The sequence below is a fragment of the Burkholderia ambifaria AMMD genome, from assembly GCF_000203915.1.
GTDB lineage: Bacteria > Pseudomonadota > Gammaproteobacteria > Burkholderiales > Burkholderiaceae > Burkholderia > Burkholderia ambifaria.
This window is the reverse complement of the sequence record NC_008390.1, coordinates 573,300-630,035: the sequence shown is the minus strand read 5'-3', so window position 1 is coordinate 630,035 and position 56,736 is coordinate 573,300. Positions and strand designations below refer to the sequence as shown.

Below are 56,736 nucleotides of genomic sequence, written 5' to 3'. Positions count from 1 at the left end.
CGCCACCGCGTCACCGTCGAGGTGCACTGGCTGATCGCGCTGTCGCGCGCCGGCTTCGCGGAAGTCCCCCGCTTCTCCGACGCCTCCGAACAATTCCTGCTGCAGCTCGCCGAGCGCTTCACCGCGCACGACGCCGCGCGCATCAAGGAAATCGAGCGCGTGACGAACCACGACGTGAAGGCCGTCGAATACTGGCTGAAGGAATCGGTCAAGGGCCAGGCCGAGCTCGAAAAGGCCAGCGAATTCATCCACTTCGCGTGCACGTCCGAAGACATCAACAACACGTCGCACGGGATGATGCTCGCCGGCGCGCGCGAGCACGTGATCCTGCCGGCGCTGCACACGGTCCATCAGCGCCTCGTCGCGCTGTCGCATGCGCACGCCGAGCAGCCGATGCTGTCGCGCACGCACGGCCAGCCGGCCAGCCCGACGACGCTCGGCAAGGAACTCGCGAACGTCGCCGCGCGCCTCGCCCGCGCGATCGCGCGCATCGAGAAGGTCGAGATCCTCGGCAAGATGAACGGCGCGGTCGGCAACTTCAACGCGCATCTGTCCGCGTATCCGGAATTCGACTGGGAAGCGTTCTCGCGCGACGTGATCGAGAACCGCCTGAAGCTGACGTTCAACCCGTACACGATCCAGATCGAGCCGCACGACTACATGGCCGAGCTGTTCGACGCGGTCGCTCGCGCGAACACGATCCTGCTCGACCTCGACCGCGACGTGTGGGGCTACATCTCGGTCGGCTACTTCAAGCAGAAGACGAAGGCCGGCGAGATCGGCTCGTCGACGATGCCGCACAAGGTCAACCCGATCGATTTCGAGAACTCGGAAGGCAACCTCGGCCTCGCAAACGCGACGCTGCGCCACCTCGCCGACAAGCTGCCGGTGTCGCGCTGGCAGCGTGACCTGACCGACTCGACGGTGCTGCGCAACATGGGCGTCGCGCTCGGCTACTCGCTGCTCGCGTACGACTCGCTGATCCGCGGCCTCGACAAGCTCGAAGTGAACCCGCAGCGCCTGAACGAAGACCTCGACAACTGCTGGGAAGTGCTCGCGGAGCCGGTGCAGACGGTGATGCGCCGCTACGGCATCGAGAACCCGTACGAGCAGCTGAAGGAACTGACGCGCGGCAAGGGCATCACGCGCGAAGCGCTGCAGGAATTCGTCGGCACGCTGGCGATCCCGCAGGACGCGAAGGATCGCCTGCTCGCGATGACGCCTGCGTCGTACATCGGCAAGGCCGTCGAACTGGCAAAGCGGATCGCGTAAGCGCCGCCGTTACCGGACGGAAAACGGACGGAAAAAAAGCCCGATGCGAGCAAGTTCGCATCGGGCTTTTTCGTTGGCGGCCGGCGCGCGGCCAGCGCGTCGGAAAACCGGCACCTCAGAACGAGATCATCCGCCCCGGATTCAGCGCGCTCATCACACTCATCGCCGCTTTCGCCGCCGGAATCGCGATCGGCGACAACTGCCGGCCGAGCGGAATCTCGCGATGGTCGATGCCGGTCAGCATCGAGAAGTCGTCGTTGCGTCCGACGAAATCGTCGCAGATCGCCTTGCCGATCCGCACCGTCTGCGCGACGCCGTGCCCGCTCCAGCCCTGCACCATGTACATCGGCACGCGGCCGTCGGTCTTGCGGCTGTCGGTCGCGCCGTTCAGCGTGAAGTCGCTGACGCCGCTCCAGCAGTAGTCGAGCGCGAAGCGGCCGTCGTGCTGCGGGAACACGGTATTCAGCCGCGTCAGCAGATACGCGTTGACGTCCTGCTGCGGCCAGCACGAGCCGGTGCCCTGCCCGCCGAACAGCAGCCGGTTGCCGCGCACCGGCCGGTAGTAGTCGATCTGGAACTGCGTGTCGTACACCGGCATGCCGGCCGGCATCAGCGTCGCGACATCGACGTCGAGCGGCGCCGTCACGCTCACATACGTGAAGAACGGCACGGTGGTCGCGCCGCCGTCGTCCAGCAGCCGGAACGTCGTGTTGTGCAGCGCGAGCACGACGCCGCGACGCGCGGTGATCGTGCCGCCCGGCGTCGTCGCGACGACGCCCGCGGGCGTTTCGTCGAGCTCGAGCACCTCGGTGCCCTCGTACAGCGCGCCGCCGTTCAACTGGAAGCCGTGCACGAGGCCGCGCACCAGCGCGAGTGGATGAAGCTGGCCGCCGAGCGCGTCGATCGCCGCGCCGTGATACAGGCCCGAGCGCACATATTCGTCGTGCAGCTGATGGCGGCCGACGAGCGTCACGCCTGCGTCGCCGAGATGGCGGCGGGCGTCCGCGCCGTCGAGCAGCGCGCTCATGTGGCCCGGGTGGACCGCCGCCGTCACGTGGCCGCGCTTGCGATCGAGGTCGAGCGCGTAACGCGCGCCGATTTCATCGATCAGGTCCATCGATTCGGTCGATGCGAAGCGCCACAGCCGCTTCGCATCGTCGTGCGACAGGTAGTCGATCATGTCGGCGGCTTCCCAGCGCGCGAGGCCCGGCGTGAGCTGGCCGCCGTTGCGGCCCGACGCCGCGGAGCCGACGTGATGCTTGTCGACGAGGATCGTGTCGACGCCCGCTTCCGCGAGATGCAGCGCGGCCGATGCGCCGAGCAGCCCGGAGCCGATCACCAGCACGTCGCACACGGCGTCGTGCGCGAGCGGCGCACTGTTTTCGTGGCGCGACAGCGACGCCTCGTACCAGTTGGCCGGACGCTCGCCGTCGTAGCGGGACGGCTCGCTCCAGTTCCAGTTGTCCTTTTCGATGTTCAGTTGCGTCTGGTCGAAACGCGATTCGCCCTGGATCAGGGGTTTGTTGTAGGTGGTCATGATTGCACTTGCATGGTCTTGGGCCGCCAGTCGAAGGGCCGTGAGGCTTCGCGGGTGGGGCAGCCGGTTCCACTTGGGTGTCAACGAGATAAAGGGCGCGATTGCCCGTGTTGACGGCAGGCACGTGTGCCTGCCTGGATCCCGGGACTGTGCGAAAGCACGTATTGAAAGGTGCCGGGACACCCAATTTCTACACCGCAGAAATAATTCTACAGCGTAGAATATGCTTTCGTCAAGCTGACAGTCGCCCGCCACCACCGCCCCATGAAAGACAAACCCGCCCAAGGCCCGCGCGGCCTCGACAAGGACGCAATCGTCGCGGCCGCGCTCGCGCTGCTCGAAGAGGTCGGCGAAGCCGCATTCAGCGTGCGCAAGCTCGCGCAGTCGGTCGGTTGCGACCCGATGAGCGTGCTGTATCACTTCAAGTCGAAGGACGGCCTGACCCGTGCGATCGCGAATGCGCTGTCGCGCTCGCTGGTACCGGTCGACGACACGCTGCCATGGCGCGACCGGCTGCGCGATCTCGCGCGCCAGTACCGCGCGCTCGCGCTGCGCTACCCGGCCGCGTTCGCGCTGCTGCAGCGGCACATGAGCACGGGGCCGGCCGATCTCGCGCACATCGAGGCCGTGCATCGCGCGCTGGCCGACGCCGGCATCGCGCGCACCGCGCTGCCGGCCGTATGCGTCGGCTGGTATGCGAGCGTGATCGGGCTCGCCGCCGCCGAGGCCGGCGGCCTCACGCGGCCCGCGAACGACGTCGAGCTCGCGGAAATGGATGCGCTGTCCGATACCGCGCATCCGCTCGTCAAATCGGCCGCGCCGCTCTATGCGCGGCTCGATCCGGCCGTGGTGCATGACACGATGCTCGACGTGCTGCTCGACGGCATCGCGCGGCACGCGCACGCGGCCTGACCGGCGCGCGCCGCCAACAAAAAAAGGCGCCCGAAGGCGCCTTTTTCATGAAGATGGCGGCAAACCGCGCTCAGTGCTGCTGCGCGAAGCCGATCTTCACCATCACTTCATCGACGATCTGTTCGGGCGTCAACTCGATGCTGACCTCGATCGCTTCGTCCGGGCCCGGCTCCTCGAGCGTGTCGAGCTGGCTCTTCAGCAGCGACGGATCGAAGAAATGGCCGGTGCGGCTCTTCAGGCGCTCCTGCAATACCTCGAACGAACCCTTCAGATACACGAACCGCACGTCGGTGTCGGTGCCGCGCAGCACGTCGCGGTACGACCGCTTCAGCGACGAGCACGTGAACACGGCCGTCTCGCCGGCGCGCTGCTTTTCCTCGATGGCCGCGCGGATCGTGCGCAGCCACGGCCAGCGGTCGTCGTCGGTCAGCGGAATGCCGTGATGCATCTTTTCCTTGTTCGCCGCGCTGTGAAACGCGTCGCCATCGGTATAGCTGCACGACAGGCGTTCCGCCAGCATTTCGCCGATTCGCGACTTGCCCGCGCCCGACACGCCCATTGCGATCAGAATCATTGACTACCCCTTTGTTACAAAACCAGGCTCAGCAGCAGCGTGAAGCTAAGACCGAGCACCGAGATGATGGTTTCAAGCAGCGACCAGGTCTTGAACGTCTGACCGACCGTCATCCCGAAGTATTCCTTGATCAGCCAGAAGCCGCCGTCGTTCACGTGCGAGAAGATCAGCGAGCCCGAGCCCGTCGCGAGCACCAGCAGCTCCGGACTGACCGCCGCGCCGGACGCCGCCGCGATCGGCGCGACGATGCCGCAGGCCGTCGTCATCGCGACCGTCGCCGAACCCGTCGCGAGACGCATCAGCGCCGCGACGAACCAGCCGAGCAGCAGCGGCGACAGATGCGCGTGCTTCGCGGTCTCGACGATCTGCTGCGAGATCCCGCTGTCGCGCAGGACGCCGCCGAAGCCGCCGCCCGCACCGACGATCAGCGTGATGCCGGCGATCGGCGCCAGACACTCGCCGCAGAACTTCTGGATCTGGTCGCGGTTGAAGCCTTGCAGCTTGCCGAACGTGAAGAAGCTCACCAGCACGGCGATCAGCAGCGCGACGTCGGAGTTGCCGGCAAAGCGCAGCAGGTTGTTCGGCAGCGACTTCGGCGCGAACACCAGGTCGGCCCAGCTGCCGACCAGCATCAGCACGACGGGCAGCAGGATCGTGAACAGCGTGATGCCGAAGCTCGGCAGTTCGCGCTTGCGGCCTTCCGTGTGCGTATCGACGAACTGCGCGGCGAGCGGATTGTTTTCCGGCAGCTTCACGAACTTCGAGATCGCCAGCGCGAACAGCGGACCGGCGATGATCGCGGTCGGCACGCCGACGATCAGGCCGAAGGCGATCGTCTTGCCGATATCGGCGCCGTATTGCTGAACGGCCAGCAGCGCGGCCGGGTGCGGCGGGATCAGCCCGTGCACGACGGACAGGCCGGCCACCATCGGCAGGCCGACGACGAGCAGCGACTTGCCGGTGCGCTTCGCGACGTTGAACGCGATCGGGATCAGCAGCACGAAACCGACTTCGAAGAACACCGGCAGGCCGACGATGATCGCGACGAACATCATCGCCCAGTGGATGTTCTTTTCACCGAACCAGTCGATCAGCGTGGTCGCGATCCGTTCGGCGCCGCCCGATTCGGCCATCATCTTGCCGAGCATCGTGCCGAGGCCGACGACGATCGCGATGTGGCCGAGCGTGCCGCCGGTGCCCGTTTCGAACGACTTGACGATCTTGTCCATCGGCATGCCGACGACGAGACCGAGGCCCAGCGAAACGATGATCAGCACCAGGAACGGGTAGATCTTGTAGCGCGCGATCATCAGGATCAGCGCGGCGATCGCGATCAGCGTGAATACGAGCAGCATGCTGCCTTGGACAGCCCCCATGTGGCACTCCTCCTAGAATTTGTTCGAACCGGGCGAGGTGTTGCGAGTATGCCCGGCTATGCAGGTCTCCGGAACACGGGGGTACCCCCCGTGAAGGACGCTGAATTTTACTTATCTTTGCGACCCACGGATAGAACCGGTTCCATCAGCAAAAACCCTCGGTAAAACAAGCACTAAGCGCTTGCTTACCGAGGGCCAAACGATCATTTCGTACAAGTCTTAGCGGGGGAGCTGGCTCGCGGTTTGCGCGAGGCGCGTGACCTCGGCCCAGTCCTGCGCGGCGAGCGCGGCTTTCGGCGTGAGCCACGAGCCGCCGACGCACACGACGTTCGGCAGCTTCAGGAAACTCGGCGCGCTTTCGGCGGTGATGCCGCCCGTCGGGCAGAACTTCAGCGCCGGGAACGGGCCGTGGAACGCCTGCAGCATCGGCACGCCGCCAGCCTGCTGCGCGGGGAAGAACTTGACGATCTCGTAGCCGAATTCGAGCGCCTGGATGATGTCGCTCGGCGTCATCACGCCCGGCAGCAGCGGCAGATCGGCGTCGAGCGACGCGAGGTGCAGGTCCTTCGTCAGGCCCGGCGACACGCCGAACTTCGCGCCCGCGCGCTTCGCCTGCGCGCAGTGCTCGGGCTTCGTGATCGTGCCGACGCCGACGACGATGTCCTGCGCGAGCTGGCTCGCGCGCTGGATCGCCTCCAGGCCCGCCGGCGTGCGCAGCGTGATCTCGAGCACCTTGACGCCGCCCGCGTGCAGCGCGCGCGACACATGTTCACCCTGCTCGACCGAGTCGAATGCGAGCACCGGAATCACCGGGCCCAGCTTCACGATTTCGCCAATCCTCTTCATTGAAGACACTCCTTGAAATTCATGCAGCGACGCCGACGGCCGTTTCGCCGACCAGCGTTCCGAAAACCGATGCGCCCTGCTCGGCCGGCGCGGCCGCCGCGCGGAACACGCCGAACAGTTCGCGCCCGAAACCCGTCTCGTTGTCGGCCTGGTGCAGCGGCTGCGCGACCGCGCGCGCTTGCCACTCGGCTTCGTCGACCTCGATGTCGAGAATGCCGGCTTCCGCGTCGATCACGAGCGTGTCGCCCGTCTGCACCTTGCCCAGCGGGCCGGCCAGCAGCGCTTCCGGCGACACGTGGATCACCGCCGGCACCTTGCCCGATGCGCCGGACATGCGGCCGTCGGTGACGAGCGCGACGTGGAAGCCCTGATCCTGCAGCACGCCGAGCAGCGGCGTCAAACGGTGCAGCTCGGGCATCCCGTTCGCGCGCGCGCCCTGGAAGCGCACGACCGCGACGAAATCGCGCTTCAGCTCGCCGCGATCGAATGCCGCCTGCACGGCTTCCTGCGAATCGAACACGATCGCGGGCGCCGTCACCTTGCGGTGCTCGGGCGCGACCGCCGAAATCTTGATCACGCCGCGGCCGAGCCGGCCCTGCATCAGGCGCAGGCCGCCGTCCGGCTGGAACGGCTCGCGAATGCCGCGCAGCACCTTCGTATCGTGGCTCTCGGCCGTGCCGTCGACCCACGTCAGCTTGCCGTCGATCAGCTTCGGCTCCTTCGTGTAGTGCGACAGGCCACGGCCGGCGACCGTCGTCACGTCTTCGTGCAGCAGCCCGCCTTCGAGCAGGTTGCGCACCAGGAACGCAACGCCACCCGCCGCGTGGAAATGGTTCACGTCCGCCTTGCCGTTCGGGTAGATCTTCGCGAGCAGCGGCACGACGGCCGACAGCTCGTCGAAATCGTTCCAGTCGATCAGCACGCCGGCCGCACGCGCGATCGCGACGAGGTGCAGCGTGTGGTTGGTCGAGCCGCCTGTCGCGAGCAGCGCGACGATCCCGTTGACGATCGCCTTCTCGTCGATCACATGGCCGATCGGCGTGTACTGGCCGCGCTCGACCGTCAGGTCGAGCACGCGGCGCGCGGCTTCGGCGGTCAGCGCGTCGCGCAGCGGCGTGTGCGGATGGACGAACGCCGAGCCCGGCAGGTGCAGGCCCATCAGCTCCATCAGCATCTGGTTGCTGTTCGCGGTGCCGTAGAACGTGCAGGTGCCGTGGCCGTGATACGCGGCCGATTCGGCTTCGAGCAGCGCGTCGCGGCCCACTTGGCCCGTCGCGAACTGCTGGCGGATCTTCGCCTTGTCGTCGTTCGACAGGCCGCTCGTCATCGGGCCGGCCGGCACGAAGATGGTCGGCAGGTGGCCGAACTGCAGCGCGCCGATCAGCAGGCCCGGCACGATCTTGTCGCAGATGCCGAGGCAGAGCGCCGTGTCGAACATGTTGTGCGTGAGCGCGATCGCCGTGCCCATCGCGATCGCCTCGCGTGAGAACAGCGACAGCTCCATCCCGGGGTTGCCCTGCGTGACGCCGTCGCACATCGCCGGCACGCCGCCCGCGAATTGCGCGACGCCGCCGTTCTCGCGCGCGGCGGCCTTGATGATGTCGGGGAAATCCTTGTACGGCGCGTGCGCGGACAGCATCTCGTTGTACGAGGACACGATGCCGATGTTCGGCTCGCGGATTGCCTTGATCTGGAACTTGTCGCTGCCTTCGAGACCCGCGAAGCCGTGCGCGAGGTTCGCGCACGACAGCGCGCCGCGCGCCGGGAACTTGCCTTGCGCGCCGTCGATGCGCTGCAGATAGGCGGAACGGGTCGATTGGCTGCGGGCGATCACGCGTTCGGTGACTTTCGCCAGAGTGGGGTGCAGCGACGTCATGCTGGGCGCTCCTGTATGCCGGACGACACCGGCGGTTGGAATCGTGGGGACGGTCGAGTACGTCGAACGAACGAAGCAAGTCTAGTAGAAAAACTACATAGACGCAATGCAGATCAACCGACGTGCAACCCACATTCCCGCCACCAGTAAGGCTTTACCTAGTGAAAACCCTAATTCATCACCCCGACTGAAGCACAAATTACCGGCGTTGGAGCTAGCATTTTCATGTAGATTTTCTACAATTCGATTGCGATACACTCCCTACCCGAACCCCATTTCCATCCGCCGCCCCATGCTGCCTCGCATTGAAGCGATCCGCGCCGAACTGCGCCCGTCCGAGCGCAAGCTCGCCGACTACATCCTCGCCGCGCCGCGCGAGGTGCTCGACCTCGCGATGACCGAGCTGTCGACCCGCGCCGGCGTCAGCCAGCCGACCATCGCGCGCTTCTGCCAGGCGCTCGGCTGCAGCGGCTTTCGCGAATTCAAGATCCGGCTCGCGCAGAGCGTGGCGCCCGGCGTGTCGTCGGTGTATCGCGACGTCGAGCCCGACGAGCCCGCGCCCGGCATCATCGGCAAGGTGTTCGACCGCACGATCGGGGCGCTGATCGAGGTGCGCAACAGCCTGTCGGCCGGCAGCGTCGCCGATGCGATCTCGCTGCTGTCGAACGCGTCGCGCATCGAGTTCTACGGCGCCGGCGGCTCGGGCATCGCCGCGCAGGACATCCAGCACAAGTTCTTCCGGCTCGGCGTGCCGAGCGTCGCGTATTCGGACCCGCACACGTTCTCGATGTCGTCGGCGCTGCTCGGGCCGCACGACGTCGTCGTCGCGATCTCGAACACCGGCCGCACGCGCGACATCGTCGATGCCGCGCGCTCCGCGCTCGCGTGCGGCGCGAAGGTCGTCGCGATCACGCAGAGCCATTCGCCGCTCGCGAAACTCGCGACGGTGAGCCTCGCGTCGAACGTGGCCGAGGAAACCGACGTGTTCTCGCCGATGACGTCGCGGATGTCGCACCTCGCGATCGGCGACATCCTCGCGGTCGGCGTCGCGCTGTCGCGCGGGCCGGCGCTGATGGAGCGCGTCGGCCGCGCGAAGGAGGCGATCACGCGCCGCCGGATCGACGACCCGACGAAAGATTGACGCGCACGACGCGCATATGAAAACGGCGCCCTGAAGGGCGCCGTGTTTTCATGTGTGCGTCGATCAATCGCCGGCATGCTCGTCAGAAGAGCCGCTGGCAGGGTTCAGAACGGCTTGATCACGGCCAGCGCGACCGCGGCGAGCATGCCGAGCACCGGCAGCTCGTTGAACACGCGATACCACTTGTCGGTGCGGCGGTTCTCGCCGCGCTCGAACACGCGCAGCAGGTGGCCGCAATACGCGTGGTAGACGATGAGCAGCAGCACCACCGTCACCTTCGCGTGGATCCAGCCCTGCCCCTGGCCGATGCCGATCACGAGCCAGAGCCACAGCCCGCACGCGAGCGCCGGCACCGCGATCATCGTCATGAAGCGGAACAGCTTGCGCGCCATCAGCAGCAGGCGCCGCACCGCGGCCGGATCGGTCTCCATGGCCAGGTTCACGTAGATGCGCGGCAGGTAGAACAGCCCCGCGAACCACGCGGCGATCAGAACGATATGGAACGTCTTGACCCAGAGCATTGCCATCAATTGTGCGCCTCGCTTTACTGACGGCCTTCGCCGTGCCCGAGCACGACGTACTTCAGCGACGTGAGCCCTTCCAGGCCGACGGGGCCGCGTGCGTGCAGCTTGTCGTTCGAGATGCCGATTTCGGCGCCGAGGCCGAATTCGAAGCCGTCCGCGAAGCGCGTCGACGCGTTGACCATCACGCTGGCCGAATCGACTTCGCGCAGGAAGCGCATCGCGCGGTCGTGATCCTCGGTGACGATCGCATCGGTGTGATGCGAGCCGTAGTGATTGATGTGCTCGATCGCGGCGTCGAGGCCGTCGACGACCTTGATCGCGAGCACCGGCGCGAGATATTCGGTGTGCCAGTCTTCGTCGGTCGCATCGACGAGCGGGCCGACGCCCGCCTCGGCGAGCACCGCGCGCGCGGCCGCATCGACGCGCAGCTCGACCTGCTTGTCGCGATACAGCTTGCCGAGCGGCGGCAGCAGCGTCGCCGCGATGCCGCTCGCCACGAGCAGCGTTTCCATCGTGTTGCAGGTGCCGTAGCGGTGCGTCTTCGCGTTGTCGCACACGGTCAGTGCCTTCGCGAGATCGGCGCGATCGTCGACATACACGTGGCAGATGCCGTCGAGGTGCTTGATCATCGGCACGCGCGCCTCGTTGATCAGGCGCTCGATCAGGCTCTTGCCGCCGCGCGGCACGATCACGTCGACGTAGTCGGTCATCGTGATCAGCTTGCCGACCGCGGCGCGATCGGCGGTCGCGACGACCTGCACCGCATCCTGCGGCAGCCCGGCCGCCTCGAGCCCTTCGCCGATCAGCTTCGCGAGCGCCGCGTTCGATTCGAGCGCCTCGGAGCCGCCGCGCAGGATCGTCGCGTTGCCCGACTTCAGGCACAGCGCGGCCGCGTCGATCGTCACGTTCGGGCGCGACTCGTAGATGATGCCGATCACGCCGAGCGGCACGCGCATCTGGCCGACCTGGATCCCGCTCGGGCGGTACTTGAGGTTGCCGATCTCGCCGATCGGATCGGCCAGCGACGCGACCTGGCGCAGACCTTCGACCATCGTCTTCAGCGCGTTGTCGGACAGCGTCAGGCGATCGATGAACGCCGCGTCGAGCCCCTTTTCGCGGGCACGGGCGACGTCGCGTGCATTCGCATCCTTCAGCGCCTGCGCATCGCGCTCGATCGCGCGGGCCACGGCGTCGAGCGCCGCGTTCTTCGCGGCCGTGCTGGCGCGCGCCATCGCGCGGGAAGCGTGCCGGGCACGGCGGCCCAGGTCCGTCATGTACTGGTCGATATCCATCGTGTGACTCGAGAAGCGAGCCGCTTGGCGCGGCGTGAATTCGTGGGGAAGCGTGAGGCGCGGCGGCAGGCCGGCCGCGCCGGCTTACCGAAACATTGTAAGCGGGTTGCGATGCGTGCGCTGAAGGCCCGGCTTAACGCCGCACGCGACCCGCGGGCGGCGGTCGCTCGCCGCGGGCGCCCGCCACCGTCATCGCGAGCTGGAACAGGCCGTCCCACGGGTCGGGCGGCGGATCGTCCTGCGAGCGGCGGCCCGGCGTGATCGCCGACAGCCCCTTCACCTGCCGGTCGAGTTTCGCGGCGAACGCGAGCGCCTTTTCGAGCACGGGTTCCGACACGCGGTTCAGCGCGGGGCCGATCAGCCGCTCGCGCGGGCCCCACACGCGGTTCTCGCGCAGCAGCGTGGCGAGCGGCTTGCCGGCCGTCGTGCCACGCTTGATCCGCAGCAGCGTGCGCAATTCCTCGACGACGGCCCACATCACGAGCACGATCGCCTCGCCCTCGCCCTTCAGCCCGTCGATCATCCGCGCGAGCCGCGCGGCGTCACCCGCGAGCATCGCCTCGTTCAGCTTGAACACGTCGTAGCGCGCGACATTCAGCACCGCGTCGTGCACCTGCTCGAACGACAGCACGCCCTGCGGATAGAGCAGCCCGAGTTTCTGGATTTCCTGATGCGCGGCGAGCAGGTTGCCCTCGACGCGCTCCGCGATGAACTGCAGCGCGCGCCGCCCGTCGTCGCCGGGCGCGACGCGCTGGCCCTGCATCGACAGACGCTGGCCGATCCAGTTCGGCAGCTGCGCGCGCTCGACCGGATCGATCTTCAGCGCGACGCCGCCGTTCTGCAGCGCGGTAAACCATGCGGATTTCTGCGTTGCCGCGTCGAGGCGCGGCAACGTGACGAGCATCAGCGCGTCGGGGTTGGGAGTCGCCGCGAGCGTCTTCAGCGCATCGGCGCCTTCCTTGCCGGGCTTGCCCGACGGAATGCGCAGCTCGATCAGCTGGCGCTCGCCGAACAGCGACATCGCCTGCGTCGCGCCGAGCAGCACGCTCCAGTCGAAGCCGCGCTCGACCGTATGCACCGAACGCTCGGTGAAGCCGGCCGCGCGCGCGGCCGCACGAATGCGGTCGCACGCTTCCTGCGCGAGCAGCGGCTCGTCGCCGTAGACGGTGTAGAGCCCGGCCATCCCCTTCGCGAGGTGCGGCTCCAGCGCATCAAGTCGCAATTGCATCGGTGCGTGCGCCGGCGATTACAGCGGCGGCGGCGGCAGCGGCGCGCGCGGCGCGACGCCCGGCACCACGTCCTCCGGCGCCGGCGTCAGCGAGTGGACGATCGCGAGACGCCGCATCAGCTGGTCGACCGCGTCGTTCTGCATGTCGGCGTACAGAATCTCGGCTTCCTGCGCCTTCGCGTTGGTGTACTGATCGCTGTACGTCATCGCGCGGTTCAGCGCGATCGCGCTCGGCGGGATCAGCAGCGTGCCGTCCTGGCTCGTCAGCGTGAAATTCAACGTGTAGTAGAGCGCATATTCCTGCGCGGAGCCGTACTTGTTGAGCGTCAGCGTGTTCTGCCCGCGCGACTCCGACATGCGCAGCACGGCATCGGCTTCGTCCATCGACTTGACGATCTTCGTGTCGCTGCCAGCCTCGACGAGGCGCACGAGCCGCGCCTCGACGGGCGCCGGCGCGCCGGCCACCAGCAGGCGCTTGAACGCGTAGTCCTGCCTGCCGCGCAACTGGAAACCGCATGCCGACAGCGCGACCGCGCTGCCGACGAGCCCCAAAAACGATCTGCGGATCACCTTCGCTCCTTCTGTGTGCGCCCGACGGCCAATGGCCGTCAGACGACGATGTTCACGAGGCGGCCGGGCACGACGACGATCTTCTTCGCCGGCTTGCCGTCGCTGAACTTCGCGAACGCTTCGTCGGCCACTGCCGCGGCTTCGATCGCCTCGCGGCTCGCGTCCTTCGCGACCTTCAGCGCGCCTCGCACCTTGCCGTTCACCTGCAGCACGAGTTCGATCTCGGCCTGCTCGAGCGCGGCCTCGTCGACCTTCGGCCACGGTGCGTCGAGCAGCGGGCCGAATTCGTCCGCGTAGCCGAGCGCCTTCCACAGCTCGAACGTGACGTGCGGCACGACAGGGTACAGCACGCGCAGCAGCACGCCGTACGTCTCGCGCAGCACGGCGGGCGTCGCGCCCTTCGCGCCGTCGATCGCGTTCAGCATCTTCATCGCGGCCGACACGACCGTGTTGTACTGCAGGCGTTGGTAGTCGAAATCGGCCTGCTTCAGCACGCTGTAGATTTCGCGGCGCAGCGCCTTGTCGGCGTCGCCGAGCGCGGCCGCGTCGAAGCCCGCGCGCGTAGCGAGCGCCTCGCGATTCGTCGCGCCGAAGCTCCATACACGGCGCAGGAAGCGGCTCGCGCCTTCGACACCCGCGCCCGACCACTCGAGCTGCTGCTCGGGCGGCGCCGCGAACATCGTGAACAGGCGCGCGGTATCGGCGCCGTACTGGTCGATCAGCACCTGCGGATCGACGCCGTTGTTCTTCGACTTCGACATCTTCTCGATGCCGCCGAGCACGACCGGCTGGCCGTCCGTGTTCAGCGTCGCGCCGACCGGGCGGCCCTTGTCGTCGTGCGTGACCGTCACGTCGGCCGGGTTGTACCAGGTCTTCTTGCCGGATGCGTCTTCGCGGTAGAACGTCTCGTTCAGCACCATCCCCTGCGTGAGCAGGTTCTTCGCCGGCTCGCCGAACTTCACGAGGCCGAGGTCACGCATCACCTTGGTCCAGAAGCGCGAATACAGCAAGTGCAGGATCGCGTGCTCGATGCCGCCGATGTACTGATCCATCGGCATCCAGTAATCGGTGCGCGCGTCGACCATCGTGTCGGCGTCCGGCGCCGTGTAGCGCGAGAAATACCACGACGAATCGACGAAGGTATCCATCGTGTCGGTCTCGCGCTTCGCGGCCGCGCCGCACTTCGGGCACGAGCAGTTCAGGAACGCTTCCGACTTCGCGAGCGGGTTACCCGAGCCGTCCGGCACGAGGTCTTCCGGCAGCACGACCGGCAGGTCCTGCTCCGGCACCGGCACGTCGCCGCACGACGGGCAGTGGATGATCGGGATCGGCGTGCCCCAGTAGCGCTGGCGCGACACGCCCCAGTCGCGCAGGCGCCACGTGACCTGCTTGTCGCCGTAGCCGCCGGCCTTCAGGTCGGCCGCGACCGCGTCGACCGCATCCGCGTAGCGCAGGCCGTCGTACTTGCCGCTGTTCACGCAGACCGCGGTTTCCTTGTCGCCGTACCACTCCTGCCACGCATCCAGCGAGTACGTCTGCCCTTCGCTCGCAATCACCTGCTTGATCGGCAGGCCGTACTTCTTCGCGAATGCGAAATCGCGCTCGTCGTGGCCCGGCACGCCCATCACCGCGCCTTCGCCATAGCTCATCAGCACGTAGTTGCCGATCCAGACCTCGACCGGCTCGCCCGTGAGCGGGTGCGACACCGAGAAGCCCGTCGCGACGCCCTTCTTCTCCATCGTCGCGACATCGGCCTCGGCGACGCCGCCGCGCTTGCATTCGTCGATGAACGCCTGCAGTTCGGGCTTGCCCTGCGCGAGGCGCGTGGCAAGCGGGTGCTCGGCCGCGACCGCGCAGAACGTGACGCCCAGGATCGTGTCGGCACGCGTCGTGAACACGCGCAGGAGCGCCTTCTCGCCGTCGAGTTCGTACGGGAAGCCGAAGTTCACGCCGAAGCTCTTGCCGATCCAGTTCTGCTGCATGATCTTCACGCGCTCGGGCCAGCCGAGGCCGTCGAGATCGTTCAGCAGTTCATCGGCGTATTGCGTGATCCGCAGGTAGTACATCGGGATCTCGCGCTTCTCGACGAGCGCGCCCGAGCGCCAGCCGCGGCCGTCGATCACCTGCTCGTTCGCGAGCACGGTCTGGTCGACCGGGTCCCAGTTCACGGTGCCCGTCTTCTTGTACGCGATGCCCTTCTCGAGCATCTTCAGGAACAGCCACTGGTTCCACTTGTAGTAGTCGGGCTTGCACGTCGCGATTTCGCGCGACCAGTCGATCGCGAGGCCCATCGACTGCATCTGGCCCTTCATGTAGTCGATGTTGTCGTAGGTCCACTTCGCGGGCGGCACGCCGTTCGCCATCGCGGCGTTCTCGGCCGGCATCCCGAACGCGTCCCAGCCCATCGGCATCAGCGTGTTGTAGCCGTTCATCCGCAGATAGCGGTACATCACGTCGTTGATCGTGTAGTTGCGCACGTGACCCATGTGCAGCTTGCCGGACGGATACGGCAGCATCGACACGCAGTAGAACTTCGGCTTCTGCGAATCTTCCCTCGTCTTGTAGGCATCGGCTGCGCGCCAGTCGCCCTGGGCGGCGGCTTCGACGTCGGCGGGTACGTATCTCTCGTGCATGGTGTGGTTCGGACTAGGCTTTAAGCAGCGCGCCACGAGGCGGGCACGCGGAAGTGGACGAAATCGGGCAGCCCGGCGGCGGGAGCAGGCTCACGGTTCTCGGGCCTGCATCATGGTTCCGGATATTCGCCGGGTAACCCGGAAGGTCTCCAGGTTACCCGGCGAAACCCTGCCAACCGGGCGGAAACGACGATTATACCGTCCGTGGCGGGCGGTACGGCCGGGTCTCGCGGGCCGCGGCGCATTCTTGCCTGCGCCGGGCTCGCAGGCGGCCGGCAGGTCAGGGTTTCGCGCCCGCGGCGGCCGGCGCGGCGGCGCCCGCCGGCGGCACGTCGGTGACGAAGCCGATTCGCGTGAGGCCCGCGGCCTGCGCGGCGCCCATCACCTGCGCGATCACGTCGTAGCGGGTCGCGCGCGACGCGCGCAGCCGCAGCTCGGGCGGCGCGGCGCCCGCGGCGGCGGCCTGAAAGCGCGCCGGCAGCGCGTCGAGTGCGACGGGTGTGTCGTCCCAGTACAGCTTGCCGGCGTCGTCGATCGACAGCGTGACCGATTGCGGCGTATCGCGCGCGACGCCGGCCGCGACCTTCGGCAGGTCGAGCCGGATCGCGTGCGTCATCAGCGGCGCGGTAATGATGAAGATGACGAGCAGCACGAGCATCACGTCGATCAGCGGCGTCATGTTGATCTCCGCCATCGGCGCGGATGTCTTGTGGTGCTCCAGTCCGCCGAATGCCATGGTCGCTCCTCCCGGCTGCGCGTCAGGCGCCCTGCGCGCACACGAATACGTGCAGGTCGCGCGCGAAGCCGTCGAGTTCCTCGGCGAGTTGGCGCACGAGCCGCCCGAGGATGTTGTAGGCAAGCACCGCGGGAATCGCGACGACGAGCCCGAACGCGGTCATGATCAGCGCCTCGCCGACCGGCCCCGCGACGTTCTCGATCTGCGCCTGTCCGCTCGCGGCGATGCTGCCGAGCGCGTGATAGATGCCCCACACGGTGCCGAGCAGCCCGACGAACGGCGCGGTGCTGCCGATCGACGCGAGCAGCACCTGACCGAACTCGAGACGCCGCTGCGAGCGCAGCATTGCGTGACGCAGCGCGCGCAGCACGCGTTCGCTGCGCTCGACGCGCGCGGCCAGCGCGGCCGGATCGTGTTCGTCGGCCGCGTCGCGCGCGGCTTCGGCGAGCGGCACGAACACGCGCTCGCGATCGGCGCCGGCGAGCGCGTCGATGCCCGCGTCGAGCGACGCCGCGCGCCAGAACGCGGCGAGCGCGCGCGGCCCCTGCCGCTTCGCGCGGACCAGCAGCCAGGCCTTCATCAGGAGAAAGCACCAGCTGGCGACGGACATCGCCAGCAGCACATAGGCGACGGCGTGCGTGATCGCATCGCCGCTTTCGAGGTAGTGGACAACGCCGGTGGGAATGGCCATCGGAGTTTCCCCGTGAGGGTCAGCGCAGGCCGAGCACGTCCTGCATGTCGAACAGGCCGGCGCCGCGCGCCGACAGGAAGCGGACCGCACGCAGCGCACCCTGCGCGTACGACACGCGGCTCGACGACTTGTGCGTGATCTCGATCCGTTCGCCGATCCCGGCGAACAGCACGGTGTGATCGCCGACGATGTCGCCGCCGCGCACGGCCGCAAAGCCGATCGTCGACGGATCGCGTTCGCCCGTCACGCCCTGGCGGCCGTATACCGCGCAGTCCTCCAGCGAGCGCCCGAGCGCGCCGGCCACGGCCTCGCCCATCATCAGCGCGGTGCCCGACGGCGCGTCGACCTTGTGACGGTGGTGCGCCTCGATGATCTCGATGTCGTAGCCGTGCGAGAAATGCTTCGCCGCGAATTCGAGCAGCTTCAGCGTGACGTTCACGCCGACGCTCATGTTCGCCGCGAACACGATGCCGATCCGGGCCGCGGCGGCCTGCAGCTCGGCCTTCTGCTCGGCGGTGAAGCCGGTCGTGCCGATCACGAGCTTCACTTCGTGGCGCAGCGCGGCCGCGACGTGCGCAATCGTGCCTTCCGGCCGCGTGAAGTCGATCAGGTAGTCAGCCTGCGCGAACACGGCATCGAGGTCGTCGGTCAGCTTGACTCCGGTTTCCTTGCCGAGGAACGCGCCCGCGTCCTGGCCGAGGAACGGCGAATCGGCGCGGTCGAGCGCGCCGACGAGCTGCGCGTCGGAATCATTGAGAACGGCTTCGATCAGCATCCGGCCCATACGGCCCGATGCACCGGCAATCGCAATCTTCATGGCTTTCTACACGACAGGTCTAAAGGCGGGCGGCGCATGCCGCCCTGTTTCCGCATGCCGGACGTTTACTGCGCCGGCGCGGTGAGCGGCTGGTTCTGCAGGTTGTCGGAGCCTTGCGGGCCGACCGGCGGCGCCGCTTCGTTCGACACGTTCGGCTGCGGCGGGCGGTGGAACTGGAACTGCGGCTGGATCGCCGGCGCGGCGCCCGGCGGCTGGCCGCCCGGCACCGGCGCGCCGCCCGAAGCCTGCGCGGACGGCGTGAAGCGGCGGCTGGCCGAGCCCTGCCCCGATACCTGGTTGGTCGCGCGGTTCGCCGCGCGCGCCGCCTGGGCGTTCGCATCCTGGTCGACCACCGCGCCGGACGCCAGCCCGGTGGACGGGCTCGCGGCCTCGGCAGCCTGCGCGGCGCTCGCGGCAGCAGCGGCCTCGGCCGCCCGCTTCGCCTCGGCGGCGGCCTTCGCCTTCTTGCCGCCGCGGTCGCCGTCGATATCGGCCAGCAGGTCGAGCTCGGAAGGCAGGTTGTCGGCGCCGGTCCAGCTCGCGAGGCGATCGCTCGCGAACGTCAGCACGAGATCGCGCTGCTGGACGACGGACGTCGAGCCGCGCTTGAAGTAAAAGAGGTAATCCCAGCGGTCGGCATGGAACATGTCGGCCAGCAGCGGCGTGCCGAGCAGCGCGCGGACCTGCTCGCGCGTCATGCCGGCCTGCAGCTGCGCGGCCTTCTCCTGCGACACGAAGTTGCCCTGCACGACGGTGATCCGATAGGGCGTGATGCTCTGCGCGATACGCTGCGTCACGCTGTCGTACGACGAACAACCAGCCAGCGCGGCAACGGCGGCGGCAGCGATGATGGCACTCCGCATGCGACTCCTCTGAAAGTGCGAAAGAGATTCCGGGAACATTTCCGTCACCGTGCAGGCCCGCGTCGCGAGCCGCGCGTGTTTCTGGAACGGCGAAAAGCCGGTAACATGAAGCCCTGCATTGTACTCTAGGGATGCCTAGCCATGACCAATCCGACGGATCTCAAGAATATCGGGCTAAAGGCCACCCTACCGCGCCTCAAGATTCTCGAGATCTTCCAGCAAAGCCCCGTGCGTCACCTGACTGCCGAAGACGTCTACCGCAACCTGCTCAACGAGCAGCTCGACATCGGGCTCGCCACCGTTTACCGCGTGCTGACGCAGTTCGAGCAGGCCGGCCTGCTCACGCGCAGCAACTTCGAATCCGGCAAGGCCGTGTTCGAATTGAATGAAGGTTCGCACCACGATCACCTCGTCTGCCTCGATTGCGGCCGCGTCGAGGAGTTCTTCGATGCCGAGATCGAAAGCCGCCAGCAGGCGATCGCGAAGGAACGCGGCTTCCGGCTCCAGGAGCACTCGCTCGCGATGTACGGTTCGTGCACGACGGAGAACTGCCCGCACCGCAAGCACTGATCGAACCCTTCGCACAAGCGCCACGGCCCGGCCGGCATCCCGCCGCCCGGGCCGTGTCGTTTTCGGAGCCGGAATGAAAAACGGCCCGCGGGTGGCCTGCGGGCCGGGTCGGAACGATGTTTTCAATCGAGCGTGCGGCGGCGGGCCGTGCAGCCGCCGCGCGATCGTCGACGCCTGATGCGGCCCTTCGCCGTGCGTCAGGTCGCGCTCGCGCAGGCCGGCTCGAACTCGAGCGCCCAGGGTTCGTCGAGCGGAATCTCGTCGCAGTTCGGCTGCGGGCCGCCACGGTCGACGATCACGAAGTCGCTCACCGCGTCGAGCGCGAGCAGCGGATGGTGCCAGACGCCCTTCGCGTAATTCACGCCCTGCCAGCCTTCGGCCAGGAACGCGCGCATCGCGTCGGGCCGGAACTCGCCGGCCGGCGCGACGACGATCGCGTAGCGCGACACGGCCGCGAGCGGGATGAACGCCTGGCTGCCGTGCGGGTGGCGCTCCATCAGCGTGATCGCGACCGGCAGCGTGCGCGGCTGCGCGCGAAACACGCTGACGAGCGGCCGGCCGCCGTCCGCGCAGACGTCGATCGTCGCGAGATCGTGAAAGCGCTCGGTCGTGCCGCCGTTGATCGGGAAATGCCGCGCGCCTTCGAGCGCGATCACGTCGCCGAACGGCGCGAACGCTTCGCGGGTCAGGCGCTCGACGCGCAGGATATGGGGTCCGCTCATGCCGTTGCCCTCCTTCAAGCCGGCTCGCCCCACAGACGCAGGCGCGACACGCCGCCGTCCGGGAAGATGTTGAAGCGCACGTGCGTGACGGGGCCGAGTGCCGCGAGCTGGTCGAACGTATGCACGTGGTCCATCTGCAGCTTCTGCTCGCCGAGCAGTTCGGCCCAGAACATCGCCTGCGTGACGAGCGAGTCGTCGGTGCCGCCCGCGACCCGCGCGGCCTGCAGCGAACAGCGGTCGGGGAAGTTGCCCTTGAAGAATGCCGTATCGACCTCGACGCGCCGGATGATGCCCGGCCGCGCCAGCGCGACGATCGCCCAGTCGTTGCCGGGCTCGCGGCGCCGCCGCGTTTCCCAGCCGTCGCCCATGTTCGCGCCGCGCCCCGGCATCAGCATCTGCGAGGCCGCGCCGAAGTGCTGGTTGTTCGCGGCCACCAGGTAGCCGCCGTTCTCGATCGCCGCGAGATCGACGAGCTCGCCCGCCGGTACGTGGCGCCAGTCGCGCTGCGGCTGGCCGTACACGCGCAGGCGCGCGAGCCCGCCGTCCGGATACAGGTTCACGCGCAGGTGCGTGACCGGTTGCGCGTCGTCGACGCCGACATAGTGATGCGAATTGCCCTGCAGCGTCGTCGCGGGCACGAGCGTACGCCATTCGGCGTCCTCCGGCGGCGTATCGCCGTCCACCGCGCAGGCGTCGATCGACGCAGCCGGCGGGAAGTTGCCGGTGAAGTGGCTCGTATCGAGATCGACGCCGTAGATCACGCCCGGCCGCGCGAGCCGGACCACGCAGAAGTCGTGGCCGGTGGTGCGCTTGCGGCGCGTTTCCCAGCCGTCCATCCACTTGCCGTGATCGTCATACTTGCCGGGGATGAACACGGCCGGCTCGGGATTGAGCATGCGCTCCTTCGGCGCGAAGAATTCGTCGCTCGCGAAGAGCGCCTGCGCGCCCAGGCGCGGGTCGGCGAGGTTCATGTAGCGCCGCGTGAAAGCCGGCGCGTTCGGATCGAGGATGGGGGCTGCCATGTCGTCTCCACTATTTTTCGAGATGGGCCGGCGCGTCGTGGCGCCGGCCGCGGGAAATGCAATCGCGCGCAGCGGCCGGGAAAGCCGCTGCGCGCGCGTGATGCTCAGAGCGCGTGAGCCTGGTCGCCGGCGACCGGTGCGCTGCTGCCCTGCGCGTCGACCGCCACGTAGCGCAGCTCGCGGTTCAGCACGCGCGTCGCGCGGGCCCGGTCGATGTCGTTCTCCCACACCGCGACGACCACCGTCGCGACGCAGTTGCCGATCAGGTTGGTCAGCGCGCGGGCGATGCCGACGAACCAGTCGACCGGCAGGATCAGCACGAGGCCGAGCACCGGAATCGCGGGAATCGCCGACAGCGTCGCCGCGAGAATCACGATCGCCGAACCCGGAATCCCGTGCGCGCCCTTCGACGTGACGAGCGACACGAGCAGCACGACGATCAGGTCATGCGTGGACAGCGGCGTGTTGGTGGCCTGCGCGATGAACAGCACGGCGAGCGTCAGGTAGATCGAGAAGCCGTCGAGGTTGAACGAATAGCCGGTCGGGATCACGAGGCCGACCGTCGAATCCTTGATGCCCATGTATTCGAGCTTGCTCATCACCTGCGGCAGCACCGCGTCCGACGACGCCGTGCCGAGCACGATCGACAGTTCCTCGCGCAGGTAGCGGATCAGCTTGAACACCGAGAAGCCCGCGAGCCGCATCACCACGCCGAGCACGACCGTGACGAACACGATGCAGCTCAGGTAGAACACCGCGACGAGGTAGCCGAGCTGCTTGAGCGACGAGACGCCGTACTTGCCGGTCGTGAACGCGATCGCACCGAGCACACCGAGCGGCGCGAGCTTGATGATGAAGCCGATGATGCGGAAGAACACGTGCGACAGTTCCTCGATCAGGCTGTTCACGCGCTGCGCCTTGTCGCCGAGCAGCGACAGCGCGGAGCCGAACAGCACCGCGAACACGAGGATCTGCAGGATGTCGCCCTTCGCGAACGCGTCGATCGCGGTCTCGGGGATGATCTTCATCAGGTAGCCGGCCGTGTCCTTCAGGCTTTCGGCGTTCTTCGCGTACGACGAGAGCGACGCTGCATCGAGCGAGCGCAGGTCGATGTTCATCCCGACGCCCGGGCGCGTGAGCCACGCGAGGACGAGCCCGATGCCGAGCGCGAGCGTGGTCATCACCTCGAAGTAGATGACGGCCTTCAGGCCGACCCGGCCGACCTTCTTCAGGTCGCCCGCATTGGCCATCCCGCTCACCACGACGCAGAACACGATCGGGCCGATGACCATCTTGATGAGCTTCAGGAAGCCGTCGCCGAGCGGTCGCAGCGACTCGGCGAAATGCGGGAAAAACGCGCCGAGCGCGACCCCCAGTATCAATGCGACGACTACCCGGCCAAACAGCGAATTGAGGAATTTCGACACGGCGCTCTCCCGATCCAACGGTTGCAGTTTCGTCTGTTCATACTGGTAAGACCAGTGATGTTATGGTGGATAGTAGGAAGCCGATATAGTGGCGTCAAGGACGATCAAAATAGGGATTTCCCGCCCCCATCGCCCCGAATTTCCGGCGCACCAAACAGGGGCGGATCGTGGCTTACCCGTAGGGCGCCGATGCACCGCACGCGTGCGGATTACAATGCCGGTCAGACCGGCCAAACGCTCACATCATGAAAAACGTTCCGCACACCGTGACCGACGCCGCCATCGCGACGATCCGCGACCGGATCGAGGCAGGCGTCTATCCGGTCGGCAGCCTGCTGCCGGCCCAGCGCCAGCTCTCCGAGGAGCTGGAGATCAGCCGTGCGTCGCTGCGCGAGGCGCTCTCCACGCTCGAGGCGCTCGGGATGCTGCGCATCCGCGCCGGCAAGGGCGTCTATGTCGAAAGCGCGCAGGCGAGCGCCGCCCATCCGTGGCAGTTCGCCGAGCAGTCGTCGCCGCCCGACACGTACCAGATGCGCTATGCGCTCGAAGGATTCGCCGCGCGCATGGCCGCGCACGTCGTCAGCGACGACGACATCGCCTGGTTCGAGGACAACCTCGCCGACCTCCACGTCGCGCTCACCGACAGCGAGCTGGACGAAGCGTCGCGGCTCGACTTCGACTTCCACATGCGGATCATCCATCTCGCCGGCAACGCGGCGATCGAGTCGGTGTTGCGCAGCAGCGCGGACATCATGAAGGAAAGCCAGCGCATGCCGTTCTACCGGCGCGAGCTGCTGCTGTCGACGTGGCACGAGCACCGCGCGATCCTCGACGCGCTGATCGCCCGCGATGCGGCCGCGGCCGGCCTCGCGATCGAGACGCACATCGCGAACGCCGCGCAGCGCGCGGGCATCTTCTTCCCGACGCCGTCCGCCGGCACCGTCGCGGCTCTTCCCGTGAAATAAAAAAAGCCCGGCCGGAAAAACCGGGCCGGGCTCGTTCGCCGCGCAGGCCGCCATGCGGCGGCTGCGCAACGTGCGGGATTACTTCGCGTTCGCGAACGCGACTGCCGTATCCAGCATGCGGTTCGAGAAACCCCACTCGTTGTCGTACCAGCTCGACACCTTGACGAGGCGGCCCGACACCTTGGTCAGCGTCGCGTCGAACGTCGACGAAGCCGGGTTGTGGTTGAAGTCGATCGACACCAGCGGCGCGTCGTTGTAGCCGAGGATGCCCTTCAGCCCGCCTTCCGATGCTTCCTTCATGATCGCGTTGACTTCCTCGACCGTCGTGTCACGCTTCGCGATGAACGACAGGTCGACGATCGACACGTTGATCGTCGGGACGCGGATCGCGTAGCCGTCGAGCTTGCCGTTCAGTTCCGGCAGCACGAGGCCGACGGCCGACGCAGCGCCCGTCTTCGTCGGGATCTGGCTGTGGGTGGCCGAACGCGCGCGACGCAGGTCTTCGTGATAGACGTCCGTCAGCACCTGGTCGTTCGTGTAAGCGTGGATCGTCGTCATCAGGCCGGTTTCGAGGCCGATGCGGTCGTTCAGCGGCTTGACGAGCGGCGCGAGGCAGTTCGTCGTGCACGATGCGTTCGAGATGACGGTGTGCTCGGCCTTCAGCACGTCGTGGTTCACGCCGTAGACGATCGTTGCGTCGACGTCCTTGCCGCCCGGCGCCGAGATGATCACCTTCTTCGCGCCGCCCTTCAGGTGCGCGCTCGCCTTTTCCTTCGTCGTGAAGAAGCCCGTGCATTCCATCACGACGTCGACGCCGAGCTCGCCCCACGGCAGTTCTGCCGGATTGCGGTTGGCCAGCACGCGGATCTTGTCGCCGTTCACGACGAGGTAGTCGCCGTCGACCGACACGTCGCCCGGGAACTTGCCGTGCGCGGTGTCGTACTGGGTCAGGTGCGCGTTGGTCTTCGCGTCGCCCAGGTCGTTGATCGCGACGATCTCGAGATCGTGCTTCTTGCCGTTTTCATAAAACGCGCGCAGCGTGTTGCGGCCGATGCGGCCGTAGCCGTTGATTGCGACGCGGATCGTCATGGTCTATCTCCTGATGGCTGAAAAAAATTAGTTACGTGCAGCTTCACGGTGCGACGCGCGCGACGGGTGGCGCGCGTCGCGTATGCTTTTAGGCCAGCACGGCCTTCGCGGTCTCGACGACGTGCTCGACGGTGAAGCCGAAGTACTTGAACAGCACGCCGGCCGGTGCCGATTCGCCGAACGTGTCGATCCCGACGACGCCGCCTTCGAGGCCGACATACTTGTGCCAGAAGCTCGTCACGCCCGCTTCGATCGCGACGCGGCGCACGCCGTGCGGCAGCACGCGTTCGCGGTATTCGGCGTCCTGGCGATCGAACACGTTGGTCGACGGCATCGACACGACGCGGGCCGCGATGCCCTGCTGCGCGAGCGGCTCGACGGCCTTCATCGCGAGCTCGACTTCCGAGCCCGTCGCGATCAGGATGATCTTGCGCGCGACGATCTCTTCGTCCCAGTCCTTCAGCACGTAGCCGCCCTTCTCGATGTTCGCGATCTGCGCATCGGTACGCGGGTTGAACGCGAGGTTCTGACGGCTGAAGATCAGGCTCGACGGACGGTCGGCGGCAACCGCGTGAGTCCATGCGACGGCCGTCTCGACCGTGTCGGCCGGACGCCACACGTCGAGGTTCGGGATCAGGCGCAGGCTCGACACGTGCTCGATCGACTGGTGCGTCGGGCCGTCTTCGCCGAGGCCGATCGAATCGTGCGTGAACACGAAGATCGTCGGGACCTTCATCAGCGCCGCGACGCGCAGCGCGTTGCGGCTGTAGTCGGAGAACGTCAGGAACGTGCCGCCGAACGGCTTGTGGCCGCCGTGCAGCGCGAGGCCGTTGAGCGCGGCGCTCATGCCGAATTCGCGCACGCCGTAGTTGATGTGGTTGCCGAGCAGCACGCCCGCGCCTTCCGGATTCGCGCGCACCGCCTTCGATGCCTTCCAGTTGGTCAGGTTCGAGCCGGTCAGGTCGGCCGAGCCGCCGAGCAGTTCCGGCAGTGCGGCGGCGAGCCCTTCGATGGCCTGCTGCGAAGCCTTGCGGGTCGCGACCGTCTCGGCGCGCTCGTTCGCGCCGGCGATGATCGCCGCGGCCTTCTCGGCCCAGTCGGCCGGCAGCTGGTTGGCCATCCGGCGCTCGAATTCAGCGGCTTGCGCGGGGAATTTCTCGCGATATTGCGCTAACGTCGCATCCCATTCGGTCTCGGCACGCTTGCCGGCTTCCTTCGCGTCCCAGGCCGCATAGACTTCCTGCGGAATCACGAACGGCTCCCACTTCCAGCCGAGCGCTTCGCGCGTCTTCGCGATTTCTTCCGCGCCGAGCGCCGCGCCGTGCACGTCGTGGCCGCCGGCCTTGGTCGCCGCGCCCTTGCCGATCACCGTCTTGCAGCAGATCATCGTCGGCTTGTCCGACAGCTTCGCCTTCGCGATGGCCGCGTCGACCGCGTCGACGTCGTGGCCGTTCACGTTCGGGATCACGTTCCAGCCGTATGCCTCGAAGCGCTTCGGCGTGTCGTCGTGGAACCAGTTGACGACGTCGCCGTCGATCGAGATGCCGTTGTCGTCGTACAGCGCGATCAGCTTGTTCAGCTTCAGCGTGCCCGCGAGCGAGCAGGCTTCGTGCGAGATGCCTTCCATCAGGCAGCCGTCGCCGAGGAACACGTACGTGTGGTGATCGACGATCTTCGCGCCGTCACGGTTGAACTCGTCGGCCATCAACGCTTCGCCCAGCGCCATGCCGACCGCGTTCGCGAGACCCTGGCCGAGCGGGCCGGTGGTCGTCTCGACGCCCGGCGTGATGCCATATTCCGGGTGGCCCGGCGTCTTCGAGTGCAGTTGGCGGAAGTTCTTCAGCTCTTCGATCGGCAGGTCGTAGCCGGTCAGGTGCAGCAGCGAGTACAGCAGCATCGAGCCATGGCCGTTCGACAGCACGAAACGGTCGCGGTCTGCCCAGTGCGGGTTCGTCGGGTTGTGCTTCAGGTGGCGCGACCAGAGTGCAACGCCGATTTCGGCCATGCCCATCGGCATGCCGGGGTGGCCGGAGTTCGCTTGCTGGACGGCGTCCATCGCGAGCGCACGGATCGCGTTGGCCATCAGAGTGGTAGAGGCGGGAGACGAAGTCGTCATGTCGAGTCCGGAGAACGAGTCGAGGAAACGGGGGCACGGCGGCATCCGGAAGCTCGAGCGTCAATCGTTCCCGGCGCGCGGTGCGGCGCCTGACGGACGCGAAGCGGACGGAGCCTACGGACGGGGCTGCAAAGCTCGTCATTTTAACAGATGGGCCGACATTTCCCTTGTCGATACGCGGTGTTCCGGCACGCTTTTCCGTACAACCGCGCGCCTCCTATAATTCAGGCGTCGGAACTCCCCGCCCCCGGCGGCCCACCCGTGAGCACGACTCTCCTCTTCCATCCCACCCCCGACGCCGCCTACGGCTTCCCCAACGCACGCCGGCTCGCGCACGTCGCGTCGCCGCACCAGCGCATCGAAGTCTGGGAAACGCCGCAGCTCGGCCGCCTGTTTACGCTGGACGGCCGGCCGATGACGTCGGTCGGCGACGAATTCGTGTATCACGAGTGCATGACGCACCCGGCCGCACTCGCGCATCCGTGCCCGAAGAAGGCGCTCGTGCTCGGCGGCGGCGACGGCGGCGCCGCGCGCCAGTTGCTCAAGCACGCGTGCATCGAGCGGGTCGTCGTCGCGGAGCTCGACGACGAAGTGGTCGGCATGGCGCGCCGCTATCTCGACGACGTGCACCAGGGCGCACTCGACGACCCGCGCGTCGAGGTCGTGATCGGCGACGCCGCGCATTTCGTCACGTCGACCATCGAGCATTTCGATCTGGTCGTGTTCGACCTCACGCCGCCCGATTCGCCCGCGGCCGGCCTCTATACGCGCGAGTTCTACGCGCAGCTCAAGCGGATCCTCACGCCGCGCGGCGCGATCTCGATGCACCTCGGCTCGCCGGTGTTCCACGCGGCGCGCATCGCGGCGCTGCTCGACGACCTGCGCGCGAGCTTCGCGTTCGTCGATCCGCTGTCCGCGCATGTGCCGCTTTACGGCTCCCAATGGCTGATGGCGATCGCGAGCGATACGCTCGATGCGGCCGCGCTGTTCGCGCACGACGTCGACGAACGCCTCGCCGCACGCCGCGTGCAGGGATTGCGCTACTACGATGCGCGACTTCATGCGGCCCTCTTTGCCCTGCCGTGCGCGCTGCGCGATACACTGGGCGTTCGCCGCTGAGCTGACGGGCGAACGCATCGTTTCGCAGGTTGATCGCGCGTTTTACCGCGCTAGGCCTGCGACGCTCAGGGCCTGCGTCGGTATCCGCGACATGGCGCGGGACCGGGGGCCCGGGCGCCCATACCCATTGGACCGCAAAGCATGGGACCGGCGTAGCCGCTCAAGCGCCAACACCGTTCGACAGGAGATTTTCATGACCGATCCACGTCCGGCCAACGTGCCTTGGTTGACACCCTATCTGGCCGTGCGCAATGCGCAGGCGGCCATCGAATTCTTCAAAGCCGCATTCGGCTTCGAGCTACGCGACGTCCACGACGAGGACGGCGCGATCATGCACGTCGAGATGACCTACCGCGGGCAGATGATCGTGATGTTCGCGCCCGAAGGCGCATTCGGCTCGACCGCGCTCACGCCGAAGAGTGCGGACGCAACCGCCCCGCAATCGTTCTATCTGTATGTCGACGACGTCGACACGACCTGGCAGCGCGCGCTCGACGCGGGTGCGAAGTCGCTGACCGCACCGCAGGACCAGTTCTGGGGCGACCGCTTCGCGCAGGTCGAGGATCTCAACGGCTACCGGTGGGCGCTCGGTTGCCGCCTGAGCGCATGAACGGAGCCGCGCCAAACATGAGTGAAGCCACCACCACCGCGGCCTTGCCGCGTTTCTTCGTCGAAGCGGCGCTGCGCGCCGATGCGACGCTCACGCTGCCGGCCGAGGTCGCGCGTCACGCGCAGGTGCTGCGGCTGCAGCCCGGCGACACGCTCGCACTGTTCGACGGCAGCGGCGGCCAGTACCGCGCGCGGCTCGTCGAGATCGACAAGCGCAACGCGCTCGCGCAGATCGAGGCGTTCGACCCGGCCGAGGCGGAGCCGCCGTATCGCGTGACGCTCGCGCAGGGCATCGCCGGCGGCGACAAGATGGACTGGGTCATCGAGAAAGCCGTCGAGCTCGGCGTCGCGGCGGTCGTGCCGCTGACGACCGCGCGCGGCGTCGTGAAACTGTCGGGCGAACGCGCGGACAAGCGCGTCGCGCACTGGCGCGGTGTCGTGCGCGCATCGTGCGAACAGTGCGGACGCAACCGTGTGCCCGACGTCGCGCCGGTACGCGGCTTCGGCGCGTGGCTCGATACGCTGCCGGCCGCGCCGGCCGACGGCGAGCTGCGGCTGCTGCTGTCGCCGCGCGCGAGCATTCCGTTCGCGTCGCTGCCCGACGCGCCGCCCGCGGCAGCCGTCACGCTGCTGATCGGGCCGGAAGGCGGACTGTCGCCGGACGAAGAAAACGTGGCCCGCGCGCACGGGTTCACCGCGTTGTCGCTCGGGCCACGCGTGCTGCGCACCGAGACGGCCGGCGCGGCCGTGCTCGCGGCGCTCGCGGCACGCTGGGGCGGGTGGTAACGGGCGGGAGGTGCCGCCTCGCGCGGACGCAAAAAAGCCCGCTCGACGCGGGCTTTTCGGCAAATCGACCGCAGGTGCGCGGCCGATGGATACGTGCTTACGCGAACGAATAGAACACGCGGAACGCGACCTTGCGCTCGGCCCAGAACTCGGCGGCTTCGCGGAACACGTCGAGCAGCGTCTCGCGCCCTTCCTTGTCGAATTTCTGCGCGATCGGCAGCCCTTCGAGGACGATCACGAAACCGGGCTGCGCGCCGGCCTTCGCGACGAGGTCGGTCAGGCAGTCGTACAGCGCGTCGTAGTTCTTCCCGAAATGCTTCGGAAACAGGAACGACGTCGCGATCGTCTCCATCACCTCCTGCTTCGACTGCGCTGCGCCGCAATACGCGTACAGGAAATGCTGGCCGAGCCGGCTGGCTTCGTCGGCGAGATCCTGCACGCGGAACGCGCGGATCGACTGCACGAGGTTGGGTCGCACGGTCGTGAAAAGGCTCATAGGCTCCTCGTTCGATGAAAGCCCGGGCTCGGCTTCCTGTTGCTCCGACGCGCCGCCAGCCTGCGCCACCGCGTGTAGTTGCATCACGCGCTGGAACAGATTGCCGTCGCCGGCCGCGAACAGTTCCGCCCCCGCCGTGTCGTGCGCGTAGATGGAGTCGCTCATGCCATTCATCCCGAAGTCATTCAACAATACGTTTAAAACTGTTGTAGTGGTCGTCCGTGTAATAACAGTTGTCGATCCGGCGCAACGGCCCGCCACAGACGATGCGGCGCGCGCCGCGATTGCGTGCGCGCGGCGTCGGCACCGTGTACTCGTGGTAGTAGCCGCGCTTCGCCTTAGGCAGGATCCGCTCGCGGTTGCCGAAGACGACGCCGTCTTTCTCGTACGGATAGGGGCCACCGGTGCCGATCAGGCCAAGCGTGGTCACGGCCTCGCGCGGCAGACGGGCGGTCGGGATCGTATCGACCCCGCCGACGGCCAGGTCGGCCGAAACGGCCTGCCGTGCGTAAGCGGCGGAAACCAGACTGCCCGTCGGTGTACCGACGATACCCATCGCGAACATCGCGAAGACGGACGCCAGCGCGCCGTTGCGGAGCCACTTGCGTGCCATGAACCAGGGTTCCCGCTGTTAAATCAAGTAGTTGACGACCAACCAAAGGCGTTAGCGTAGCGCTATTGTCCTTGCGAATCAATGTTCGTTTGGGAATCGAAAGCCTGACGCCGCCCGAAATCGCGCATTTTTTACCGAAATAAGACTGCATTTATCTTACATAGGATAAAATACGCGCGGCATCTCTCGCATGGCAAGACCCTGCCTCCTTGCCGCGCTCGCTACCCGGAGTGGAGAGATGCTGCTGTTGCTTATAGGAAGCGCGTTTGCGCCCTACCTGACGGCGTGCCCCTTGCGGGCACGCCTCTTTTTGCTTTTGTTTACAATTTCGCCCGACGCACGGCACCGGTTGACCGGCGCCGCGCGTTCGTTCCGGCTCAGCGTGCGGCGTTCACGTCGGCGACCAGCAGCGCCGCCATGTTGACGATGCGGCGAACCGTCGCCGATTCGGTCAGCACGTGCACCGGCTGCGCCGCGCCGAGCAGGATCGGCCCGATCGCGATGTTGTTGCCGGCGGCCGTCTTCAGCAGGTTGTACGCGATGTTCGCGGCGTCGATGTTCGGCAGGATCAGCAGGTTCGCGTCGCCTTCGAGCGTCGATTCCGGCAGGATTTCCTTGCGCAGCGCCGCGTCGAGCGCCACGTCGCCGTGCATTTCGCCGTCGACCTTCAGCTCCGGCGCGCGTTCCTGCAGGATCGCGAGCGTATCGCGCATCTTCTTCGCCGAAGGGGCGTTGCTCGTGCCGAAATTCGAGTGCGACACCAGCGCGACCTTCGGCTCGATGCCGAACCGGCGCACTTCTTCCGCAGCCATGATCGTGATCTCGGCGAGTTCCTCCGGCGTCGGATCGACGTTCACGTGCGTATCGACCAGGAAAATCTGGCGACCCGGCAGCACGAGGCCGTTCATCGCCGCGTACACGCTGCAGCCCGGGCGCTTGCCGATCACCTGGTCGATGAAGTGCAGGTGGCGGTGCGTCGTGCTGATCGTGCCGCAGATCATCCCGTCCGCTTCGCCCTTCTTCACCAGCATCGAGCCGATCAGCGTCGTGCGGCGGCGCATTTCCACGCGGGCCAGCTGCTCGCTGATGCCCTTGCGCGACATCATCTTGTAGTACGTCTGCCAGAAGTCGCGGTAGCGTTCGTCGTGCTCGGTGTTGACGACCGTGAAGTCGGTGCCCGGCGTGAGGCGCAGGCCGTAGCGCTGGATACGGTGCTCGATCACCGACGGGCGGCCGATCAGGATCGGCGTCGCGAGCTTCTCGTCGACGATGATCTGAACGGCGCGCAACACGCGCTCTTCCTCGCCTTCCGCGAACACCACGCGCTTTTTCTCTGCCGGCGCGGCGCGCGCGATCTGGAAGATCGGCTTCATCGTCGTGCCGCTGTGATACACGAACTGCTGCAGGTGAACGCGGTACGCTTCCATGTCCTCGATCGGGCGCGTCGCGACGCCGCCGTCCATCGCGGCCTGCGCGACGGCCGGCGCGATCTTGACGATCAGGCGCGGATCGAACGGCTTCGGAATCAGGTAGTCGGGCCCGAACGACAGGTCCTGAATGCCGTACGCGGTCGCGACGATGTCGCTCTGCTCCTGCTGCGCGAGCTCGGCGATCGCGTTGACGGCCGCGATCTCCATTTCACGCGTGATCGTCGTCGCGCCGACGTCGAGCGCGCCGCGGAAGATGAACGGGAAGCACAGGACGTTGTTGACCTGGTTCGGATAGTCGGTGCGGCCGGTGGCCAGCACGGCGTCGGGGCGCACTTCGAGCGCCAGTTCCGGCAGGATTTCCGGCGTCGGGTTCGCGAGCGCGAGGATCAGCGGGCGCTCGGCCATGCCCTTCACCATCTCCTGCTTCAGCACGCCCGCGGCCGACAGGCCGAGGAAGATGTCCGCGCCTTCGATCACCTCGGCCAGCGTGCGGGCTTCGGTTTCGCGCGCGAAACGCTCCTTGTCCGGATCCATCAGCTCGGTGCGTCCCTTGTAGACCACGCCGGCCAGGTCGGTCACCAGGATGTTCTCGATCGGCAGCCCGATGTCGACGAGCAGGTCCAGACACGCGAGCGCGGCCGCGCCGGCGCCCGACGCGACGAGCTTCACCTTCTTGATGTCCTTGCCGACGACCTTCAGGCCGTTCGTGACGGCCGCGGCCACGACGATCGCGGTGCCGTGCTGGTCGTCGTGGAACACCGGGATCTTCATCCGCTTGCGCGCTTCGCGCTCGACGATGAAGCAGTCCGGCGCCTTGATGTCTTCCAGGTTGATCCCGCCGAAGGTCGGCTCCAGCGCGGCGATCACGTCGACCAGCTTGTGCGGGTCCGACTCGTTCAGTTCGATGTCGAACACGTCGATGCCGGCGAACTTCTTGAACAGGACGGCCTTGCCTTCCATCACCGGCTTCGACGCGAGCGGGCCGATGTTGCCGAGCCCGAGCACCGCGGTGCCGTTCGTGACCACGCCGACCAGGTTGCTGCGCGCGGTGAAGCGCGCGGCGTTCAGCGGGTTCTCGACGATCTCCTCGCACGCATACGCGACGCCCGGCGAATACGCGAGCGCGAGGTCGCGCTGGTTGATCATCTGCTTGGTCGGGGCGATCGCGATCTTCCCGGGAGTCGGGAATTCGTGATAATCGAGAGCGGCTTCGCGGAGCTTGGCTTTGGAGGAGGCTTGGGTCGACATGTGTCTCTTGGCGGGCGGATTAGAATAACTGTTCGACGGCATTGTAGCGCCAATCCAAGGCCGCCAGACCGGCGATTCGGGTGCGACAGCCGCGACAAAAATGGTCTGAACGGTGCAGGAACGGCGCCGTTCGCTGCGTACAATGCCGTTCCTTTCACCGCTTTCCGGGTCCGTCCGCCGTGCCAGCCGCCTTGTCCGAGTTTTCGCTGATCGATCGCTTCTTCGCGCGCCGCGCGGCCCGCGGCGCACGTGCGTCGACCCTCGGCATCGGTGACGATTGCGCGCTGATCGCACCGCGATCCGGAAAATTGCTGGCCATTTCGACGGACATGCTGGTCGAAGGCCGCCATTTCTTTGCCGATGTCGCGCCCGACGCGCTCGGCCACAAGACGCTCGCGGTCAACCTGTCGGATCTCGCGGCGATGGGCGCCGAGCCGCGCGCGTTCACGCTCGCGTGCGCGCTGCCGCGCGCCGACGCCGCGTGGCTCGAGGCGTTCAGCAACGGGCTGTTCGCGCTCGCCGAACGGTTCGGCTGCGAGCTGATCGGCGGCGACACGACGAGCGGGCCGCTGAACCTGTGCGTGACCGTGTTCGGTGAAGTCGCGCCGGATGCGGCGCTGCGGCGCGATGCCGCGCGGGACGGCGACGATGTGTGGGTGTCCGGCACGCTCGGCGACGCCCGCGCGGGGCTCGGCCTCGCGCGCGGCGAATGGAGCGCCGGCGCGGCCGAAGCCGCCGCGTTCCGGCAGGCGCTCGAGCGCCCCGAGCCGCGCATCGCGCTCGGGATGGCACTCGCGGGCGTCGCGCACGCGGCGCTCGACATCTCGGACGGCCTCGCCGGCGACCTTCAGCACATCCTGACCCGCTCGAACGTGCGCGCCGACATCGACGCCGACGCGGTGCCGCGCTCGTCCGCGCTCGCGACGCTGCCGCCCGACGTGCAGCGACGCTGCACGCTGGCCGGCGGCGACGACTACGAACTGTGCTTCACGGCACCGGCCGCGGCCCGCGCGGCGGTGGAGGCGGCGGGTGCAAGCAGCGGCGTTCGGGTCACGCGAGTCGGTACAATACACGCGTTGTCCTCGCCGTCGGAGCAGCCCGCGATCGCGTGGCGCGACGCCGCCGGCACGCCCCTGACTCTCACGTTGCACGGTTTCGACCACTTCCATGCAGACTGACCCGACGACCGCACCGAACGCGGCCGCGCCCGGCGCCGCCCGGAACGCGCCGCAGCGCGCCACCGTGCGCTTCATGCTGTCGCACCCGGCGCACATCGTGTCGCTCGGCTTCGGCAGCGGGCTCGCGCCGTTCATGCCCGGCACGTTCGGCTCGCTGTTCGGTTGGCTGACGTTCGTCGTGCTGAACGGCTACCTGACGGTGCCCGAATGGTGGGCGCTGATCGCGGTCGGGTTCGTCGCCGGCACGTGGATCACCGGCTTCACCGCACGCAGGATGGGCACGACCGATCCGGGCGCCGTCGTCTGGGACGAAATCGTCGCGATCTGGCTCGTGATGCTGTTCGTCACGCCCGCGACCTTCATCGGTCAGCTGTGGGCGTTCGTCGTGTTCCGCTTCTTCGACATGCTCAAGCCGCCGCCGATCCGCTATTTCGATCGTCGCGTGAAAGGCGGGCTCGGCATCATGGTCGACGACCTGATCGCCGCGTTCATGACGCTGCTCGTGATCGCCCTGTGGCGCTCCGCCGTCAGCTGACCGTTGTTCCCGACTCCCGTTTCCCGACGCGCATGCCAACCGATTCCGTCGTCCACCAGCTTGCGATCCGCGCAGGCAACAAGCTGCGTGACGAGCACCTGTCGCTCGCCACCGCCGAATCCTGCACGGGCGGCATGATCGCCGCGGCGATCACCGACATCTCCGGCAGCAGCCAGTGGTTCGAGCGCGGCTTCGTCACGTATTCGAACCAGGCCAAGATCGAGATGATCGGCGTGCCGCCCGACCTGATCGACAAACATGGCGCCGTCAGCGAGCCGGTCGCGCGCGCGATGGCCGAAGGCGCGCTGCGCAACAGCCGCGCGCAGGTCGCGCTGTCCGTGACCGGCATCGCCGGCCCGGCGGGCGGCAGCGAGAAAAAGCCGGTCGGCACCGTGTCGTTCGCATGGAGCAACCGGCTGCATACCGACGTCGAGACGCGCGTGTTCAAGGGCGACCGCGAGCAGATTCGCACGCAGGCCGCCGTGCATGCGCTGCGCGGGCTGCTGAAGCTGCTCGACGAGCGCGAAGGCTGATCAAAGGCTGAACCCAGGCTGATTTGCCGCCGCACCGGCAGGGGCGGCCTGCGCCCCTCCCCGCTTACTGGATCGCGTCGGGCTTCACGACGATCCAGTTCTTGTCCGCCGTCACCGGCAGGCCGAGCGCTTTCTGCTTCGCGGCCGATTCGTCCGACCACGCGCGGATCTGCGCCATCTGCTTGTCCTTCTTGTTGACCCAGACGCGCACGCCGCCGCGCGCGACGTCGGTCGCATTCAGCAGCATGTAGCCGTCGGACGTCGGCGTGTCGCCCGCGACGAGCACCGGCTTCTTCCACTGGTCGATCCAGCCGACGATCGAGCCGAGCTTGCCTTCGTACCACGTCATCGGGTTCATCAGGAACGGCGTGATCACGAGGCTGCGGTTCGCGGCCTCGTCGTACTTGCCGGCCTTGATCTGCAGCCGCGACGTCGTCAGCGCGCCCGTCGCCGGGTTGCGCAGCAGTGTCGTCACGCCGATCACGTTCTGCGGCTTCACGTTGTAGCCGTATTTCGGATCGGACAGCACGAGCCGCGCGAGTTCCTCGTGCGCGGCGGTCATCACGTAGACCTCGATCCCGTTCTCGCGCAGCGCGTTGTATAGCTCCTGCATCCCGCGGAAGAAGCGCGGCGGATTCGCGGCGCCGTCGACGACCTTGTCGCCCTGCCAGTAGCGAATCGGCACCGGCTTGCCGTCGGCGAGCATCGCGTCGACGTGGCGCTTCAGGTCCGCGAGCGACAGCCCCGCGAACGCCTGCGCGATCCACGGGTAGCAGACCAGGTCGTCGATCTCGCAAAGCCGGTAGTAGTAGCTCGTCAGCGATTCCTTGTAGTCGGCGGAATCCTTGAACGGGATCAGCTTCAGCGACGGATCGAGCGAGTCGCGCGTGAGCACGCCGCGGTTCTCGAGATACGGCAGCAGCGATTCCTCGAGGTCGTAGCGGTAGGTCGTGTTGTCGGCGTCGAACACCGCGTAGTCGCCGCGATTCGCATGGGCGGCGATCATCGCGTTCAGCGCCTTCGCGCTGTCCGCCGGCCAGTGCGACAGGTCCGCCGCGTGGGCGAACGACATGCACAACGACGCGGCAAGCGCGCTCAGAATACGGCGGGACAGCTTGGGCATGACGTCGCTCCCTTTCGTGACAGTGTGGTGACAAATCGATGACGAGGGCCTGATCCCCGGCAGCATCGCGCGATTGCGGCGCGGGCATGCGGTGGGAAAGCGACGGGAAATTGCTCGCGTGCGCCAATGCGGCAGGCGCGGGAGGCACGCGCGCGGCCCGCGAATGCGGGCGCGGCGGTGAAAGGCCGCCCGGACGGGCGGCCGGTATGTCAGCGATGCGCGTTGATCGTGTCGCGCGTCTTCTGCGCGGCAAGCGCCGCGGCTTCGGCGAAATCCTCGCCCTTGCTCGCGTACAGGATCGCGCGCGACGAGTTGATCATCATCCCGGTGCCGTCGGCCGTGCGGCCCGCGTTGACGGTGGCCTCCACATCGCCGCCCTGCGCGCCAATGCCGGGAATCAGCAGCGGCATGTCGCCGACGATCCCCCGCACGATCTCGATTTCGTTCGGGAACGTTGCGCCCACCACGAGGCCGAGCTGGCCGTTCTTCGCGTTCCACTTGTTCGCCGCGAGATCGGCCACGACCTGGTACAGCGGCCGGCCGTTCGTGTCGAGGAACTGAAGATCCGAGCCACCCGGGTTCGACGTGCGGCACAGCACGATCACGCCCTTGCCTTCATGCTCGAAGTACGGCTCGACCGAGTCGTAGCCCATGTACGGGTTCACGGTGACGGCGTCCGCGCGATAGCGCTCGAACGCCTCGCGCGCGTACTGCTCGGCGGTGCTGCCGATGTCGCCGCGCTTCGCGTCGAGAATCACGGGCAGGCCCGGATGCTGGAGATGGATGTGCGCGATCAGGCGCTCGAGCTGGTCTTCGGCGCGATGCGCGGCGAAGTACGCGATCTGCGGCTTGAACGCGCTCGCATACGGCGCGGTCGCGTCGACGATCTGCCGGCAGAATTCGAAGATCGCGTCGGGCTGGCCGTCGAACTGCACGGGAAAGCGCGACGGCTCGGGATCGAGGCCGACGCACAGCAGCGAATTCGTGCGCTGCCACGCGGCGCGCAGCGATTCGATGAAAGTAAGCGGGGAAGACATGGCGGATACTCGCGGCAAACCGTTGGTAGACCGCGTATTTTACCCGCGTCGCCGGCGCCCTTCGCGCGCGGCCGCATCGACGCGTGCATCGGCGCGCTCGACGGTGAACGCGAAACGCCGCGTGAGCCGCTCGCCCGGCGCGAGCAGCGTCATGCCGTGCGCGGCGGCACCCCCGGGCAAATTCACCGCGTTGATCGGATGATCGACGGGTTCGAAACAGAAGAAATCCTCGCCGGGCGGCGTATACAGCACGTACGCATCGGCGTCGGCCGCCACCGTCAGCGACAGCCCGCGGCGCGGCCAGCTCACCGCCGCGTGGCCGCCCCAGCCGGTGAACGCGTGATTGACGAGCGTCGCCGGCAACGGATACGCGACGCCGAACTGCCAGGCCGGCGGCACGCTCACGTGCCGCACCGGCAGGAAATCGGCGCCCGACAGCCACAGCCCGCCCGCGGCCGCGGCAAGCTCGGTCACGTCGTCGCGCACCAGGAACGGATGCACGCCGAGACCGAACGGCAGCCGCGCGCGTCCCGCATTCTCGATCGTCAGTGCGATCGCCAGCGTCGTGTCGTCGAGCGCGAACGACTGGATCGCGCGAAACGCATACGGCGCACCGCTCGCGCGATCGAGCGACAGCTGCAGCGTCGTGTCGGTCGCGTCGTCCACCTGCCACGGCGCGAGCCAGCCGTCGCCGTGAATCGGCAGCGGCTCGTCGCGACGATTACGCGGCACCGCGACGCTGCGCCCGTCGCATTCGAAGCGGCCGTTGCCGATCCGGTTCGAATACGGCAGCAGCGGATAGCACGCGAGTTCGTTCGGGTCCGTGGCCGTTTCCGGATGCTCGCAGCGGCGGAACACCGGCACCAGCGCGCCGTGGTCGCCGCGCCAGTCGAAGCGCGCGATGCCGCCGCCGAGGTGCGGCAGCACGTCGAGCCGCAGCGCCGCGTTCGACAGCGTGACGGCCGCCGCATGCGCGGCGCCGACGCCCTGCGCGAACGCGGCGGTCTGCGGGCCGGCGCTGACCGGCTGCGCGGCGGCAGCCAGGCGCGCGCGGCGCGACTGGCTCGTGGACGACAAGGTGCGCGAGGACGTGGCGGTCATGGTGAACTCCTTTCCTTCGTCGATGAAACGATACGGGTCGTCGCACGGTGCCGAGCGAACCCCAGCACCCATACCTACAATCAGGCCCAGCCGCCGTCGACCACCACGTCCTGCGCGGTGATCATCCGGCTGTCGTCGGCCGCGAGAAACAGCGCCATGCGCGCGAGATCATCAGGCAGCAGCTCGGCGTCGATGCACTGGCCCGCCTTGATCGCCGCGCGGCCCGCGTCGTCGAGCCAGAGCTTGCGCTGCTTGTCGGTCATCACCCAGCCGGGCACCAGCGAATTCACGCGGATCCCGAACGGGCCGAGATCGCGCGCGAGCCCGCGCGTGAGCCCCTGCACGGCCGCCTTCGCCATCACGTAGACGGGATAGCCGCCGTTCTTCAGCATCCAGCTGATCGAGCCGAGATTGATGATCGCGCCGCCGCCGCGCTGCTTCATGTCGTCGATCACCGCCTGCGCGGCGAAGAACTGGTGGCGCAGGTTCACCGCGATGCCCGCGTCGAACGACGCGGGTGTCACGTCGGCGATCGCGTGGCGCGTGTCGTTCGCCGCGTTGTTCACGAGCACCGCGATCGCGCCGATCCGCGCGCGGATCGCGTCGATCGCATGGCGCAGCGCGTCGATGTCGGTCAGGTCGCACGGCAGGAACAGCGGCGCGTGGCGTACCTCCGGCATCTGCGCGAGGCTCTCCGCGAGCGCCTGGCCCGCCTGCGCGTCGAGATCGACGAACGCGACGCGCGCGCCCTGCCGCGCGAAGTGCTCGACGAACGCCGCGCCGATCCCGGTCGCACCGCCCGTGATCAGCACCGCGCGATCCGCGAGGCTCGGGTAGCGCGCATAGCGCGCGTCGCTCGCGGCGCGCGGATCCTGCGCGGAAGTTTCGATGGTCATGCGAATCGTCTCCGTGGAATCGGTCAGTCGCGTACGCCGCGGTTCTTCAGCTGGTCGAGCAGCACGGCCGCGAGCAGGATCGCGCCGCGCACCAGGTACTGGTAGAACGCGTCGATGTTCATCAGGTTCATCACGTTCTCGACGGTGCCCATGATCAGCACGCCGATCACGACGCCCGAGATCGTCGCGCGGCCGCCCATCAGCGACACGCCGCCGAGCACGCAGGCGGAGATCACGTTCAGCTCGAAGCCCTGCGCGGCGTTCGGCTGGCCCGACGTGATGCGCGACGCGAGGATAACCCCGGCGAGCGCCGTCACCGCGCCCTGGATCAGGAAGATATAGACGCGCGTGCGTTCGACGTTGATCCCCGCCAGGCGCGACGCCTCCGGGTTGCCGCCGATCGCGAGCGTATTGCGGCCGTACACGGTCTGGTTCAGCAGCACGCCGAACACGATGAAGCACAGGAGCGTGACCCAGATCGGCAGCGATACACCGAACAGCGACAGCCCGCCGAGCGCGATGAACGTGTCCGACGACACGCCGACCGCCTGCCCCTTCGACACGATGAAGCCGAGCCCGCGCACGATTTCCATCGTCGCGAGCGTCGTGATCAGCGCGTTGATGCGCAGGTATGCGATCACCGCGCCGTTCACGAACCCGATCGCCGCACCGGCCGCGACCGCCGCGATGATCGCGACGAACGTGTTGTCGGTCGCGTTCAGCACCATCGCGCACAGCACGCCGGAGAACGCGACGGTCGAGCCGATCGACAGGTCGAAGTCGCGCGAGGCCAGACAGAACATCATCGTGCACGCGACCATCCCGATCTGCGAGATCGACAGCGCGAGGCCGAGCATGTTGTCGATCGAAAAGAAGTGATCGACCGTCAGCGACATCGTGACGAACATCACCGCGAAGATCGCGATCAGGCTGTATTCGGTGAGGTGCTGCCACCACTTCTGGCGGTCGCTCTGCTGTGGAACCAGCGCGTCGGCCGACGGCTTCACGGCTGCGCTGGCGAGGTTTTCCCGGACTTGCATGGTTGTGTCTCCTGCTCCTGCATCGCGCGGCCCGCGCCGCGCGTGATCGATTCGAATATCCTGCATCGCCCGCGGCGACCTGACACCGCGTCAGGCCGCCTCGGCGACGCTCGTCTGCGGCAGCGCGAGGCTGAGCACCGCATGCTCGTTCGCCTGCGCGCGCGCCAGCTCGCCCGCGATGCGGCCTTCGCGCATCACGACGATGCGGTCGGACACGCCGAGCACTTCCGGCAGTTCCGACGACACCATCACGATCGCGCAGCCGCGCTCCGCGAGCCGGTAGATCACGTCGTAGATCTCGTGCTTCGCGCCGACGTCGATCCCGCGCGTCGGCTCGTCGAGGATCACGACCTTCAGGTCGGGCTCCGCGAGCCAGCGCGACAGGATCGCCTTCTGCTGGTTGCCGCCCGACAGGAAGCGGATCTTCTGCCGGCGGTTCGGCGTCTTGATCTTCAGCCGCTGGATGAAGCGGTCGGCCGTCTCGATTTCGGTCTTGCGGTCGATGAAGAGCCCGGCGCGCAGCGAATGGCGGCGGCAGCTGATGTTGATGTTCTCCGCGACCGACGCCATCGCGATGATCCCTTCTTCCTTGCGGTCCTCCGGACACAGCACGATGCCGTGGCGGATCGCGTCGCCGGTGCGCTTCACGTCGATGCGCTTGCCGTCGAGCGTCAGCTCGCCCGCGCGCCGGCGATCCGCGCCGTACACGAGCCGCATCAGTTCGCTGCGCCCCGCGCCGACCAGCCCGAAGAACCCGACGATCTCGCCCGCGCGCACCGAGAAGCTCGCCGGTTCGCGCAGCGCCGGGCCGTCGACGCCTTCGGCCGAAAACCGCACGTCGCCGAGCGCGCGCGGCGCGTAATGGTAGATGTCCGAAATCTCGCGCCCGACCATCTCGGCGACGAGCTGCTCGCGCGGCACGTCGGCGAGCGATTCGTGCGACGCGATCTTGCGCCCGTCGCGGAAGATGGTGCATGCATCGCACAGCCGGTAGATCTCGTCCATCCGGTGCGAGATGTAGATCAGCGCGCGGCCCTGCGCGCGCAGGTCGTCGACGAGCTTGAACAGCACCTCGGTCTCGCGATGCGACAGCGAGCTCGTCGGCTCGTCGAGCGCGATCACGCGCGCGTTGCGCATCAGCGCCTTGCAGATCTCGACCATCTGCCGCTGCGCGATCGACAGCCGCCCGAGCTTCGCGTCGGGATCGAGATCGACGCCCATCGCGGTGAGCCGTTCGCGCACATGGCGCTTCGCCTCGCCCTTCTTCACCCAGCCGAGCGCGTTCGGCAGGCGGCCGAGCAGCAGGTTCTCCGCGACCGTCAGGTCGGGCACGTACTGCAGTTCCTGGTGAATCACCGCAATGCCGGCCGCGATCGACGCGGCCGCACTCGAAAAATGCACGGGCTGGCCGTCGACCAGCACGCTGCCCGCATCGGGCTGGTATTCGCCGCCGAGAATCTTCAGCAGCGTCGACTTGCCCGCGCCGTTCTCGCCCATCAGGCCATGCACCTCGCCCGCATGCACGTCGAACGAGATGCCGTCGAGTGCGCGCACGCCGGGAAATACCTTGCCGATATTGTCAAAACGCAGTGCCGCTGACACGTCGTCTCCCCACTTTGCAGATCCATCGATCGCCGGCTGCCGCATCGCCGCGGCAGCCGGCAAGCCGCTTACTTCGATGCGAGCCCCATCTCGTCGCGCACCTTCGACACGTTGTCGCGCGTCGCGAGCATGCCCGTCGTCAGCGTCAGCGCCGGCGGTGCCTTGCCCTGCGTGATCCATGCGTACATCAGGTCCGAGGTTTCCTCGCCGTGGCGCTTCGGGCTGATGATCACGGTGCCGTAGAAGCCCGTCGGCTGCGGCTTCTTGAATTCGCTGAGCGCCGAGTCGGAACCGCCGATACCGATGCCGATCATGTTGTCCGCCTTGAAGCCGCGCCCTTCGGCCGCGCGCACCGCGCCGAGCACGGCTTCGTCGTTCAGGCCGTAGGCGACCCAGTGCTTGAACTGCGGGTTCTTGGTGAGCGCGATGTTCGCCGCGTTGAACGCGTTCTCGGTGTCGGTCTTCGCCTGCGGCGCCGCGATCACGTTCGCCTTCGGGAAGCCGGCCGCCACCAGCGCGTCGGTCGCGCCGCTCGTGCGGTCGTGCGCGGTCGGCAGCTGCTCGTACGTGATGTCGATCGCGCCGACTTCCTTCATGTTCCAGCCGCGCTTCTTGATCTCGGCCGCGATGCCGTCGCCGACCTGCTTGCCGATGTTGTACGCGGAAATCCCCATGTGCGGCACCGACTCGATCGGCTTGCCCGCGCCGTCGACGAGGCGGTCGTCAACCGTCATCATCTTCAGGTTGTGCGACTTCGCCTTCGCGACGATGCCCGGCCCGAGCTTCACGTCGGGCGTGCAGATGATGAAGCCCTGCACCTTCTGCGCGGACAGGTTGTCGATCGCGCTCATCACCTTCTCGCCCGACGGCGCGCCGATCTTCACGAGCGTGAAGCCCTTGTCCTTCGCGGCCATCTCGGCGAATTTCCATTCGTCCTGGAACCACGGCTCTTCCGGCTGCTTCACCAGAAAGCCGATCTTGACCGGATCGGCCGCGTGCGCGACCGGACTGCCCATCACCACCGCCGCCGCGGCGGCCAGCGTTACGAACGTTCTGCGTTTCATCTCCAGTGTCTCCTTGTCTTCATCGAACGGGATGCAGCCGCTTGTTGGTTTCGACGCAGCGTGCGCGCGGCCGTCGCACGTGCGGTCTTTCGAATCGTTGCGTCAATCGTGGTACAGCGCCGCGCGCCCGCCATCGACGGTGATGCACGCGGCATTGATGAACGGCGCCTCGTCGGACGCGAGGAACACGGCCGTCATCGCGACTTCCTCCGGTTTGCCGATCCGCTTCATCGGCTGCAGCGCGAGCGTCTCGGCGCGCGCCGCGGCCGGGTCGGCCTGCGCATCCCACCAGTCGCGCGTGAGCTGCGTCTCGATGTAGCCGGGCGCGATCGCGTTCATCCGCACGTTGCGCGCCGCATATTCGATGCCGAGCGCGCGCGTGAGGCCCAGCACGCCGTGTTTCGCGACCGGGTACGGAAAGCAGCCGGGAATGATCCGGAACGCATGCGTCGACGCGATGTTCACGATGCTGCCGCGGCCGCGTTCGACCATCCCGGGCAGCGCCGCGCGGCAACCGTGCCACACGCCGTCGAGATCGACCGCGAAGCAGCGGCGCCAGTCGTCGTCCGTCATCGTCAGCGGATCGGCGAACACGTTGATGCCGGCGTTGTTCACCAGCACGTCGAGCGGGCCGAGCGCCGCTTCGGTCTGCGCGAACGCGTCGCGCACCGAGTCCTGCCGCGCGACGTCCGCATGCAGCGCGAGCACGCGCGCGCCGTCGATGCCGGCGGCGATCGCGGCCGCCGTGCGCTGCGCCTGCGGGAAGTCGAGGTCGACGAGCGCGACGGCCGCGCCCTCGCGCGCGAACGCCTGCGCGATCGCGGCGCCGATCCCGCGGCCCGCGCCCGTCACCACCGCGACCTTGCCCGCGAGCCGTCCCATCATGCGGCTCCGCCCAGCGCCGCGCGCAGGCCGGCCTGGAACGCGCGCGCATTCGCGAGCGTCGCGTCCGCCGACTGGCCGGGCCGGTACAGCGCCGAGCCGAGGCCGAAGCCGTTGGCACCGGCCGCGAGGAACGGCTGCATGTTATCCGGCGTGATCCCGCCGACCGGAAGCAGCGGCACCGCGCGGTCGATCACCGCGCGCCACGCCTTCACGACGGGCACGCCGAGCTGCTCGGCCGGGAACATCTTCAGCACGTCGGCGCCGTTCGCGAGCGCGGCGAACGCCTCGGTCGGCGTCGCGACGCCCGGGGCGCTCGCGAGCCCGCGCTCGCGCGCGCGGCGGATCACGGCCGCGTCGCTGTGCGGCATCACGATCAGCGTGCCGCCGGCGTCCTGCACGCGGTCGACGAATTCGGCGCGCAGCACGGTGCCCGCGCCGACGATCATGTCGTCCGGCAACGCGCGGCGCAGCGCCGCGATGCTGTCGAACGGATCGGGCGAGTTGAGCGGCACCTCGACGATCCGCACGCCGGCTTCGTGCAGCGCAAGGCCGTGGTCGGCCGCTTCGGTGGGCGTGATGCCGCGCATGATCGCGATCAGCGGGCACGCGTCGAACGCCCGCATCAACGCGGGATGCGGCGTGTACGGCGCGGGCAACGTGAGTTCGGACGACATCGATGGTTCCTCTTCAAATCGGTTCATTGATCGGCGCAGACGGGCTCGCCGTCCGCGCGCACGAGTCCGGCACGCGATGCGATCCACCACAGGCCGCGCTCGGTCGCCTGCGCGACGACGCGCGCATGCAGGCAGCCGAACACGCGCAGCGCATCGACATAGCGCGCGCACAATCCGTCGTCGCCAATCAGCAGCAGCGGCTGGTTCGCGAGCGCGACACCGCGCTCCGCGAGCATCGCGTCGAGCGCGCCGAGTTCGTGGCCGATCAGCAGGCCGGACAGGTAGTCGCCCTGCGCATCGGGCGCGAGCCGGTCGGTCAGGCCGAGCGTGCGCGTGCTGAAGATCGTCGCGAGCAGCCCCGCGCGCTGCGCGCCGCGGGCGACCGCGACGCCGCGCGCGAATGCCGCGCGGTCGGGCGACGGGCTCGCGCGCATCGTGCGGCCGAGGATCGTGTGATCGCGCAGCGCCGCGAACAGCTCGCCCGTCATGAAGGTCTGGAAGCGCTCGATGAGCCCGTCCTTCACCCACGCCCACTTCGCATGCGTGCCCGGCAAGCCGATCAGTAGCCCTGAACGATCGGCATCAAGCAGAGAATCGTTCGCGAGTGCGCCGAATATCTGCGTTTCTTCGCCGCGCATTACGTCGGGCAATTCGCCCGTCGCGATCACGCCCGGCACGATCGACACCGCCGTGCCGCGCGCCGTCGTCACCGTGACGAGGCCCGCGACGAGCGCATCGGCGCCGGCCGGCACCGCGACGTACGGCGCCTCGCGCCAGCCCTGCGCGCTGCCGACCATCCCGGCGGCCAGCACCGGCACGCCGGGCGCGCGGTCGAGCCAGTCGCCGCACGCTTCCTCGAACACGACGTCGAACGCACGCGCGCCGCCGGCCGGCACGTGCATCACGCCCGCCGCGCGGCTGCGCGTGTCGAGCAGCGCGCCGTGCGCATCGAACAGATACGCGCGCAGCGACGTCGTGCCCCAGTCGAGCGCAATCAGCGACGGGGCGGCGGAGTTGGCGTCCGGAGCGGTCCGGGTCGAATGGGTCATCGTTTGATCCTGCGGGTACCTTGCGGCGGGCTCCAGCCCAGTTCAGCGGAAATGGCTCGCGCTTCACGCTGCACGAGCGGAATCAGTTCATCCATCCGGTCGTGCGGCATGTACGGAATCGTGCTCGCGACCGACACGGCCGCGACGACCGCGCCCGATGCGTCGCGAATCGGCGCGGCCACGCAGCGGATCGACGCCTCGTTTTCCTCGAGGTCGAACGTGTAGCCGCCGGCCGCGTAGTGCGCCATGCGCTGCAGGAACGCGCTCGTCTCGGGGCGGTTGTCCGGCTTGAAATTGACGCCGGCCAGTGCGCGGCGCGCGGCTTCGAACAGCGAGCGCCACACGTCCGGATCGAGGTCGAGCATCATCGCCTTGCCGATGCCGGTGGAGGCGAGCGGCATCCGGTGGCCGACGCGCGAACGCATCTCGAGGCCACGCGTGCCGGGAATCTTGTCGATGTACAGCACGTCGTCGCCGTCGCGCACGCCGAGGTGAATCGTGTCGAGCGTCGCTTCCGCGAGCGCTTCGAGGTGGGGCCGCGCGACCGCCGTGAGCGGCATCTGCTCGAGCGCGATCGTGCCGAGCTCGATCAGCTTCGGGCCGAGCAGGTAACCGCCCTGCACCTGTCGCAGGTAGCGCGCCTGCACGAGGCTGCTGACGAGACGGTGCGTCGTGCTGCGCGTCGTGCCGAGCGCGGCGCCGATCGCACGCATGTCGCGCGCGCCGTTCGCGATCGCTTCGAGGATCGCGAGGCCGCGCAACAGCGTCTGCGTGCCGGCCTGCTGCGCGGCGAGGTCGAGCGGCGTGCTGGTCGCGCCGATGCTGTCGGTCAGCGGCGCATCGTCCGGCGTCGCACGCCGGGCGTCGAGGGCAAGGGATTCGGGCATCTTGGTCATGGAACGGGCTTCTTCAGCGGAATCGGTGAAGCGGCGGTCGCGAAGCCGGAACGAGGTCGGGCGTCGCGGCAACGCGGCGGTCGATGCACCGAGGAAAGCGCCCGGCGAACTTCATGGAAGGTGTCTCCGTGTGCTCGGGCGCCGCGCGATGCGTGGGTCCGAAGCTGTCGATGTGCTTCGGATTGTAGGAGCGCACGCACTCGTCTCCAATATTTGAATGCGTTGTCCAGATAATGAGAAAAGCCGGCGATGGCGCCGAAATGGCCGCGCCACGTGCACGGGGGCGGAACCCGACGCGTCGCGGGTTCCGCCCCCGTTATCCATGCGCGCCTTGCTTATTGCTGGTTCGTGCTGCGCGCCTGCATGTAGCGCTGCACGTCGGAGAACGACACGCGGCCGCTGCCGCTCGCGTCGATCTGCCGGAAGTGGTTTGCCACATAGCCGAGGCCCGCCGCGCGCGCCTGCGCTTCGGTGATCGAACCGGTGTTCTCCGTATCGGCCGTGCCGAACTGCCGCGCGAGCTTGCGCACCACCTGCGCGTGCAGCGCGGCGCCCGTCGTCTGCGTGCCGGCGGTCGGCTTGCGCGCGGCCGGCGGCACGTACGGATCGCCGAGCTGCGCTTGGCGCGCGCGCGCCGGAGTGGCGGCGTCGCTCGCCTGCGCGAACGCGGATGCGAATGTTGCAGCGCCGGCGCATGCAAGCGCCGCGGCAACGACGATGAAACGTTTCTTCATGTCAGGCTCCAGTCTGGAATGAGGTCGTCGACGGCCGGCCAACGGCGCCACCACGGGCGCGCGTCGCCGGGCCCGCCCATCGCATCAATGCGCGGCCGCGTTGTAGAAGGTCACGAGGTCGGCCTTCTCCTGCGGACGCGACGTATCGTCGAGATAGACCATGTGTCCACCCTGATAGTCCTTGATCGTCAGGTTCGGTTGCGACCCGAGCCGCGCGAGGTCCAGCTCGGTCTGGTAGAACGGCGTCGCGATGTCGTGATACCCGTTCAGCGACAGCACCTTCAGCGACGGATTGAGCGTCAGCGCCGCGGCGAGATCGGGGATCGTGTCGGGCATCGCGAGGCCGTCGTGCGACCAGTCCCACGTGTTGATCGCGTTGCTGCTCAGCGAATACGCGGACTGCGCGCTGTACTTCAGCACGTTCGGCAGGTAGCTGCCGATCGTGTCGGTGAACGGCTTCGTGATGAACGTGCTCGACGGGTCGCCGTCGGCCGCGAGCGGGCTCGACGACGGCACGTTCACGCGTGCGTCGTAGCGGCCGATCAGCGTGCCCGGGATCAGCGCCACCTGGAAGCTGTTGTCGAAGAACGTCGGGACCACGTTGAAGTCCGCATTCCACAGCGACTGCTTCACGCCGGTCGAATTCACCATCGTCGTGACGAGCGTCGGCGGAGGCGGCGTGTGGCTCGCGAGATACGCGTTCACGGCAGGCGCGTAGCTGCCGGCCGTCAGCAGCCGCATCTGGTCCGCATACTGCGGCAGGCTCGACGGATTCGGATTGTCGAGCTGGTAGTACGCGCCGACGGTGCCGTAGGACGGCACGAACCCCGCGCAGCTCACCGGGCTCGACCCGTTGTTCGAGTTGCCGATGTAGTCGCTCGCCATGTCGCAGTTCGCGTTGTAGTTCAGGATCGACGACTGCAGCACGATGCCGGCGAGCTTCACGCCGGCCGTCTCGAGCAGGTTCGCGAGCACGTCGGTGCGCGGCGTGCCATACGATTCGCCGAACAGGTATTTCGGCGAATCGTTGCGCTGGTTCACGGCGAGGTAGCGCATCACGAAATCGCGAAACGCGCCGCCGTCCTGGTCGACACCCCAGAACGTCTGGTTCGTGTTCGGCGCGATCGCTTCCGAGAAGCCGGTGCCGATCGCATCGACGAACACGAGGTCGGTCGTATCGAGCAGGCTCTCCGCGTTGTCGACGAACGGGAACGTCGACGTGTTCGCGTTCGGGTCGCCCGTCTGGATCCGTTTCGGACCGAACGAGCCGAGATGCAGCCACACCGATGCGGAACCGGGGCCGCCGTTGTACAGGAACGTGACGGGGCGCTTCGCGGCGGGCTGGTTGTCGGCGGTGTACGCGATGTAGAAGAACGATGCTTCGGGCGCGCCCGTCTGCGGATTGCGCGCGACGAGGTGGCCGGCGGTGGCCGTGTAGCGGATCGTGTGGCCGTTCAGCGTGATCTGGTGATGGGTGACGGCGGCCTTCTCGACCGCGGCGGACGCGTCGAGCGACGCGGTCGCGCTCGACGAATAACTATTGGGATCGTTGTACGGCCTGTCCACCTGAGCGGCGGGATCGGCTGAGTTGGCGGCACCGGTTGCGGCGGACGACGTCACGTCGTCGTTGCAGGCCGTCAGAATCAGCGAAGAGAACACAACTCCCAACAACAGCTTCGCTTTGCTCGCTGGCATCGTTGCTTTCCTTCTCTCGAATGTTTTTTGTGTCGAGCAGCCGGGTACGCCGCCCCCCGCCTCGATTGCGGCCGATAAGCCGAGGCGCTGGCCAATATACGCGAGCGGGTCGGCTTTGAAAAATTTGGAAATATTCGAGCGAAGGTCGGTGCGGCGCACACCTTTCAGGAATGCTTCGATTCGCACACCATCGTTTTTCAGCCGGCTTTCAGCGTGTGGCGCGTGACCGTTGAAACGGAGAAACCGCGCGGATTTCGTGCCATATCGGCAAACAAAACCGCGCGGCTGCGGGGATTGCTCAGTAAAGCGAAATAGACGATTTCGTCTAAACAATGCGACCCGAAATCCGGGCGATACGCATGCGCTGCAGCGCACCAATCGCGCGCCGGCGACGGAATGGACAATGCAACGGCGCGAGCGCGCCGCTCACTGCCTCACTGCGATTGCGGAAGCTCGGCCGCGCCCATCCGGCGGGCAATGACGGCCGCGCGCTGCGCCTGATAGGCCGAGCCGCGGTGCGCGTCGAACCAGCGCGGCTTCGGCAGCATCACCGCGAGGCGCGCCGATTGCCACGCGCCGAGCCGGCTCGCGGGAATCCGGTAGTAATAGCGTGCGGCGGCCTCGGCGCCGTACACGCCGCGGCCCCATTCGACCGAATTCAGGTAGATCTCGAAGATCCGCTCCTTGTCGAGCACCGTCTCGAGCATCCACGTGATGATCAGCTCCTGCCCCTTGCGGATGTAGCTTTTCTCGCGCGACAGGAACAGGTTGCGCGCGAGCTGCTGCGTGATCGTCGAGCCGCCCGCGACGATCCGGCCGCGCGCCTTGTTCTTCTCCCACGCCTGCAGGATCGCGTCGACGTCGTAGCCGTTGTTGGTCGCGAAGGTCGAATCCTCCGACGCGATCAGCGCGCGCTTCAGGTTGCGCGAGATCTGGTCGTACGGCACCCACTGGTGCTGGACCTGCGCGGGCGGCTTGTCGCGCGACAGCCACCATGCGTCGGTACGCATGAACGCGGTCGAACCGGGATTGATGAACGACCACAGCGCGATCTGCACGAGATAGAACAGCTGCGTCGCGAGCCACGCGCCCGCGAACACCGAACCCGCATAGACGATCCAGCGGGTCGGGCTGACCGTGCGCGTGCGCCGCATGCCGCTTACCGCCGCCACCTGCCGCGCTCCGCTCAGGCCGCCGCGAGCGCCTGGCGCAGCGCGGCCAGCACGGGTGCGCCGTCCGGCCGCACGCCGCGCCAGATGAAGAACGATTCGGCCGCCTGCTCGACCAGCATGCCGAGACCGTCGGCCGTGCGTGCGCCGAGCGACGCCGCATGCTGCATGAACACGGTCGGCTGCGCGCCATACATCATGTCGTAGGCCAGCGTGCCGGCACCGAACGCGGCAGCGTCGCACTCCGGCAGCGCCGCATCGAGACTGCCGGCCGTCGCGTTGACGATCACGTCGTACGGTTCGGCACGTACGGTGTCCGGGCCGCCGCCCGCCAGCACGCAGCCCGCATCGTGCGCGGCCTGCGTGAACTGACCGACGAGCGTCTCGGCCTTGCTCGCGGTGCGGTTCACGATCGTGATCGACAGCGGTGCGCGCTCGAGCATCGGCAGCACGACGCCGCGGGCGGCGCCGCCCGCGCCGAGCAGCAGGATGCGCGCGCCTGCGAGCGACACGCCGAGATTCGATTCGATGTCGCGCACGAGGCCGACACCGTCGGTGTTGTCGCCGTAAATGCGGCCGTCGGCGTCGAAACGCAGCGTGTTTACCGCGCCGGCCGCCGCCGCGCGCGGCGACAGCGTGTCGGCGAGCGCATGCGCGTCGAGCTTGAACGGCACGGTGACGTTCGCGCCGCGCCCGCCTTCGGCGACGAACGCGCGCACGGCGGCCTCGAAGCCGTCCACCGGCGCGAGCCGGTGCTCGTAAGTGATCGCCTCGCCCGTCTGCGCGGCGAACTGCGCGTGGATGAACGGCGACTTGCTGTGCGCCACCGGATTGCCGAACACCACGTAGCGGTCGACGCCGCTCGTCGGCGCGATCGCGGTCATGATGCGCGGCCCTCTTCGCTTGCCTGGCCGTTGCCGGTCGCGGCATCGCCGCCTTCGGCCGCCGCGCCGTCCGATTCGGCCAGCGCTTCGGCCTCGGTTTGCGCCGACGCGTCTTCCGCATCGACCAGCGTGTCGTCGCCGCCTTCGGTTTCGTCTTCGTCCTCGGCCGCCTCGCCGCTCGTCACGGTCGGCGCGTCGAGCACGTTCAGCAGTCGCACCGACGCCTCGATCGTCAGCTCGTCGAGCGACATCACGTCGAGCAGCACGCGCGTGCCGCGCGCATGCACGCCGAGCCCCGGCACGTGCAGCAGCAGCGGAATTTCCTCGAGACGCACGAGATCGCCCTTCACGACGCTCGCGACGACCTGCTTCTTCTGCTCCTGCGCGAGCCAGCGCAGGCACCAGAAGTATTCCATCCGGCGCTGGTAGTCGGCGTACGCGGTATAGGTGTCGTCGAAGCCCTGCACGACCGCGTACAGGTCGGCGTCCTTCGGCTTGAACGGCGCGGCGAGCTTCGCGGTGACGCCGTGCTGCACGCACGCGAGCAGCTGCCACTGGTTCACGAGGTCGACGTAGCGGCGCAGCGGCGACGTGCTCCACGCGTACTGCGCGACGCCGAGGCCTTCGTGCGGCGCGGCCGACGTCTGCATCCGCGTGCGCTTCGGGCCCGGCGCGCCGAAGCCGCGCTGCGAGCGGTAGATGCCCGGCACCGTGTGATCGTGCAGGAACGCACCCCACGTCGAGTTCGCGAGGATCGCGAGCTCCGACACGATCAGGTCGAGCGGCGACCCGCGGCGACGCGGCGTGATCGTCACGTGCTCGCCTTCGACGTAGAAGTTGTAGTCGGTGTTGCGCTGCACCTCGCGCTTCAGGCCATAGCCCGCGCGCGCGACCTGGCGCTTCTCGAACAGCGCCTGCGCGAGCGGCCACAGCACGGCGATGTCGTCCTTGTGCGGGTAGTCGCCGGTGCCGGCCGCGAGCGTCTCCTCGTTGACGAGCTCGTCGAGCGTGTTGTGGCGCAGGTTGCTCTTCACGTACACGAGTTCGGCGCGCGTCTCGTTCGCGACGATGTCCTGCGTCTCGCGGTTGACGATGATGTACAGCGACAGCGCCGGGCGGTAGTCGCCCTCCTTCAGCGTGAACACGTCGACGACGTCGTCCGGCAGCATCGTGATCTTGTCGCCCGGCATGTAGACGGTCGACAGGCGCGTACGGGCGATCGCATCGACCGCGTCGCCGCGCACGATGCCGAGCGCCGGCGCCGCGATGTGCACGCCGATCCGCACGCGACCGTCGGCCAGGTGCTCGACCGAGAACGCATCGTCGATTTCGGTCGTCGTGACGTCGTCGATCGAGAACGCCTCGACGTCCGCGCGCGGCAGGTCGTCCGGCAGCGGGCCGACCGTGACGGGCGGAAAGCCCGTGCCGTGCGGGAAAAATTCTGCGAGGAAACGCGCCTCGTGCAGCGCACGCGCCGACGCGACGCCGCCGCAGTCGAGCATCAGCCGCGCCGGCGACACGCCGCGCGCGCCGGCCGCCGCCTCGAGCGCCTTGTATTCGATCGAATTCTTGTCCGGCCGCGTCAGCAGCCCGAGCACCTTGCCCGCGAACGCCTCCGGCAGCTTGCCGGCCTTCAGCTCCTCTTCATACTGGACCTGGACGAGCGCCTGCTGGCGCTTGCGCTCGAGCGACGCGAGCGCCATCTTGAGCTGATCTTCCGGCGCGCGCTGGTACTGGCCGCGCCCCTTGCGGCGGAAGTAGACGGGCGAGCCGTGCAGCCGCAGCACCAGCGCCGCGCGCTCGACCGCCCCGTAGGTCGCGCCGAAGTATTCCGCGGCCAGCGCCGTGTAGGTGAATTCTTCCGCCGGCGCGCATTCCCACAGGAAATCCAGGTCGATCTGCTGCGCGGCCGTGTCGGCTTCCTGCATCAGTTCGCTCGCGGCCGGCTTCTCGAATTCGATCAGCACGTCTTTTGCGCGCACCTTCGCCCGCCGCCCGCCGGGCAACTCGACCTGAAACGCGTCGCCCTGGCGCGACAGCACGCTGCCCGCCTTGAAACTGCCCGATTCCTCGAAGAAAACGTTCACTCAGTACTCTCGTTCAGACTGCCGGGCGCCGCATTGGCGGCGCCGCATGATGATGGGAATTCGATCGGCATGACGCCGGGCTCATGACGTTGTGTCGTCGCAAAAAGCGAGAACGTCGTCGACATAGTCGGCAAATTCGCTGATTCCGTGATCGCTGCCTTCGATCACGCGCGTTTTCGCGCCCGGGTAGTGGGCGAGCATCTCGCGGTAGTCCAGCACTTCGTCGCCCGTCGCCGCGAACAGATAGTAGCGCTCGGGACGCGAAATCGCCGGCACGCGCAGCGCATCGAGCTCCTGCAGGTGACGGCGTTCGACGACGATCGAGCCGCCGCCGTGCCACAACGGCTGTTCGCCCAGATACTGTTCGAGATCGCGTTGCGGCACGATCGCCGGATTCAGCAGCACCGCCTTCCAGCCGTGCTTTTCCGCCAGCCAGGTCGCGTAGTAGCCGCCGAGCGAGCTGCCGATCACCGTCACGTCGCGCGCCCCGGCCACCTCGGCTTCCGCCACGGCGATCGCATCGAGCGGCGACACCGACAGCGACGGGCAGCGCCATTCGTGCGTGCGGCCGAGCTCAGCCATGCGCGCGGCGAGCAGCCGCGACTTCTGCGACTCCGGCGACGACCGGAACCCGTGTAGGTACAGGATCACGCGCGGCTCCCGAGCGCGTCGAGCAGCTTCTGGTGCACACCGCCGAAGCCGCCGTTGCTCATCACCAGCACGTGGTCGCCCGGGCGCGCGGCCTCGACGACCGACTTCACCAGCAGATGGAGATCGTCGAACGCACGGGCCTTGTCGCCGAGCGGTGCGAGCGCGTCGGCGAGGTTCCAGCCGAGCACGTCGCGCCCGGCAGGCGCGCCATAGCCGAACACCAGATCGGCGTCCGCGAGGCTGGCCGGCAGTTGCGCCTTCATCACGCCGAGCTTCATCGTGTTCGAGCGCGGCTCGAGCACCGCGAGAATGCGGGAATTTTGTCGGCCGATGCGCGCACGAAGGCCGGCGATCGTGGTTTCAATCGCGGTCGGATGGTGCGCGAAGTCGTCGTACACGGTCACGCCGTCGATGCTGCCGCGCACTTCCATGCGCCGCTTCACGTTGCGAAACGATGCGAGCGATTCCGCGGCCTGGGCGGGCGGCACGCCGACGTGGCGCGCGGCGGCGATCGCGGCGAGCGCGTTCATCCGGTTGTGGTCGCCCTGCACCTGCCACGCGACTTCACCGACGCGCTCCGACTGCGAATACACCGCGAACCGTTCGTCGACCGGCACGCCGTCCTCGGCCGGCAGCGCCTGCCAGCCGCCGTCCACGCCAAAGCGCTCGACCTCGCTCCAGCAGCCGCGTGCAAGCACGCGCTCCAGCGCGTCGGAGCGGCCGTTGGTCACGAGCCGGCCGACACCCGGCACGGTACGCACGAGATGGTGAAATTGCGTTTCGATCGCGGCGAGATCCGGGAAGATGTCCGCGTGATCGAATTCGAGATTGTTGAGCACCGCGGTGCGCGGCCGGTAGTGGACGAACTTCGAGCGCTTGTCGAAGAACGCCGTATCGTATTCGTCGGCCTCGATCACGAAGAAGCTCGAATCGGTCAGCCGGGCCGACACGCCGAAGTTCAGCGGCACGCCGCCGATCAGGAAGCCCGGGTTCAGGCCGGCATCTTCCAGCAGCCACGCGAGCATCGACGACGTGGTCGTCTTGCCGTGCGTGCCCGCGACCGCCAGCACCCACTTGCCCGCCAGCACGTGCTCGCCGAGCCATTGCGGGCCGGACACGTAAGGCAGGCCGCGATCGAGGATCGCCTCCATCAGCGGGTTGCCGCGCGTCACGACATTGCCGATCACGAACAGGTCGGGTTTCAGGTCGATCTGCTCGGCGCCGTAGCCCTCGATCAGCGTGATGCCCTGCGCCTCGAGCTGCGTGCTCATCGGCGGATAGACGCCCGCGTCGCAACCCGTCACCGTGTGGCCCGCCTCGCGCGCGAGCACGGCAAGACCGCCCATGAAGGTGCCGCAGATGCCAAGAATGTGGATGTGCATAGATGAATGCTTTCGCGCCGCCGGGCGCCGTCGATTCGGAAAGGAAGGTCTGCGGCACGCCGGACAGGCCGCCCGGCCAACGACTTTCGCCGCGACACAAAGACCGCCATTGTAACTGACGCCCCGCCGTGCCCGGCGGCCCGAACGACGGATCGCGGATGCTGCCCGGCACGCGGCGGCACCGCATTCGGGCGCGACGGCGATCGAGTATGATTGCCGGATCATGTCTCGCAAACCTCTTGTCGACCCGCGGCGCGCCCGCGAGGAAATCGCCCAGTCCGCCGCCCGCCTGATCGCGGAGGACGGCCTCGATTACGCCAGCGCGAAGCGCAAGGCCGCGCGCCAGCTGTTCGGCGATACGCGCGTTGCCGGCGAATGGCTGCCCGATAACGACCTGATCGAGGAAGAGCTGCGCGAGTACCTCGCGCTGTTCCAGAGCGACACGCAGCCGGACGAACTGCGCCGCCTGCGCGAGCTCGCGCTCGACTGGATGCGCCGGCTCGCCGAGTTCAATCCGTATGTGACGGGCGCGGTGCTGCACGGTACCGCGAACGAGCATTCGGACATCCATTTGCAGATATTCACCGACAACCCGAAGGACGTCGCGATCTACCTGCTGAACCAGAACGTTCAGTACGACGTATCCGAGACGCGACATTTCGCCGGCCGCGCCGACGTCGAGACGCTCAGCTTCCTGTGGCGCCCGCGGCGCGACGTGGACGCGATCGGCATTCACGTCGCGCTCTACGCGAGCGACGACCTGCGCGGTGCGGTCAAGGCCGACGCGCGCGGCCGGGTCGCGCGCGCGGATGCCACCGCATTGCGCGCGCTGCTCGAGGCCAGCAACGCTCCTTCCGAACCGGAATGATTCAACGATGATGACGAAACGCATGTTGGCGCTCGCGGTGGTCGCGGCCGCCGCCGTCGCCGGCGGGCTCGCCGCCGGCCATTGGTTCCGCGGCGGCAGCGCCGATGACGGCGTCGCCGTCGCGGCGCCCGCCGCGCAGGGCAACCCGGTCGACCAGCTGTGGGCCGCGTCGCTGACCGGCGTCGACGGCAAGCCGGCGTCGCTCGCCTCCTTCAAGGGCCAGAAGGTCGTGGTCAATTTCTGGGCGTCGTGGTGCGGCCCGTGCGTGGAGGAGATGCCGGAGCTCGTCGCGCTGTCGCATCAATACAAGCAGAAAGGCGTCCGCTTCATCGGGATCGGCGTCGATTCCGATCAGAACGTGAAGAACTTTCTCCAGAAGGTGAAGGTCGACTATCCGGTTTTCGTCAGCGGTTATGCGGGCGCCGATCTGGCCCGAAATTTCGGAAATACGGCCGGCGCGCTGCCGTTTACGGTCGTCATCGACGAAACCGGCAAGATTCGCGAGACAAAATTAGGACAAATCCAGCCGGCCGAGCTGAGAAAGACCCTCGAC

Annotated in this window: 53 protein-coding genes (2 of these 53 running past the window's edge); 13 read left to right on the top strand and 40 right to left on the bottom strand. The window is 67.7% G+C overall.

Going from position 1 to position 56,736, the window contains the following annotated elements:
* Positions 1 to 1,272 carry the 3' portion of an adenylosuccinate lyase gene (gene purB, locus BAMB_RS02870; RefSeq protein WP_011655968.1) on the top strand. 117 nt of this gene lie to the left of the window's left edge, so 1,272 of the gene's 1,389 nt are visible here — the last part of the coding sequence; its start codon lies off the left edge, out of view; it ends in the stop codon at positions 1,270 to 1,272.
* A gap of 115 nt (positions 1,273 to 1,387) precedes the next feature.
* Here purB and BAMB_RS02865 read toward each other — a convergent pair whose 3' ends face one another.
* Positions 1,388 to 2,809, bottom strand: coding sequence for an NAD(P)/FAD-dependent oxidoreductase (locus tag BAMB_RS02865; protein ID WP_011655967.1), 1,422 nt, complete (start codon positions 2,807 to 2,809; stop codon positions 1,388 to 1,390).
* A 264-nt stretch (positions 2,810 to 3,073) separates the two neighbouring features.
* Here BAMB_RS02865 and BAMB_RS02860 point away from each other — a divergent pair, with 264 nt between their 5' ends.
* On the top strand, positions 3,074 to 3,721 hold the full coding sequence (locus BAMB_RS02860; protein ID WP_011655966.1) for a TetR/AcrR family transcriptional regulator: 648 nt from the start codon (positions 3,074 to 3,076) through the stop codon (positions 3,719 to 3,721).
* A 70-nt stretch (positions 3,722 to 3,791) separates the two neighbouring features.
* Here the strand turns inward: BAMB_RS02860 and BAMB_RS02855 are convergent, their stop codons facing one another.
* The 4 genes from BAMB_RS02855 to edd form a co-directional block, all read right to left on the bottom strand.
* Positions 3,792 to 4,295 (bottom strand): gluconokinase, encoded by a 504-nt coding sequence (locus tag BAMB_RS02855; RefSeq protein ID WP_006753807.1) that lies wholly within the window; start codon positions 4,293 to 4,295, stop codon positions 3,792 to 3,794.
* A gap of 14 nt (positions 4,296 to 4,309) precedes the next feature.
* Positions 4,310 to 5,671 carry a GntP family permease gene (locus BAMB_RS02850; protein WP_011655965.1) on the bottom strand — a complete coding sequence of 454 codons (1,362 nt, stop codon included), beginning with the start codon at positions 5,669 to 5,671 and terminating at the stop codon, positions 4,310 to 4,312.
* Positions 5,672 to 5,890: 219 nt separating this feature from the next.
* The gene (gene eda / locus BAMB_RS02845) at positions 5,891 to 6,517 is read right to left on the bottom strand and encodes a bifunctional 4-hydroxy-2-oxoglutarate aldolase/2-dehydro-3-deoxy-phosphogluconate aldolase (protein WP_011655964.1); all 627 of its coding nucleotides are present in this window, start codon (positions 6,515 to 6,517) and stop codon (positions 5,891 to 5,893) included.
* A 19-nt stretch (positions 6,518 to 6,536) separates the two neighbouring features.
* Positions 6,537 to 8,393, bottom strand: coding sequence for a phosphogluconate dehydratase (gene edd / locus BAMB_RS02840; protein ID WP_011655963.1), 1,857 nt, complete (start codon positions 8,391 to 8,393; stop codon positions 6,537 to 6,539).
* Positions 8,394 to 8,685: 292 nt separating this feature from the next.
* Here edd and BAMB_RS02835 point away from each other — a divergent pair, with 292 nt between their 5' ends.
* Positions 8,686 to 9,534, top strand: a complete 849-nt coding sequence (locus tag BAMB_RS02835; RefSeq protein ID WP_006760214.1) for a MurR/RpiR family transcriptional regulator — start codon at positions 8,686 to 8,688, stop codon at positions 9,532 to 9,534.
* 104 nt (positions 9,535 to 9,638) lie between these two features.
* Here the strand turns inward: BAMB_RS02835 and BAMB_RS02830 are convergent, their stop codons facing one another.
* The 9 genes from BAMB_RS02830 to BAMB_RS02790 form a co-directional block, all read right to left on the bottom strand.
* Entirely contained in the window at positions 9,639 to 10,061 is a 423-nt protein-coding gene (locus BAMB_RS02830) for a CopD family protein (protein WP_011655962.1), read from the bottom strand.
* A gap of 17 nt (positions 10,062 to 10,078) precedes the next feature.
* A complete protein-coding gene (locus tag BAMB_RS02825) occupies positions 10,079 to 11,350 on the bottom strand; it encodes a glutamate-5-semialdehyde dehydrogenase (RefSeq protein WP_011655961.1) in 1,272 nt (423 codons plus the stop codon).
* Between the two features lie 133 nt (positions 11,351 to 11,483).
* Positions 11,484 to 12,578 (bottom strand): DNA polymerase III subunit delta, encoded by a 1,095-nt coding sequence (gene holA, locus BAMB_RS02820; protein WP_011655960.1) that lies wholly within the window; start codon positions 12,576 to 12,578, stop codon positions 11,484 to 11,486.
* 18 nt (positions 12,579 to 12,596) lie between these two features.
* On the bottom strand, positions 12,597 to 13,148 hold the full coding sequence (locus BAMB_RS02815) for an LPS-assembly lipoprotein LptE (RefSeq protein WP_011655959.1): 552 nt from the start codon (positions 13,146 to 13,148) through the stop codon (positions 12,597 to 12,599).
* Positions 13,149 to 13,186: 38 nt separating this feature from the next.
* The gene (gene leuS / locus BAMB_RS02810; protein WP_011655958.1) at positions 13,187 to 15,781 is read right to left on the bottom strand and encodes a leucine--tRNA ligase; all 2,595 of its coding nucleotides are present in this window, start codon (positions 15,779 to 15,781) and stop codon (positions 13,187 to 13,189) included.
* Positions 15,782 to 16,061: 280 nt separating this feature from the next.
* Positions 16,062 to 16,517: an ExbD/TolR family protein gene (locus BAMB_RS02805; RefSeq protein ID WP_011655957.1), complete on the bottom strand. Its 456-nt coding sequence runs from the start codon at positions 16,515 to 16,517 to the stop codon at positions 16,062 to 16,064.
* A gap of 22 nt (positions 16,518 to 16,539) precedes the next feature.
* Positions 16,540 to 17,208, bottom strand: coding sequence for a MotA/TolQ/ExbB proton channel family protein (locus tag BAMB_RS02800; protein WP_006755943.1), 669 nt, complete (start codon positions 17,206 to 17,208; stop codon positions 16,540 to 16,542).
* Positions 17,209 to 17,227: 19 nt separating this feature from the next.
* Entirely contained in the window at positions 17,228 to 18,025 is a 798-nt protein-coding gene (gene dapB, locus BAMB_RS02795; RefSeq protein ID WP_011655956.1) for a 4-hydroxy-tetrahydrodipicolinate reductase, read from the bottom strand.
* Positions 18,026 to 18,090: 65 nt separating this feature from the next.
* Complete coding sequence (locus BAMB_RS02790) at positions 18,091 to 18,888, bottom strand: outer membrane protein assembly factor BamE (RefSeq protein WP_011655955.1); 798 nt, start codon at positions 18,886 to 18,888, stop codon at positions 18,091 to 18,093.
* 141 nt (positions 18,889 to 19,029) lie between these two features.
* Between BAMB_RS02790 and fur the strand changes: the two genes are divergently transcribed.
* Positions 19,030 to 19,458 carry a ferric iron uptake transcriptional regulator gene (gene fur / locus BAMB_RS02785; protein ID WP_006753314.1) on the top strand — a complete coding sequence of 143 codons (429 nt, stop codon included), beginning with the start codon at positions 19,030 to 19,032 and terminating at the stop codon, positions 19,456 to 19,458.
* Positions 19,459 to 19,655: 197 nt separating this feature from the next.
* On the opposite strand, the gene BAMB_RS02780 is transcribed toward fur, so the two are convergent.
* The 3 genes from BAMB_RS02780 to BAMB_RS02770 form a co-directional block, all read right to left on the bottom strand.
* Positions 19,656 to 20,180, bottom strand: a complete 525-nt coding sequence (locus tag BAMB_RS02780) for an ureidoglycolate lyase (protein ID WP_041491318.1) — start codon at positions 20,178 to 20,180, stop codon at positions 19,656 to 19,658.
* A gap of 14 nt (positions 20,181 to 20,194) precedes the next feature.
* Complete coding sequence (gene alc, locus BAMB_RS02775; protein WP_011655953.1) at positions 20,195 to 21,202, bottom strand: allantoicase; 1,008 nt, start codon at positions 21,200 to 21,202, stop codon at positions 20,195 to 20,197.
* Between the two features lie 104 nt (positions 21,203 to 21,306).
* On the bottom strand, positions 21,307 to 22,629 hold the full coding sequence (locus BAMB_RS02770; protein ID WP_011655952.1) for a C4-dicarboxylate transporter DctA: 1,323 nt from the start codon (positions 22,627 to 22,629) through the stop codon (positions 21,307 to 21,309).
* Between the two features lie 245 nt (positions 22,630 to 22,874).
* Between BAMB_RS02770 and BAMB_RS02765 the strand changes: the two genes are divergently transcribed.
* A complete protein-coding gene (locus tag BAMB_RS02765; RefSeq protein ID WP_011655951.1) occupies positions 22,875 to 23,594 on the top strand; it encodes a FadR/GntR family transcriptional regulator in 720 nt (239 codons plus the stop codon).
* A gap of 78 nt (positions 23,595 to 23,672) precedes the next feature.
* Here BAMB_RS02765 and gap read toward each other — a convergent pair whose 3' ends face one another.
* Positions 23,673 to 24,683, bottom strand: coding sequence for a type I glyceraldehyde-3-phosphate dehydrogenase (gene gap / locus BAMB_RS02760; protein WP_011655950.1), 1,011 nt, complete (start codon positions 24,681 to 24,683; stop codon positions 23,673 to 23,675).
* A gap of 88 nt (positions 24,684 to 24,771) precedes the next feature.
* Positions 24,772 to 26,844: a transketolase gene (gene tkt, locus BAMB_RS02755; RefSeq protein WP_011655949.1), complete on the bottom strand. Its 2,073-nt coding sequence runs from the start codon at positions 26,842 to 26,844 to the stop codon at positions 24,772 to 24,774.
* Positions 26,845 to 27,060: 216 nt separating this feature from the next.
* Here tkt and speE point away from each other — a divergent pair, with 216 nt between their 5' ends.
* The 3 genes from speE to BAMB_RS02740 all read left to right on the top strand — a co-directional run bounded on the left by speE (position 27,061) and on the right by BAMB_RS02740 (position 29,313).
* A complete protein-coding gene (gene speE, locus BAMB_RS02750; RefSeq protein ID WP_011655948.1) occupies positions 27,061 to 27,918 on the top strand; it encodes a polyamine aminopropyltransferase in 858 nt (285 codons plus the stop codon).
* 193 nt (positions 27,919 to 28,111) lie between these two features.
* Positions 28,112 to 28,528 (top strand): VOC family protein, encoded by a 417-nt coding sequence (locus BAMB_RS02745; protein ID WP_011655947.1) that lies wholly within the window; start codon positions 28,112 to 28,114, stop codon positions 28,526 to 28,528.
* 17 nt (positions 28,529 to 28,545) lie between these two features.
* A complete protein-coding gene (locus BAMB_RS02740; RefSeq protein ID WP_011655946.1) occupies positions 28,546 to 29,313 on the top strand; it encodes a 16S rRNA (uracil(1498)-N(3))-methyltransferase in 768 nt (255 codons plus the stop codon).
* Positions 29,314 to 29,410: 97 nt separating this feature from the next.
* Here the strand turns inward: BAMB_RS02740 and BAMB_RS02735 are convergent, their stop codons facing one another.
* The 3 genes from BAMB_RS02735 to BAMB_RS02725 form a co-directional block, all read right to left on the bottom strand.
* Positions 29,411 to 29,974: a barstar family protein gene (locus BAMB_RS02735; RefSeq protein ID WP_006753300.1), complete on the bottom strand. Its 564-nt coding sequence runs from the start codon at positions 29,972 to 29,974 to the stop codon at positions 29,411 to 29,413.
* Between the two features lie 16 nt (positions 29,975 to 29,990).
* Positions 29,991 to 30,422 (bottom strand): ribonuclease, encoded by a 432-nt coding sequence (locus tag BAMB_RS02730; RefSeq protein WP_011655945.1) that lies wholly within the window; start codon positions 30,420 to 30,422, stop codon positions 29,991 to 29,993.
* Positions 30,423 to 30,799: 377 nt separating this feature from the next.
* A complete protein-coding gene (locus tag BAMB_RS02725) occupies positions 30,800 to 33,142 on the bottom strand; it encodes an NADP-dependent malic enzyme (RefSeq protein WP_041491086.1) in 2,343 nt (780 codons plus the stop codon).
* Between the two features lie 137 nt (positions 33,143 to 33,279).
* Between BAMB_RS02725 and thiL the strand changes: the two genes are divergently transcribed.
* The 3 genes from thiL to BAMB_RS02705 are packed head-to-tail and all read left to right on the top strand — an operon-like array spanning position 33,280 to position 35,346.
* A complete protein-coding gene (gene thiL / locus BAMB_RS02715; RefSeq protein WP_011655943.1) occupies positions 33,280 to 34,278 on the top strand; it encodes a thiamine-phosphate kinase in 999 nt (332 codons plus the stop codon).
* Positions 34,268 to 34,813: a phosphatidylglycerophosphatase A family protein gene (locus BAMB_RS02710; protein WP_011655942.1), complete on the top strand. Its 546-nt coding sequence runs from the start codon at positions 34,268 to 34,270 to the stop codon at positions 34,811 to 34,813. Before thiL ends, BAMB_RS02710 begins: the two co-directional genes overlap by 11 nt.
* A 32-nt stretch (positions 34,814 to 34,845) precedes the next feature.
* Positions 34,846 to 35,346 carry a CinA family protein gene (locus tag BAMB_RS02705; RefSeq protein WP_041491085.1) on the top strand — a complete coding sequence of 167 codons (501 nt, stop codon included), beginning with the start codon at positions 34,846 to 34,848 and terminating at the stop codon, positions 35,344 to 35,346.
* A gap of 64 nt (positions 35,347 to 35,410) precedes the next feature.
* On the opposite strand, the gene BAMB_RS02700 is transcribed toward BAMB_RS02705, so the two are convergent.
* From BAMB_RS02700 to mpl, 18 genes are all read right to left on the bottom strand, one after another.
* The gene (locus BAMB_RS02700) at positions 35,411 to 36,469 is read right to left on the bottom strand and encodes an HAD family hydrolase (protein ID WP_011655940.1); all 1,059 of its coding nucleotides are present in this window, start codon (positions 36,467 to 36,469) and stop codon (positions 35,411 to 35,413) included.
* 209 nt (positions 36,470 to 36,678) lie between these two features.
* A complete protein-coding gene (gene pyrF, locus BAMB_RS02695; RefSeq protein WP_011655939.1) occupies positions 36,679 to 37,506 on the bottom strand; it encodes an orotidine-5'-phosphate decarboxylase in 828 nt (275 codons plus the stop codon).
* Positions 37,507 to 37,545: 39 nt separating this feature from the next.
* Positions 37,546 to 38,607, bottom strand: a complete 1,062-nt coding sequence (locus tag BAMB_RS02690) for an aldose 1-epimerase (RefSeq protein ID WP_011655938.1) — start codon at positions 38,605 to 38,607, stop codon at positions 37,546 to 37,548.
* A gap of 80 nt (positions 38,608 to 38,687) precedes the next feature.
* Positions 38,688 to 39,503 (bottom strand): SDR family NAD(P)-dependent oxidoreductase, encoded by an 816-nt coding sequence (locus tag BAMB_RS02685; RefSeq protein ID WP_011655937.1) that lies wholly within the window; start codon positions 39,501 to 39,503, stop codon positions 38,688 to 38,690.
* Positions 39,504 to 39,526: 23 nt separating this feature from the next.
* Positions 39,527 to 40,543, bottom strand: a complete 1,017-nt coding sequence (gene araH, locus BAMB_RS02680) for an L-arabinose ABC transporter permease AraH (protein WP_011655936.1) — start codon at positions 40,541 to 40,543, stop codon at positions 39,527 to 39,529.
* A gap of 90 nt (positions 40,544 to 40,633) precedes the next feature.
* Positions 40,634 to 42,145, bottom strand: a complete 1,512-nt coding sequence (araG, locus tag BAMB_RS02675; RefSeq protein WP_041491316.1) for an L-arabinose ABC transporter ATP-binding protein AraG — start codon at positions 42,143 to 42,145, stop codon at positions 40,634 to 40,636.
* A gap of 68 nt (positions 42,146 to 42,213) precedes the next feature.
* Positions 42,214 to 43,209: an arabinose ABC transporter substrate-binding protein gene (locus BAMB_RS02670; RefSeq protein WP_006755510.1), complete on the bottom strand. Its 996-nt coding sequence runs from the start codon at positions 43,207 to 43,209 to the stop codon at positions 42,214 to 42,216.
* A gap of 102 nt (positions 43,210 to 43,311) precedes the next feature.
* Positions 43,312 to 44,091, bottom strand: coding sequence for an SDR family oxidoreductase (locus BAMB_RS02665; protein WP_041491315.1), 780 nt, complete (start codon positions 44,089 to 44,091; stop codon positions 43,312 to 43,314).
* On the bottom strand, positions 44,091 to 44,768 hold the full coding sequence (locus BAMB_RS02660) for a 2-dehydro-3-deoxy-6-phosphogalactonate aldolase (protein ID WP_011655933.1): 678 nt from the start codon (positions 44,766 to 44,768) through the stop codon (positions 44,091 to 44,093). The genes BAMB_RS02665 and BAMB_RS02660 overlap by 1 nt, the downstream gene beginning before the upstream one ends.
* A gap of 23 nt (positions 44,769 to 44,791) precedes the next feature.
* Complete coding sequence (locus tag BAMB_RS02655; RefSeq protein WP_011655932.1) at positions 44,792 to 45,817, bottom strand: 2-dehydro-3-deoxygalactonokinase; 1,026 nt, start codon at positions 45,815 to 45,817, stop codon at positions 44,792 to 44,794.
* Positions 45,814 to 46,713, bottom strand: coding sequence for an IclR family transcriptional regulator (locus tag BAMB_RS02650; RefSeq protein WP_011655931.1), 900 nt, complete (start codon positions 46,711 to 46,713; stop codon positions 45,814 to 45,816). The genes BAMB_RS02655 and BAMB_RS02650 overlap by 4 nt, the downstream gene beginning before the upstream one ends.
* A gap of 335 nt (positions 46,714 to 47,048) precedes the next feature.
* The gene (locus BAMB_RS02645; protein ID WP_011655930.1) at positions 47,049 to 47,447 is read right to left on the bottom strand and encodes a hypothetical protein; all 399 of its coding nucleotides are present in this window, start codon (positions 47,445 to 47,447) and stop codon (positions 47,049 to 47,051) included.
* An 84-nt stretch (positions 47,448 to 47,531) separates the two neighbouring features.
* The gene (locus tag BAMB_RS02640) at positions 47,532 to 49,142 is read right to left on the bottom strand and encodes a S10 family peptidase (protein ID WP_011655929.1); all 1,611 of its coding nucleotides are present in this window, start codon (positions 49,140 to 49,142) and stop codon (positions 47,532 to 47,534) included.
* A gap of 434 nt (positions 49,143 to 49,576) precedes the next feature.
* The gene (gene mtgA / locus BAMB_RS02635; protein WP_011655928.1) at positions 49,577 to 50,314 is read right to left on the bottom strand and encodes a monofunctional biosynthetic peptidoglycan transglycosylase; all 738 of its coding nucleotides are present in this window, start codon (positions 50,312 to 50,314) and stop codon (positions 49,577 to 49,579) included.
* A gap of 14 nt (positions 50,315 to 50,328) precedes the next feature.
* A complete protein-coding gene (gene aroE / locus BAMB_RS02630; RefSeq protein ID WP_011655927.1) occupies positions 50,329 to 51,195 on the bottom strand; it encodes a shikimate dehydrogenase in 867 nt (288 codons plus the stop codon).
* Positions 51,192 to 53,282, bottom strand: a complete 2,091-nt coding sequence (locus tag BAMB_RS02625; RefSeq protein ID WP_011655926.1) for an RNB domain-containing ribonuclease — start codon at positions 53,280 to 53,282, stop codon at positions 51,192 to 51,194. The genes aroE and BAMB_RS02625 overlap by 4 nt, the downstream gene beginning before the upstream one ends.
* A gap of 81 nt (positions 53,283 to 53,363) precedes the next feature.
* A complete protein-coding gene (locus BAMB_RS02620) occupies positions 53,364 to 53,933 on the bottom strand; it encodes a YqiA/YcfP family alpha/beta fold hydrolase (RefSeq protein ID WP_011655925.1) in 570 nt (189 codons plus the stop codon).
* Complete coding sequence (gene mpl, locus BAMB_RS02615) at positions 53,930 to 55,315, bottom strand: UDP-N-acetylmuramate:L-alanyl-gamma-D-glutamyl-meso-diaminopimelate ligase (protein ID WP_011655924.1); 1,386 nt, start codon at positions 55,313 to 55,315, stop codon at positions 53,930 to 53,932. Before mpl ends, BAMB_RS02620 begins: the two co-directional genes overlap by 4 nt.
* A gap of 223 nt (positions 55,316 to 55,538) precedes the next feature.
* On the opposite strand from mpl, the gene BAMB_RS02610 reads away from it, so the two are divergent.
* On the top strand, positions 55,539 to 56,183 hold the full coding sequence (locus tag BAMB_RS02610) for a UDP-N-acetylmuramate--alanine ligase (protein WP_011655923.1): 645 nt from the start codon (positions 55,539 to 55,541) through the stop codon (positions 56,181 to 56,183).
* 7 nt (positions 56,184 to 56,190) lie between these two features.
* Positions 56,191 to 56,736, top strand: partial view of a TlpA family protein disulfide reductase gene (locus tag BAMB_RS02605; RefSeq protein WP_011655922.1) — the 5' portion only. The gene runs 9 nt beyond the window's last position; only the first 546 of its 555 coding nucleotides appear in the window; the start codon lies at positions 56,191 to 56,193; its stop codon lies off the right edge, out of view.

Coding starts and splice junctions, on each gene's coding strand:
- leuS (WP_011655958.1), bottom strand. CDS start 15,781: ATGCACGAGAGATACGTACCCGCCGACGTCGAAGCCGCCGCCCAGGGC.
- holA (WP_011655960.1), bottom strand. CDS start 12,578: ATGCAATTGCGACTTGATGCGCTGGAGCCGCACCTCGCGAAGGGGATG.
- BAMB_RS02645 (WP_011655930.1), bottom strand. CDS start 47,447: ATGAAGAAACGTTTCATCGTCGTTGCCGCGGCGCTTGCATGCGCCGGC.
- BAMB_RS02610 (WP_011655923.1), top strand. CDS start 55,539: ATGTCTCGCAAACCTCTTGTCGACCCGCGGCGCGCCCGCGAGGAAATC.
- BAMB_RS02860 (WP_011655966.1), top strand. CDS start 3,074: ATGAAAGACAAACCCGCCCAAGGCCCGCGCGGCCTCGACAAGGACGCA.
- BAMB_RS02705 (WP_041491085.1), top strand. CDS start 34,846: ATGCCAACCGATTCCGTCGTCCACCAGCTTGCGATCCGCGCAGGCAAC.
- BAMB_RS02850 (WP_011655965.1), bottom strand. CDS start 5,671: ATGGGGGCTGTCCAAGGCAGCATGCTGCTCGTATTCACGCTGATCGCG.
- edd (WP_011655963.1), bottom strand. CDS start 8,393: ATGACGTCGCTGCACCCCACTCTGGCGAAAGTCACCGAACGCGTGATC.
- BAMB_RS02685 (WP_011655937.1), bottom strand. CDS start 39,503: ATGACCATCGAAACTTCCGCGCAGGATCCGCGCGCCGCGAGCGACGCG.
- dapB (WP_011655956.1), bottom strand. CDS start 18,025: ATGAAGATTGCGATTGCCGGTGCATCGGGCCGTATGGGCCGGATGCTG.
- BAMB_RS02660 (WP_011655933.1), bottom strand. CDS start 44,768: ATGTCGTCCGAACTCACGTTGCCCGCGCCGTACACGCCGCATCCCGCG.
- BAMB_RS02725 (WP_041491086.1), bottom strand. CDS start 33,142: ATGCCGTCGAACAGTTATTCTAATCCGCCCGCCAAGAGACACATGTCG.
- BAMB_RS02835 (WP_006760214.1), top strand. CDS start 8,686: ATGCTGCCTCGCATTGAAGCGATCCGCGCCGAACTGCGCCCGTCCGAG.
- alc (WP_011655953.1), bottom strand. CDS start 21,202: ATGGCAGCCCCCATCCTCGATCCGAACGCGCCGGCTTTCACGCGGCGC.
- BAMB_RS02735 (WP_006753300.1), bottom strand. CDS start 29,974: ATGAGCGACTCCATCTACGCGCACGACACGGCGGGGGCGGAACTGTTC.
- BAMB_RS02690 (WP_011655938.1), bottom strand. CDS start 38,607: ATGACCGCCACGTCCTCGCGCACCTTGTCGTCCACGAGCCAGTCGCGC.
- BAMB_RS02790 (WP_011655955.1), bottom strand. CDS start 18,888: ATGCGGAGTGCCATCATCGCTGCCGCCGCCGTTGCCGCGCTGGCTGGT.
- BAMB_RS02700 (WP_011655940.1), bottom strand. CDS start 36,469: ATGCCCAAGCTGTCCCGCCGTATTCTGAGCGCGCTTGCCGCGTCGTTG.
- BAMB_RS02670 (WP_006755510.1), bottom strand. CDS start 43,209: ATGAAACGCAGAACGTTCGTAACGCTGGCCGCCGCGGCGGCGGTGGTG.
- BAMB_RS02710 (WP_011655942.1), top strand. CDS start 34,268: ATGCAGACTGACCCGACGACCGCACCGAACGCGGCCGCGCCCGGCGCC.
- BAMB_RS02650 (WP_011655931.1), bottom strand. CDS start 46,713: ATGACCAAGATGCCCGAATCCCTTGCCCTCGACGCCCGGCGTGCGACG.
- aroE (WP_011655927.1), bottom strand. CDS start 51,195: ATGACCGCGATCGCGCCGACGAGCGGCGTCGACCGCTACGTGGTGTTC.
- BAMB_RS02655 (WP_011655932.1), bottom strand. CDS start 45,817: ATGACCCATTCGACCCGGACCGCTCCGGACGCCAACTCCGCCGCCCCG.
- gap (WP_011655950.1), bottom strand. CDS start 24,683: ATGACGATCCGCGTCGCAATCAACGGCTACGGCCGCATCGGCCGCAAC.
- BAMB_RS02665 (WP_041491315.1), bottom strand. CDS start 44,091: ATGGGACGGCTCGCGGGCAAGGTCGCGGTGGTGACGGGCGCGGGCCGC.
- BAMB_RS02830 (WP_011655962.1), bottom strand. CDS start 10,061: ATGGCAATGCTCTGGGTCAAGACGTTCCATATCGTTCTGATCGCCGCG.
- BAMB_RS02730 (WP_011655945.1), bottom strand. CDS start 30,422: ATGGCACGCAAGTGGCTCCGCAACGGCGCGCTGGCGTCCGTCTTCGCG.
- BAMB_RS02805 (WP_011655957.1), bottom strand. CDS start 16,517: ATGGCATTCGGCGGACTGGAGCACCACAAGACATCCGCGCCGATGGCG.
- BAMB_RS02780 (WP_041491318.1), bottom strand. CDS start 20,180: ATGAGCGGACCCCATATCCTGCGCGTCGAGCGCCTGACCCGCGAAGCG.
- BAMB_RS02865 (WP_011655967.1), bottom strand. CDS start 2,809: ATGACCACCTACAACAAACCCCTGATCCAGGGCGAATCGCGTTTCGAC.
- BAMB_RS02745 (WP_011655947.1), top strand. CDS start 28,112: ATGACCGATCCACGTCCGGCCAACGTGCCTTGGTTGACACCCTATCTG.
- BAMB_RS02640 (WP_011655929.1), bottom strand. CDS start 49,142: ATGCCAGCGAGCAAAGCGAAGCTGTTGTTGGGAGTTGTGTTCTCTTCG.
- BAMB_RS02855 (WP_006753807.1), bottom strand. CDS start 4,295: ATGATTCTGATCGCAATGGGCGTGTCGGGCGCGGGCAAGTCGCGAATC.
- araH (WP_011655936.1), bottom strand. CDS start 40,543: ATGCAAGTCCGGGAAAACCTCGCCAGCGCAGCCGTGAAGCCGTCGGCC.
- mpl (WP_011655924.1), bottom strand. CDS start 55,315: ATGCACATCCACATTCTTGGCATCTGCGGCACCTTCATGGGCGGTCTT.
- pyrF (WP_011655939.1), bottom strand. CDS start 37,506: ATGTCTTCCCCGCTTACTTTCATCGAATCGCTGCGCGCCGCGTGGCAG.
- BAMB_RS02765 (WP_011655951.1), top strand. CDS start 22,875: ATGAAAAACGTTCCGCACACCGTGACCGACGCCGCCATCGCGACGATC.
- eda (WP_011655964.1), bottom strand. CDS start 6,517: ATGAAGAGGATTGGCGAAATCGTGAAGCTGGGCCCGGTGATTCCGGTG.
- BAMB_RS02740 (WP_011655946.1), top strand. CDS start 28,546: ATGAGTGAAGCCACCACCACCGCGGCCTTGCCGCGTTTCTTCGTCGAA.
- tkt (WP_011655949.1), bottom strand. CDS start 26,844: ATGCCGCCGTGCCCCCGTTTCCTCGACTCGTTCTCCGGACTCGACATG.
- fur (WP_006753314.1), top strand. CDS start 19,030: ATGACCAATCCGACGGATCTCAAGAATATCGGGCTAAAGGCCACCCTA.
- BAMB_RS02825 (WP_011655961.1), bottom strand. CDS start 11,350: ATGGATATCGACCAGTACATGACGGACCTGGGCCGCCGTGCCCGGCAC.
- BAMB_RS02800 (WP_006755943.1), bottom strand. CDS start 17,208: ATGGCCATTCCCACCGGCGTTGTCCACTACCTCGAAAGCGGCGATGCG.